Here is a 51,657-nt window from a genome sequence, read left to right on the forward strand (position 1 = left end):
CGAAAAGGTCAGCACAAAATAGCCCCGCAAGAACCGGAGAGCCCGCTCCAAGAGAACCTGGCACCCTGACAGCCAATCACCCCAGAGGCCCCGCCCATGCCAGCCACCCCCTACAACACCGATGCCGCCCGCTGGCAGGCCGTCCAGGCCCGCGATCCACAAGCGGCCGGTCACTTCGTCTATGCCGTGTGCACCACGGGCATCTATTGCCAGCCCGGCTGCAAGTCGCGTATGGCCAAGCGCGAAAATGTCGAGTTCTTCGATGATGGCGCCGCCGCTGAAGCCGCCGGCTACCGCCCTTGCAAACGCTGCACGGCAACCCTCGTCGACCCTGGCGCCAAGCGTACCGCGCTGGTCGCGCGTGCCTGCCGGCTGATCGAATCCCACGACAGCGCTCCTCAACTTGAGCAGCTTGGCGTCGAGCTGGGTGTCAGCCCCTTCCACCTGCACCGCTTGTTCAAGGCCGAAACCGGCCTCACGCCAAAGGCCTATGCGTCGGCCTTCCGTGCCCGACGCTTGCGTGAAGGGCTGGAGCAGGCAGGCAGCGTCACCGATGCGATCTACGACGCGGGCTACAACTCCAACAGCCGCTTCTATGCCAGCGCGGGCCAGCGCCTGGGCATGCAGCCGCGTGAGTACCGGGCTGGCGGGGTGGGCGCGACCATCCGTTTTGCCCTTGGCCAGTGCTTTCTCGGGGCGATCCTGGTGGCGCAAAGCGAGCGCGGCATCTGCGCCATCCTGCTTGGCGATGACCCGCAAACGCTGCTCGAACAACTGCAGGACCAGTTCCCCAAGGCCCATTTCATCGGGGGTGACCCCGCTTTCGAGCGCTTGGTTGCCGAGGTGGTGGGTTTTGTCGAGCAACCGTCGCTGGGGCTGCAACTGCCCCTCGATGTACAGGGCACCGCGTTCCAGGAGCGCGTCTGGCAGGCACTGCGCGAGGTGCCGGCGGGCGGCCGGGTCAGCTACAGCGATATCGCCGAGCGCATCGGCGCCCCCAAGGCGGTGCGTGCCGTCGCCCTGGCCTGCGCGGCCAACCGCATTGCCGTGGCGATCCCCTGCCATCGAGTGGTGCGGCGTGATGGGGATATCAGTGGTTATCGCTGGGGTGTGGAACGCAAGCGTCTGTTGCTGGCGCGAGAAACGGTCATCACCTGATCGCCGCGGCAGCGTAGAATCCTCCGCCTGTCGAGTTGTATAGAGGGTATTTCGATGAGGCGTGTAAGCCTTGAGCGTTTTTACGTGGGGATTTTGGCCTTGTTGCTGTGGGTGGCCACGCCCGCCTGGTCGGCACCGGCCACCCCGGTATCGAGCCTGGCCGCTGCCGAACAGCAGGTGCTGGACGAAGATGCCAGCCTGGATCAGCTGAGCGACCGGCTCGACCAGATCCGCCAGGGCGTGACCAGCAATGCCAATGACGACCTGCTCTCGCAACTGCGTCAGTCGGCGCTGCAGGTGCAGCGCCAGGCCGATGCCCTGGCCACGCAGCGTACGGCGGATGTCGCCCGGCTGGATGATCAGCTCAATGTGCTGGGGCCGGTGCAGCCCGAGGAGGCCGAGAGCCTGACGCGCCAGCGTCAGCAACTGGGCAAGCAGAAAAAGACCCTGGTGGCCGAGCAGACCGAAGCGACCCAGCTCACCCAGTCGGCGCGTGACCTGTCTACGCAGATCGTCAACCTGCGCCGCAGCCTGTTCAACTCGCAGATCACCAGCCGCGCCGCCAGCCCGCTGAGCCCGGCGTTCTGGTCGAGCCTGATCCGCCCTACCGATGAAGACGTGGCGCGCCTGCGCGACCTGCGCGGTGAGGCGGCAGATGCCGTGGCCAGTGCCCTCAGCGCCGAGCACCGCTGGTTGTTCATCAGCGCGCTGGTGGCTGCCATGCTGGTCTGGACCTTGGTGCGCAAGGTGCTCGAGCGCCTGCTGGCCGACGCGATGATCCGCTGGCTGCCCGAAGGCCGCTTGCGCCGCAGTGCCCTGGCCCTGGGCGTGGCGTTGGCCACCCTGGCGACCATCGCCGGTTCCGTGTCGTTGCTGCGCTGGGGCCTGGAAAGCAGTGCCGAGGTGGGGCCGGACCTTGCCAGCCTGACCAATCATGTCCTCACCCTGGTGGTGTTCAGCGCCTTCATCTCGGGCCTGGGCCGCGCCATGCTGATGCTGCAGCGCCCGTCCTGGCGCCTGCCGCCGATCCCCGACGAAGTGGCCAGCGCCCTGGGCTGGTTCCCGCAGGCCCTGGCCCTGGCGTTGGTGCTGCTGCTGACCCAGGAGCGGATCAACAGTGTCATCGGCACCAGCCTGGCACTGACCCTGGCCACCAACGGCCTGACCGCGCTGGTGGTATCGCTGCTGTTCGTCGCCGTACTGGTACGCTATCGCCGCACTCGTCGCCAGCACGGGTTGGAGCGCCCGGCGGGCCTGGCGGGGCTGATCCCCTTCGTGGTGGTGGTGTGGGTCATCGCGATCCTGCTGGCGCTGCTCACCGGCTACCTCACCCTGGCCTACTTCCTGACCGCCAAGCTGCTGTGGATCAGTGTCGTGGCGGTGTGCGCCTACCTGCTGGTGACCGTGTTCGGCGACCTCTGCGAAACCTTGCTGTCGCCGCGTCAGCCTGCTGGCCTGGCGCTGGCCTCGGCGCTGGGCCTGCAGCAGCGTCACCAGGCCCAGGCCAGCACGGTACTGGCCGGTATCGGTCGCACCGTACTGCTGTTCATCGCTGCGCTGCTGGCGTTCATGCCTTCGGGCACCAGCCCCGGTGAGCTGCTGCTGAGCCTGGCCGACTGGGATGGTAGCGGTGGCAAGATCCTCGGCAACCTGAACATCGTGCCCCAGGATATCTTCCTGGCGCTGGCGATCTTCCTCGGTGGGCTGTTCGCCATTCGTGTGGTCAAGCGCTGGCTGAGCGAGCGTCTGTTGCCGGAAACCGACATGGACGCTGGCATGCGTGCCTCTTTGGTGACGTTGGTTGGCTACCTGGGCTTCCTGTTCCTGGCCATGCTGGTGATGTCGACCCTGCACATCAACCTGACCAGCCTGACCTGGGTGGTCAGTGCGCTGTCGGTGGGTATCGGTTTCGGTCTGCAGCAGATCGTGCAGAACTTCATCTCTGGCCTGATCCTGCTCACCGAGCGTCCGGTGAAGGTGGGTGACTGGGTCAGCCTGGCTGGGGTGGAGGGTGACATCCGGCGCATCAACGTGCGTGCTACCGAGATCCAGATGTCCGATCGCTCGACGGTGATCGTGCCCAACTCGCAGTTCATCTCGCAGAACGTGCGCAACGTGACCATGGCCAATGCGCTGGGTGTGGTCGGTGTGACCTTGACCCTGCCACTGGAGACCGATGCCAACCACGTGCGCGAGCTGCTGTTGCAGGCTTACCGCGACCACGAGGCGATCCTCGATGCTCCGGCGCCGTCGGTCACCTTCAAGGATTTGACCGCCAGCGGCATGGTGCTCAGCGCCAGTGGCTACGTGGCCGGGCCGCGGCAGGTGTCGGGCGCACGCAGTGACCTGCTGTTCGCCATTCTCGGACGCTTGCGTGATGAGGGTATCGCGCTGTCGTCGCCGCAGAGCATGGTGTTGCTGCAGGAAGGGACGCGGGCGGCAGACGAGTCGGTGTGATGCAGCGGGCCCTCTTCCACAGATGTTTGTGGGGGAGGGGGCTCGCATGTGATTGTGTAGAGGCTGACAGGCGCTCGCCGAAAGCTTTTTAGCGCCTGTGAGATCGAGCGCCGCCCGCGCGGCGCTTCGCGGGCAAGCCCGCTCCTACAGTTTGTTTCGGGCCAATTATTCCTGTGCAAGTACCGGCGCCTGCCTTGGTGCATGTCTTGAGTCATGTGGGGCGGCGGCAAAGCCCGCACCGAAACCGCGTCGGATCACCAAGGCGGACCCGGTGATAGCTCAGGAGAGACTGGCCCGAAACAAACTGTAGGAGCGGGCTTGCCCGCGAAGCGCCGGGCGGGCGGCGCTCGATCTCACAGGCGCTGAAGAACTTTCGGCGAGCACCTGTCAGCCTCTACGCAAACACCTTGAAAGGGATGCGTATGAGAGCGGCTGTCTTGTTCCAAATCTGACCAGCCCGCTCCTACGGATATTGGGCAAAGCTGTTATCTGTGGTTGCCATCCCCCAGCACATGTTCAGCCAATAGCCTGCCCATCTGCACGCTGTGCGCAGTATTCACCAGCATCCCGGTCCCAGGCACTCCGGCATTGGCACAGCAGTATTCATCGAGGGTGTCTTCGATTCCGTGCATCAGTTGGATGAGGTGGACGAGGGCGTCGGTGGCGGGCATGTCGTCGTTGATGGTGAAGAAGGGGCGTTGTGCGGATTTTGCGGTGGGTGGATCGGGGGCGATCTTTTTCATGGAATGCACTCATTTCGATTGAAAAGGGTGCCGCCTCCAGACCCCTCTCACAGGGTGAGGGTGGCAGCCGTACGCGGGGTGAGAGACCGGTCGAAATGAGCAAATGCCGGCCAGGCCTGGGCCTGCCCGCGCACAGCTGCCATGGCAGTGCTGCGTGCTTCATTTCGACGACGGCAGGCTCTCACACCCGGTCGTCATTACGACGACCCGGGGAAGTTAGTCCTGCTGGTGCTGATCGACAATGCCGAAGCGTCTGCAGAGCGCGTAGGGTAATTCCCAAGCTGAGAAGCTTTGAAGCACTTTGTTTCAGGTTCGGAAATGTCTGACAGGTAGATGGAGGTCGCCATCCATGAAGAACGTGGGAGTGGGCTTGTCCCGTAGTTGGTTCTGCATGAGATCGCGACAGGGCTGGCAGGTGCTCGCCGAAAGTTTTCTAGCGTCTGTGAGATCGAGCGCCGCCCGCGCGGCGCTTCGCGGGCAAGCCCGCTCCCACAGTTTATTTCGGGCCAATTATTCCTGTGAAAGTACCGGCGCCCGCCTTGATGCATGTCTTGAGTCATGTGGAGCGGCGGCAAAGCCCGTGCCGAAACCGCGTCGGATCACCAAGGCGGCCCCAGTGATGGCTCAGGAGAGACTGGCCCGAAACAAACTGTAGGAGCGGGCTTGCCCGCGAAGCGCCGCGCGGGCGGCGCTCGATTTCACAGGCGCTAAAAAGCTTTCGGCGAGCACCTGTCAGCCTCTACGCAAATACCCTGAAAGGGATATCTACCAGGCCACCGAGCCCCCCAACCCTCGAAAAGAGCGCTTAAAAACTCACCCTAAACACCGCGTCACGTGCTTCACCGACAGATACCCCGACAACCCCCAAGGCCCAAGCTCGCGCCCGATGCCGCTGCCCTTGGTGCCGCCCCACGAGGTTTCGACGAACACCGCCTGCACCGAGTTGATCCACACATGCCCGACCTCCAGCGCATCGGCCACGCGTTCGGCGCGCTCGAGGTCCGCCGAGCAGACCGTGGCCACCAGGCCGAAGCGGCTGTCGTTGGCCTGGGCAATTGCTTGCTCTTCCGTGGTGAACCGGCGTGCGCACAGCACCGGGCCGAAAATCTCTTCGACCCACAAGCGGCTGGTCTCGGGCACATCGACGTACAGTGTCGGACTGACGAACCAACCTTCGGCATCCAGCGCCTTGCCACCGGCCAGGCACTTCAACCCTTCTTCACGCGCCCTGGCGAAATAGCTGGCAACCTTGAGCCATTGCGCCTGGCTGGTCAGCGGGCCCATCTCGACGTCTTCGACCAGTGGATTGCCCACGCGCAATTTCTCCAGCGCCGCCTGCAGGCGTGGCAGCAGGGTATCGGCGATACCGTCCTGCACCAGCAGGCGCGAGGTGGCCGAGCACATCTGCCCGGCGTTCCAGGTAATGCCGGCGACAATCCACTCTACCGCCTGGTCCGGATCGCAGTCGTCGAAGACCACGATCGCCGACTTGCCGCCCAACTCCAATGTCACTGGGCGGCACTGCGTGGCGGCGCTGCGCATGACCTGGCTGCCGACGGCATTGCTGCCGGTGAACGACAGCTTGTCCAGGCCGTTGTGGCCGCTCAGCGCCGCGCCGGTCTCGGCCTTGCCGTTGACGATGTTCAGCACCCCGGCAGGGAGCCCCAACTGCTCGGCGATCTGGCCGTAGGCCTGTTCGATCAGTGGGGTGACCTCCGAGGGCTTGAGCACCACGGTGCAGCCGGCGGCCAGGGCCGGGGCGAGCTTCCAGGCACTGGTCACCAGCGGGAAGTTCCACGGCACGATCAGGCCGACCACGCCGACGGCTTCCAGGCGGGTGCGTGCGGTAAAGCCTGGGGCGGCCAGGGGCACGTCGCAGTTTTTCTGCGGCAGTTGTTCAGCGAGCTCGGCGTAGTAGGCGAAGGTTGCCACCGCGTCGTCCAGATCGATCTCGGCCTCGTGCCGTGGCTTGCCGTTGTTGCGCATCTGCAGCGCGATCAATTCCTCGCGGCGGGCACCGAGCTGTTCGGCAAATCCGCGCAACAGGGCCGCGCGCTCAGCGGCGGGGCGGCTCTTCCAGGTAGGCAGCGCACGGCGTGCGGCTTGCACTGCCTCGTCCACCTGGGCGCTGCTGGCCGATTTCAGCTCGGCGAACGGGACGCCCAGAGAGGGATCGCAGACGCTGATGCTGTCGTTGCCTTGGCCTTCGACCCAGCGGCCGTCGATGTAGTGGGGGGTGGTCATGGTCGGATTCCAGTCAGGCCATTTCGGCAGTGGTCACGGGTGTCACGGGAGCGTCTTTGCAGCGTACCCAGCGCGGGCCGCGCGGGCCGTAGACACCGGCAGGTTCGGGGAACAGGTTGAGCAGGATCAGGTACAGCACGCCGGCGATGCCGAGGGTGACCGGCAGGCTCAGGTCGATGCCGCCAGCCAGGTCACCGAACGGGCCGACGAACTGTCCCGGCAGGTTGACGAAGCACAGGCCCACGGCGGCGCTGGGGATCCAGGCACCCATGCCGCGCCAGTTCCAGCCGTGCAGGAACCAGTAGTGGCCGCCACGCTGGCCGCGGGTGAACACCTGCAGGTCGTCGGCGTGGTAGAAGCCACGGCGGGTGATCAGGCCGAGGATCATGATCACCATCCACGGGCTGGTGCAGGTGATGATCAGCACGGCGAAGGTCGATACGCTCTGCACCAGGTTGAAAGCGAAGCGGCCGATGAAGATGAAGGCGATCGCCAGCACACCGATCAGCAGGGTGGCGGCCGCGCGGCTGAGCAGGCGCGGGAACACGCTGGACATGTCCAGGCCGGTGCCATACAGCGCGGTGGTGCCGGTGGACATGCCGCCGATCACCGCGATCAGGCACACCGGCAGGAAGAACCAGGTCGGCGAGATCGCCAGCAGGCCGCCGACATAGTTGTTGGCTGCGATATAGTCCGGCGCCTGGCTGGCCACCAGGGTAGCGGTGCACAGACCGAACAGGAACGGGATCAGGGTCGCGGCCTGGGCCAGGATCACCGCCAGCATGATGCGCGATTTCGGGGTCTGGCGCGGGATGTAGCGTGACCAGTCACCGAGGAACGCGCCGAAGGACACCGGGTTGCTCATGGCGAGGATCGCGGCGCCAACGAAGGCGGCCCAGAAGCCCGGCTGGCCGAGGTTGACGCTGCCGGCGAAGCTTGCGTCGAACGGTCCGGCGAAGGCGGCGACGCCGAGCAGGAACAGCAGGCTTGAAGCCCATACCGCAACCTTGTTGACCCACAACATGAAGCGGAAACCAAAGATGCATACCACCAGCACCAGCACTGCGAACAGGCCATAGGCCAGACCCAGGGTGAGGTCGGTTTCGGGCAGCCCGACCAGGCGCTTGGCGCCGCCGATCAGGGCATCGCCCGAGCTCCACACCGACAACGAAAAGAACGCCACGGCGGTCAGCAGCGACAGGAACGAGCCGACGATCCGTCCGTGTACGCCAAAATGCGCACCGGACGAGACGGCGTTGTTGGTGCCGTTGAGTGCGCCGAACAGCCCCATGGGGGCAAGGATCAGCGAACCGATCCCGACGCCGAGCAGGATCGCCCACAGCCCCGCCTGGAAGGACAGCCCGAACAGTACCGGGAAGCTGCCGAGCACGGCGGTGGCGAAAGTGTTGGCGCCGCCGAAGATCAGGCGGAAAAGGTCAAGGGGAGTGGCGTCGCGTTGATCGTCGGGGATCTGTTCGACGCCATTGGTCTCGATACCGGTCGAGTGGCTCATGGTGGTGCTCCAGCGCGAGTGTTGTTGGCCTGAGGCAGGCCTTGTTGTGAGTGCGATGGCAGTGCGGCAAGGCCGTTAGGCGCAGGAGGCGACCGACAGGTGTTCATGGCACGCCAGCCAGCGCTCGCCTTGCAGGCGGAACACGATGGTCTCGCGCTCGTTCAGCGCTTGTTCCTGCTCGGCAATGCGAATGCGTGTGGCCACGTCGTGCATGAAGATCGCCAGATCGCCCTGCAGGCTCACGTGGGCATTGCTCGAGGTGCAGCCGAGCACGGCAAAGCCGTCGGCTTTCCACTGGGCCCAAAGGTCTTCATAGGCGCGGCGAGACAGCAGCGGTTGGGGCAGCGTATGGAACAGGAACGTGGCGTCTTCGCTGAAACAGGCGAAATAGCGGGCGGTATCGTTACTGGCAAAGGCGTCGACGAGGTCGGCGGCAGCTTGCCGTACCTGGAGGGTCTGGTCCACGGGAGTGGCCTCACGGTTATTGTGATTGTGGTGAGGCGATTCTGGAGAGGCGTGTCAGGGGGAAAAATCGCCAGGGGCAAATAATCAGTTCAGAAAATCATGAACTGATTATTTGCCCCTGGCGGGAGGCCATTAACCGGCGTTGAGTTCGCTACGGTAGTTTTCCAGGTACACCTGACGCTCGTGGCTGGCGGCATTGCGGTCGGCTGCGATCATGTCCAGCTTGCCCGCCGCCTGGGTAAGATAGGCCGGCAGTTCGTCGTTGGTGATGTACTTTCCGGACAGCGTGTTGAGCTTGCTCCAGCCGTCCTTGAACGTCAGGGCGAAATGATCGGAGACAATGCCGACGGCGATCCACTGCCCGGTCTGGCTGATGAAGAATGCGTCGGTGGACTCACACAATTGCGAGAAGAGGTAGTCGCGGCTCGAGTCGATGTCTTCGGCATCTTCGAACTCTTCGATCTGCTCTTGGGCGTCCTGGCGAATGATCTCCATGAAGTCGCAGAACGAGCGGAAGAAGAACGCAATTTCCACGACGATTTCGCGGGTGCGCTTGAGGGCGCTCACGCTCAGGTTCAGTGACCTGATGGCAAGCTCGATGATCTCCTGCTCGCTGCCTTTGCCTGCCATCAGCACAGAGACTTCCGCCAGTTCGGCTGCCTGTTCGCGCCGGGCGGTTTCGTACTTGTCGGCATTATCGAGCATATGCAGCTGCATCTGGCGCAGGTTGTCGGCTTGTTCCCGGCTGGCATCGCTGATCTCACCGGCTGCCGAGGCCAGCGTCTGGAGTGCGGAATCCAGTGTTCCAAGGTGCTCCTTGGCCAGGTTGTACTTGACCTTGGCCTTGGCCAGAAGCTCTTGGGCTTCGGTGATCCGGTTCTCCAGCGCCTTGAGCTTGCCGGTGTCGCTCTCCTGGCCTTTCTGCTTCTGATAACCGGAGATCGACGTCTGCAGTTTCTCCACATCCTCCTGTATCAGGGCCAGTTCCGCGCGCTGCTCGGAGCGTTCTTTCTTCAGGCGAATGAGATCGCCAGTGGTGTCGCTGTTGGCGCCTTTACCGACGCTGGTAGCGACTGAGGCGGCGGCGATCAGCGACGAGCCGCCGCCGCTGGCGGCCATGGCCACCAGTGGCATGGCGGCCGATACCACCTGCGCCGCACCACGCAGCATGCCTGACCAGAAGGCGCGCTCCTCGGAAGACTTGGCTTGGGCTGCATAGTCGCGGGCAAGCGCCTCGTAGCGCTGGACCTGTTGTTGCATGTCGGCTACCAGCGATTCCAGTGCCTTGCTGCGAGCCTTGTGCTGAAGAATTTCCTGACGAATTTTTTCGTTGGCCTCAAGTGTCAAGCTCAAGGCCATTTCGCTGCTGGCGGTCACTTCGTTGGTGTCATTGATGATGCAATCGTAGCGGTCGACGATGGTTTGCAGGTTCGCGTTGACCTCCATGGCCGATTTTTTGATCTCGTTGGCCATCTCCATCAGTTCTTTGCCGACGAAGCGCTTGATCTGCGTGATGTCGCCGCTTGTCTGGGCGGCGGTCCAGCCGGTCAGGCCTCGGTTGAGCCTTCGGGTGAGACGGCTGGCGGCATTGCTGGCGGCCTTGATCTGGCGTTCACTCTCCTGCTGCGCTTTGATCAGGCTGTTCATGATGCTGCTGATCTTGACGCGGATGTCGCCGTTGCGTTGGGGCGTGGTGTTGTAGGCGATGTAGAGCAGGTCGATGGCGTGGTCCGTATCGATCCTGGCGCGCGACGAGTCGTAGGAGCCCTCGATCCTGTTCACGTAGTGAGTCACGAGCGGGCTGTGGACGGTTGGCAGGCTCAACGGTTGGGATGCGCCATGAGTTGTCAGTTCCTTACGGATGTTTTTCTCGATCAGGGCTCTGCGGCTGATGAATGGGGTAGATTCAGACACGGTGGACCTCTTCTGTGGATTGGGAGAACTATCTAGCGGGGGTTTGGAAATCGGGGGATGGCTGTCGGCCGAATCCCGAGGGGGCTGTCGCCGCGCAGTCGTCTATCCATGTCATCGAATAGAAGGCAATGTTGCTGAGCTGTGACCAGAGCGTTTTGAGCAGCGCATGGGTGTCGTCGAGTGCCGACTGCAGCAGAGGGTGCAGAGGCACGACCTCCTCGGCGTAGCACTGAGGGCTGTGCTGGGGGGATTCACAGTCATGGCGTGCGGCGGTGAATGCGTCCAGTTGCTGGAGTACGGCGCTCTGTTGCAGGCGTGTGCTGCTGAGTGCCGGTTTCATCACCGTCAGGTTGCGCTCGTCGAACTGGGTCGAACGGATGGCGCTCTGATTGGTCCAGATTTCGTTTTCAAGCGCTTGCAGACGTATGCGGTGCTCTGGGCGCCACGGCAGTTTTTCGTAGTCCTGGAGCTCCTGGTCCAACTGCTGGCGCAGGCGGGCTATACGACGTTCGATTTCGGGAATCTGCCGCAGCCTTTCACCCATGGTGGGCTCCAGGCGATGGATGCTGTCGATGAGCAGCCGCTCCAGACTCTCCAGATGCGGCACGCACTGCGCGGCACGGCGTTCCAGTTGCAGAGTCTCGGTCTGCGGATCGGCTGGCTGTGCGCTGATGAGCCCTGTGTATAGCAAGGCCACCGCCAGACCTGGCAATTGCATGGACGCGTTGATAAGTGTCATGGGACGCTCCGTTCCTGGGGGAAGCGGAGCGTCTGCGACGGACCGCTGTCGGCATTAGAGCGTCGGGGCACAGCTCGAAAAAGAAGGAACGGATGCCTTTCAGGGACGGTTTACCAAAGCAGGTGGCATTGCCTCAGATATTGATGAAACCCCCGGACTTCACCTCGTTGAGCACGAAGAAGGTGCGCACCTGCCGCACTCCGGGAAGGGCGATGATCTGCGTATTGTGCAGTTGGTTGAAGGCCGGCAGGTCACGCACGCGGATCTTCAGGAAGTAGTCCACATCCCCCGCCACCAGCCAGCATTCCAGCACCTGCTGCAGGTTGCGCGCGGCCGCTTCGAACGCGGCGAAGCTCTCGGGGGTGGAGCGATCCAGCACCACGCCGATGAGTACTACGGTGCCTTGCTGCAGCACGTTCGGATCGACGTGGGCATGCACCCCTTTGATCACGCCCGCATCGAACAGCCGCTTGGTGTGGTTCCAGCACGCAGTGGTGCTCAGCCCGACCTTCTTCGCCAGTTCCGCGTTGCTGATTCGGCCATTGGCTTGCAATGCACGCAGGATCTTGCGTTCGTGGGCGTTGACCTCGATGGGCTTGGAGGGTTCTTTCATCGCGCTTCCTCGGTCTGGCGTGGGGCCCGCTGCCGCCAGGCTTGGGCGGTTGCCGGAATGATGGTCTGCTCTGCAAAGCAGTCACGGGACGGTCTTCAATGGGCGCTCGGAAACGGGAAGGATGTTCCCGATCAAGCTTGAGAATAGGTATGAAATTCAGACCTGCGCTGAGTATCGTTTTGGAGCAGGTTTCATGCGCACAGGCCCGACGAGAGGGAGCAGGTCATGCTGGCGATTTCCAGGTTCGCAAGGTGGGTGAAGGCGCCATCGCAGGACGTGGCGGTGGTGGTGGTGTCCAGTGCAGCGTTGCCCGAAAGCCTGGGCAGCGGGCTGCACGCCGCGCTCGATGGCTGGAACGAAGTTGCCCATCTGCACGTGCAGGACATGGACGGCCTGCAGGCCAACTGGCTGGCCGCCGGGGAGGGGCAGCGCACGCTTGCCGCCGAGTCGGTGTGCGAGGCCAGCGCGCTGCTGCGAGCGGTCTCCAAGCGGTGCTACCTGCTAGACCTCGAGAGCGACGGGCAGGTGCGCCTGGCATGGCTAGGCTCAGTGTGTGGCCATGAGCTGCGCTGCCTGCAGCTCGACCCCGCGATCAGTCGTCAGGGCTCGCCCGTGACACAGGTCGAGCAGGTCGTCGACGTGGCGCGGATGCTGGTCAAGCGGATTCTCGAGGAACGCTTCCTGGCGGTCTGAAACCCCACCCAACAAGCAACCGAGGTGCAAGCGCTGTCATGAGCATCCATCAAGCCGCAGGATCGTTGCGCGAGCCGTCCGCCGAGGACGATATCGACTCCCAGGGCCTGGACGAGTGGCGCGACGCGTTGCTGTCGCTGCTCGAACACGAAGGCGCACCGCGCACGCGGGGGCTGCTCGACAGGCTTGCGGCGCTGGCGCGGCGTCACGCAGTCGGCTGGCAGCCAGGGCATGGCACGCCCTATATCAATAGCATCGGCGTCGAGCAGCAGCCGGTTTTCCCAGGCGACCTGGCGACCGAGGAACGCCTGGCCTCGATCATGCGCTGGAACGCGCTGGCCATGGTGGTGCGCGCCAACCAGGTCTACGGCGAGCTTGGCGGTCATATTGCAAGCTACGCCAGTGCCGCCGACTTGTTCGAGGTCGGCTTCAACCACTTCTTCCGTGGCGGCGATGCACCGGGGGCGGGTGACCTGGTGTTCTTCCAGCCGCACTCGGCGCCGGGTGTCTATGCCCGGGCCTTCCTCGAAGGGCGCTTGCAGGTTGAGCAACTGGAGCACTATCGACAAGAAATCACTGCGCGGCGCCGCGGTGTGCAGGGTCTGTCGAGTTATCCACATCCCTGGCTGATGCCTGATTTCTGGCAGTTCCCCACCGGCTCCATGGGCATCGGGCCGATCAGCTCGATCTACCAGGCGCGCTTCATGCGCTACCTGGAGCACCGGGGCCTGCGCCAGAGCGCCGGGCGTCGGGTGTGGGGCGTGTTCGGTGATGGCGAGATGGATGAACCGGAAAGCATGTCGGCGCTTACCCTTGCCGCGCGCGAGCGTTTGGACAATCTGGTGTGGGTGGTCAACTGCAACTTGCAGCGCTTGGACGGCCCGGTGCGCGGCAACGGGCGCATCATCGACGAACTGGAGGCGCTGTTCAGCGGTGCGGGCTGGCGGGTGATCAAGCTGGTCTGGGGATCGGATTGGGATGGCCTGTTCGCCCGCGATGCCTCCGGCGAGTTGGAGCGCACGCTGTCGGCCACCGTCGATGGGCAGTTCCAGACGTTCGCCGCCAAGGATGGGCGCTACAACCGCGAGCATTTCTTCGGCCAGAGCGAGGCGCTGGCCCGGATGGCCCAAGGCATGAGCGACGAACAGATCGACCGGCTCAAGCGCGGTGGTCACGACATGGTGAAGATCCATGCCGCCTACCATGCCGCCCAGCAAGGTGATGGTCGCCCGACCGTGGTACTGGCGCAGACCAAGAAAGGCTACGGCATGGGTGAGGCCGGGCAGGGCAAGATGACCACGCACCAGCAGAAGAAGCTCGACCGCGAGGCGCTCATGGCCTTCCGCGATCGATTCAACCTGCCATTGAGCGATGAGCAGACCGAGTCCCTGGCCTTCTACAAGCCTGCCGACGACAGTCACGAGATGCGCTACCTGCATGCACGCCGCCAGGCACTGGGCGGTTACCTGCCGTCGCGGCCACGCCAGGCCCAGGGGCTGCCGGTGCCGGCGATGGCGAGCTACGCGGCATTCGCCACCCAGGCCGATGGCAAGGAAATGTCCACCACCATGGCCTTCGTGCGCATGCTCGGCGGGTTGCTCAAGGATCCTCAGCTCGGGCCGCGAGTGGTGCCTATCGTCGCCGACGAGGCGCGCACGTTCGGCATGGCCAACCTGTTCAAGCAGATCGGTATCTATTCCAGCGTCGGCCAGCGCTACGAGCCCGAAGACATCGGTTCGATCCTTTGCTACCGCGAGGCGCTTGACGGGCAGATCCTCGAAGAGGGCATCAGCGAGGCGGGGGCGATCAGCTCCTGGGTGGCGGCGGCCACCAGCTATTCGGCCCATGGCTTGCCGATGCTGCCGTTCTACATCTACTACTCGATGTTCGGCTTCCAGCGTATCGGCGACCTGATCTGGGCCGCCGCCGACCAGCGCGCCCGTGGTTTCCTGCTGGGCGCCACTGCCGGGCGTACCACCCTGGGCGGCGAAGGACTGCAGCACCAGGACGGCCACAGCCTGCTGATCGCCTCGACGGTGCCCAACTGCCGTGCTTACGATCCGGCGTTTGCCGGCGAGTTCGCGGTGATCCTCGACCACGGCATGCGGTGCATGCTCGAAGCGCAGGAAGATGCGTTCTACTACGTCACCCTGATGAACGAAAACTATCCACAGCCCAGCCTGCCGGAAGGGGTCGAGGATGACATCATCCGGGGGCTCTACCGTCTGGAGCAACACCTGCCCGAAGGGGCGAGTGGCACGGTGCGGTTGCTGGGCTCAGGTACGATCCTGCGCGAAGTGCAGGCGGCGGCACGCGTGTTGGCGCAGGACTGGGGCGTGGCCAGTGAAGTGTTCAGCGCCACCAGTTTCAGCGAGCTGGCGCGCGAGGCACGGGAGGTGGAACGCTGGAACCGGCTGCATCCGCAGGAGTCGGCGCGGGTCAGTCACCTGGTGCAGTGCCTGCCCAAGGGCGCGCCGGTGATTGCCGCGACCGACTATGTCTGCGCCTGGCCGCACCTGGTGGCGACATACGTGCAGGATCGCTTCGTTGCCTTGGGCACCGATGGCTTCGGACGCAGCGACAGCCGCGAGCGGCTGCGTGGCTTCTTCGAGGTGGACAGCCGGCAGATCGTGCTGGCGGCCTTGTCGAGCCTGGCCGATGAAGGCGTGCTGGAGCGCCAGCGGTGTGCCGAGGCGATCGTGCGCTATGGCATCGAGGCCGAGGCGCCGGTGCCGTGGGGGTGTTGAGATCGTGGCGTGAAGTGTTGTTCTACAACACAATCCGAGTCGTCGAAAGCACCTGGCGCAGGCCCATGAACGAACGGATCTGCCGCACCCCCGGCAGATACAGCAACTGCTCGGCATGCAGGCGGTTGAAGCTCTGGCTGTCGCGGGTGCGCAGCAGCATGAAATAGTCGAACTCCCCCGTCACCACATGGCACTCCATGCACCCGGAGACCTTCTGCGCAGCCGCTTCGAATGCGGCGAAGGACTCCGGGGTGGAGCGGTCCAGTACCACGCCGATCAACACCACCATCCCGGCATCCAGCCGCTCGCTGTCGAGCAGGGCGACGATGCCCTTGATCAACCCCGCCTGCTTCAAGCGTTCGACCCGTCGCAGACAGGCCGGGGCGCTGAGCTTGACCTTGTCGGCCAAGGCCACGTTGGCAATCGAGGCGTCCTGCTGCAGGGCACGCAGAATCGCGCGGTCGATACGGTCGAGCTGTGGCGGCCCGGACAGGGGAAGGGTTTTCCGCTCGCGTTCATTTATTGCTTTCAATGCCTGAACCTCACAACAAAGCGAAGTGAAATGATCGATCAATAAAACAATAGCTCGAAATTCAGGGAAAACTTGCAACCCGTTTTTCCACCAACCTCCCTAGCATTGACCCTATCGGAGCCCGCGATCCGCGTGTTTCGCAACTGGGAGCACAACCATGAACCTGAGTCGCTACGAGCGTTACCCGCTGACCTTCGGTCCCTCCCCGATCACCCCGCTCAAGCGCTTGAGTGCCCACCTGGGGGGCAAGGTCGAGCTCTATGCCAAACGCGAGGACTGCAACAGCGGCCTGGCCTTTGGTGGCAACAAGACACGCAAGCTCGAATACCTGATCCCCGAGGCGCTGCAACAAGGCTGCGACACCTTGGTGTCGATCGGCGGCATCCAGTCGAACCAGACGCGCCAGGTCGCCGCAGTGGCCGCGCACCTGGGCATGAAGTGCGTGCTGGTGCAGGAAAACTGGGTGAACTACTCCGACGCTGTGTATGACCGTGTCGGCAATATCGAGATGTCACGCATCATGGGGGCCGATGTGCGGCTCGACAGCGCGGGCTTCGACATCGGTATCCGCCCCAGCTGGGAGCAGGCGATGGCGGATGTTCGCGCCAAGGGCGGCAAGCCGTTCCCGATTCCGGCAGGGTGCTCCGAGCACCCCTACGGCGGGCTGGGCTTTGTCGGCTTTGCCGAGGAAGTACGCCAGCAGGAGGCGGAGCTGGGCTTCAAGTTCGACTACATCGTGGTGTGTTCGGTTACCGGCAGCACTCAGGCGGGCATGGTGGTCGGTTTTGCCGCCGATGGGCGCTCGCAGCGGGTGATCGGCATCGACGCTTCAGCCAAGCCGGAGCAGACCAAGGCGCAGATCCTGCGCATCGCACGTCACACCGCCGAGCTGGTGGACCTGGGGCGCGAGATCACCGAGGACGATGTGGTGCTCGATACCCGCTACGCCTACCCCGAATATGGGCTGCCGAACGAGGGCACGCTGGAAGCGATCCGCCTGTGTGGCCGGCTGGAGGGGGTGCTGACCGACCCCGTGTACGAGGGCAAGTCGATGGCGGGGATGATCGGCATGGTGCGCGATGGCGAATTCCCCGAAGGTTCGCGGGTGCTGTATGCGCACCTGGGCGGTGTGCCGGCACTCAACGCCTACAGCTTCCTGTTCCGCAACGGCTGATCGAGCGTCGCCTGAACGGATCGCGTTGCACTTAGCGCCCGTGCCACAACCTGTGATCCAAGGCAAAGCGTCCGCCGCCCCGGATGGCCATGTACAACGCCAGGCTGCCGAGGATCACCGGATATTCGATGCCCCGGTCCACCCACGGCCAGGTCGGACCGAGGGCGTAGCTGATCCCGACCATCTCCGCGGCCATGGCCAGGGCAACGGGCCGGGTCAGCACGCCGACGACGAGCATCAGCGCGCCGACGGTTTCCAGCAGCATCACCAGAAACGCCAGTTCGGCGGCGAACGGCAGGCCCATCACGTTGCCGATGAGGTGGGTCGAACTGGCCATCGGATCGGCCATCGAGCCATGTGAGTCACCCAGCAGCTTGGGCAGCCCGTGGGTGAACATGACGATGCCCAGTACAGCGCGCAGCAGGGCGTAGAACACCGGCTCCAGGCGTGCCTGAAGATTGCGGACGGATGACGGGGTGTCGCGGGGAATGCTGGTCATGTTCGAGCCCTCGCAGTGTTGCTTGCGTCGATGGTCGGCAGTGGAGCGGCTGACTCAATGATGGTGGTTGATGCCGGCGGGATAAAGCGGGCGGATTGGACTTGTCAATTCCAGCTGCATTAACAGTAGCCGTGATGTTCGCCTAGCGGCCCCTCGCCCATCGAGGCTTCCAATTGCCAATAAAAAACCGCGCAAAGGCGCGGTTTTTTATTGGCTCGGAGTGAGACGGCGTACCGAATGCTCCTGCAGCGCGATCAGACGTTGAAGCGGAAGTGCATCACATCACCGTCCTTGACGATGTAGTCCTTGCCTTCCAGGCGCCATTTGCCGGCTTCCTTGGCACCGCCTTCACCCTTGAACTGGATGAAGTCGTCATAGGCGACCACTTCGGCACGGATGAAGCCTTTCTCGAAGTCGGTGTGGATGACACCGGCGGCTTGCGGGGCGGTGGCGCCGACGCGGACGGTCCAGGCGCGCACTTCCTGTACACCGGCGGTGAAGTAGGTCTGCAGGTTGAGCAGCTCGTAGCCGGCGCGAATCACGCGGTTCAGGCCGGGTTCTTCAAGGCCCAGGGCCTCGAGGAACATGTCCTTCTCCTCGCCGTCTTCCAGCTCGGCGATCTCCGCTTCGATCTTGTTGCACACCGGCACCACGACCGCGCCTTCTTCCTCGGCGATGGCTTTCACCACGTCCAGGTGCGGGTTGTTGTCGAAGCCGTCCTCGGCAACGTTGGCGATGTACATGACCGGCTTGCTGGTCAGCAGGTGGAAGCCGCGGATGGCAGCCTTCTCGTCGTCAGCCATATGCTTCATCAGGCTGCGCGCAGGCTTGCCTTCGGTGAAGTGCGGGATCAGCTTTTCCAGCAAGGCCTTCTGTGCGAGGGCTTCCTTGTCGCCGCCCTTGGCGTTGCGAGCGACCTTCTGCAGTTGCTTCTCGCAGCTGTCGAGGTCGGCGAAGATCAGTTCGAGGTCGATGATCTCGATGTCGCGCTTGGGGTCGACGCTGTTGGAGACGTGGATCACGTTCTCGTCTTCGAAGCAGCGCACTACATGGGCGATGGCGTCGGTCTCGCGGATGTTGGCGAGGAACTTGTTGCCCAGGCCTTCACCCTTGGAAGCACCGGCGACCAGACCCGCGATGTCGACGAACTCCATGGTGGTCGGCAGGATGCGGTTCGGCTTGACGATCTCGGCCAGCGCCGCCAGGCGTGCGTCGGGCATTGGCACGATGCCGCTGTTCGGCTCGATGGTGCAGAAGGGGAAGTTCTCCGCCGCGATACCGGATTTGGTCAGGGCGTTGAACAGGGTGGACTTGCCGACGTTGGGCAGGCCGACGATGCCGCAATTGAAACCCATGGGAATTCCCCTTTCTAGAAAGTCAGGCCTTCTGGCTGTGCAGTTCGCGCATGGCCTTGGCGAAGTCGCCGGCCAGTACGTCCGGCAGCACGCCGAGGGCAAAATCGATGCTGGCGTCGAGCTTCTCCTGCTCGGCGCGCGGCGCGCGGCCCAGGACGAAGTTGGAGACCAGTTTGGCGTCGCCCGGGTGGCCAATGCCAAGCCGCAGGCGGTGGAAGTCGTTCTGGTTGCCGAGCTGCGCGATGATGTCGCGCAGGCCGTTGTGCCCGCCATGCCCGCCGCCACGCTTGAGCTTGGCGACGCCGGGAGGCAGGTCGAGTTCGTCATGCGCCACCAGGATCGCTTCCGGCTTGATGCGGAAGAAATTGGCCAAGGCCGCCACGGACTGGCCGCTGCGGTTCATGTAGGTGGTGGGAATCAGCAGGCGAACATCGTTGCCTTGATGGCTGAACTTAGCCGTCAGGCCAAAATACTTTTTGTCAGCAGACAGCGAAACGCGCTGGGCGCTGGCAATGCGTTCAACGAAAAGAGCCCCTGCGTTATGCCGGGTCTGTTCGTATTCGGGGCCGGGGTTACCCAGGCCGACGATCAACTGGATGGCGGTCACGTCAGGGGCTCTTTCCTTGGAGTTGGTGGGTTACGGTGCGTGCGGCACTGTAACCCGATCAACGCCGGCGTGCGAGTGGATTACTCGGCAGCGCCTTCTTCAGCAGCTTCAGCGGACACGCGTGGGGCGTGAACGTTGGCAACGGCTTTGTCATCACCGTGGGCCAGAGCGACGAACTCTACGCCTTTCGGAGCTTTCAGGTCCGACAGGTGGATGATGGTGCCGATTTCGGCCTTGGACAGGTCGACTTCGATGAACTCAGGCAGGTCTTTGGCTTCGCAGGAAACTTCGATCTCGGATTCTACGTGGGAGATCTCGCCGCCTTTCTTGATCGGGGCTTCTTCACCAACGAAGTGAACCGGAACCTTGGCGGTCAGCTTCTGGCCAGCAACGACGCGAACGAAGTCGGCGTGCATGATGAAGCCTTTGGCCGGGTGGCGCTGCAGGGCCTTGACGATGACGTCTTGCTTGGTGCCGTCGACGTTCAGCTGCAGAACGTGGCTGAAGGCAGCCTCGTCTTCGAACAGCTTGGTGATTTCCTTGGCCAGGATGGTCAGGGACTCGGCGTCCTTGTTACCACCGTAGACAACGGCTGGGATGTTGGCGGAGTGACGCAGGCGGCGGCTCGCACCTTTCCCCAGGTCAGTACGCGCTTGGGCGTTCAGGGTGAAATCAGTCATTTTGTTTCTCCAAAATAGCCCCCCGAGGGCGTTTGCGACCAGCGCCGGACGGGGATGGCAAAAAAGCCCCGCCCCGACATCGATGCCGGGGCGGGGCGCTTTTCGTCAGCGTGCGTTCCGCTTAGCGGAACATCGCGCTGATCGATTCTTCGTTGCTGATGCGGCGGACCGCCTCAGCGACTACCGGTGCGATATCCAGCTGGCGGATACGGTCACAGGCTTGAGCAGCGGCGGACAGCGGGATGGTGTTGGTCACCACCAGCTCGTCGAGCACCGACTTCTCGATGTTCTCGATCGCACGACCCGACAGAACCGGGTGGGTGCAATAGGCGTAGACCTTGGCTGCGCCGTGGTCTTTCAGGGCCTTGGCCGCGTGGCACAGGGTGCCGGCGGTGTCGACCATGTCGTCTACCAGGATGCAGGTGCGTCCTTCGACGTCGCCGATGATATGCATCACCTCGGAGTGGTTCGCTTTCTCGCGGCGCTTGTCGATGATACCCAGGTCGACGCCCAGCGACTTGGCGACGGCGCGTGCACGCACCACACCACCGATGTCGGGGGAGACGATCATGAGATTATCGAAACGCTGGTCTTCGATATCGTCGACCAGTACGGGCGAGCCGTAGATGTTGTCGACAGGAATATCGAAGAACCCCTGGATCTGGTCAGCGTGCAGGTCGACGGTGAGAACACGGTCGATACCCACGACAGTGAGCATGTCAGCGACGACTTTGGCGCTGATGGCTACACGTGCCGAACGCGGACGGCGGTCCTGGCGGGCGTATCCGAAGTAAGGAATCACGGCGGTGATTCGGGAAGCTGAGGAGCGGCGGAAGGCGTCGGCCATCACTACCAGTTCCATCAGATTATCGTTGGTCGGAGCGCAAGTCGGCTGAATGATAAAGACGTCTTTACCGCGGACGTTTTCATTAATCTCAGTGCTGATTTCGCCGTCGGAGAATTTACCGACAGAAACATCACCCAGTGGGATATGCAGCTGACGTACTACACGCCGAGCCAGATCGGGGTTGGCATTCCCCGTGAAGACCATCATCTTGGACACGCGCAGTACCTGAAGGCTGAGGGTAACCTGGATGAGTATAAGGAAAATGGCAGGGGCGGCTGGATTCGAACCAACGCATGGCAGGATCAAAACCTGCTGCCTTACCGCTTGGCGACGCCCCTGTATCTGTTGCTGCGAACGCTTATGCGCTCGACTTCTTGATCAGACCTTGCAGCTTGCGATGCAACATCGAAACATTGCTTCCTTTTGCCACAAACCCTGTTTGGGTCTCTGAAAGAAGGGCCAGAACTCTATCAGCTTCGGCTTTGCTTGGGAAGGCCCCAAACACGCAACTTCCAGTGCCGGTCATTCGAGCTTCCGTAAATTTACCCAGCGAATTCAGCGCATTGCGAACTTCTGGATAACGTTGCTCTACCACCGGTTGGCAGTCATTTCGACTGTTTCCCTCGGGAACGGGGCGCATCTTAAGGGGGAGGGAATCACGTGTCAACTCTGGATGCGAAAAAATTTCCGCTGTGCTGACAGACACTTGCGGCACCAGCACGACATACCAAGGTTCTTCAGGATCAACCGGGGTCAGCTGTTCGCCGACACCCTGGGCGAAGGCGGCGTGACCGCGTACGAACACCGGCACATCTGCGCCCAGTGTCAGCCCCAGCGCAGCGAGGCGGTCGACCGGCCAGTCGAGCTGCCAGAGATGGTGCAGGGCGAGCAGGGTAGTGGCCGCATCGGAGCTGCCGCCACCGATACCGCCGCCCATGGGCAGGATCTTTTCGAGCCAGATGTCGACACCCAGTTGCGTGCCGGACTGTTCCTGCAGCTTGCGCGCTGCGCGCACGATCAGGTTGCTGTCGTGGGGGACATCGGCGATCTCGGTGTTCAGGCGGATCAGGCCATCGTCGCGCAGCTCGAAGCTCAACTGGTCGGCGTGGTCGAGGAACTGGAACACGGTTTCCAGCTCATGGTAGCCGTCGGCACGTCGGCCGGTAATGTGCAGCCACAGGTTGAGCTTGGCCGGGGCGGGCAGGGTGAGCCTGTGCATCGGATCAGTGTCCCAGCTGGCGGGGTTGCCAGTCCTTGACCACCAGGGTGACGTCGAGGTTTTCGCCGCGCAGCTTGAGGCGCTCGGGCAGCCAGTAGCCGTTCTGCTCGATGTAGCTCAGGTATTCGACTTCCCAGCCGTCCTGGGTGAGGCGGGCCAGGCGGCTGTCGCCATCGAGGGTCAGCTGGCTCTTGCTGTCGGGGGCCGGAAGGCCGCGGACCCACCAGACCAGATGCGACACCGGCAGGCGCCAGCCGAGTTGCTCTTCGAGCAAGGCTTCGGGGTTCGCTGCTTCGTAGCGACCCTGGTTGGCCACTTCCAGCACCACGCCGCCGGGGCGGCCGGTCAGGCGTGCGGCGCCACGACCCAGAGGACCTGCCAGGCGAATGTCGTAGTAGTCCTGGCGCTGCAGCCAGAACAGCGTACCGCTGCCCGAGTCACGCGGGGCACGGATGCCGACCTTGCCGTTGATCTGCCAGCCGTCGAGGGTGCTCAATTGTTGCTTGTGTTCGCGCCACTGTTGCGGGCTGCCCTTGCCCTGGACGGCTTCACGGGTGCCAAAACCGGCGCAGCCGGTGAGCAGGGCGATGAGGGCGAAGGTGATGAGATGACGCAAACGCATGATTTAGAGGTTCTCGGATCCGGTCAGGCGCAGGACGGTCTTGCGCAGGATAGGGCTGTCGGGCTGCTCGGCGAAGGCCTTGGCCCAGACCTGGCGGGCTTCGCGGCGTTTGCCGTTGGCCCACAGCACCTCGCCCAGATGGGCGGCGACTTCATGGTCGGGGAAACGCTCCAGCGCCTGGCGCAACAGGCGTTCGGCCTCGTCCAGGTTGCCCAGGCGATAATTGACCCAGCCCAGGCTGTCGAGCACCGCAGGATCGTCCGGGGTGAGCTGGTGGGCTTTGTCGATCAGTGCTTTGGCCTCGCCATAGCGTGTGGTGCGGTCGGCCAGGGTGTAGCCCAGGGCGTTGAGGGCCATGGCGTTTTCCGGCTCGCGGGCGATGATGGCGCGCAGGTCTTTTTCCATCTGCGGCAGGTCGTCGCGCTTCTCCGCCAGCATGGCGCGGGTGTAGAGCAGATTGAGGTCGTCGGGGTAGCGTTTGATGGCCTGCTGCAGTACCTGGTCGGCCTGGGCTTCCTTGCCATTGTTACCCAGGGTCTCGGCCTCGATGAGGTAGAGCTGGATCGCATAGTCGGGCTGTGCTTCGCGGGCTTCGGCCAGGTGGCGCGAGGCCTCGGCGCTGCGGCCGTTGGCGATCAGGATGTCGGCTTGGCGCAATTGCGCGGCCAGGTAGTCCGGGCCTGGGCCGACCAGCGCATACTCGCGCAGGGCCGCTGCCGGCAGGTTGCGTTCTTCGCGAATGCGGCCGAGGTTCAGGTGCGCGGCGTCGACGTTGCTGTCGCGCTCGACCAGTTCCTGCAGATAGCCTTCGGCCTCGTCCCAGTTCTTGTTCTCCATGCTCACCAGGGCCAGCGAATAACGCAGCTCGTCGTCATCCGGGTACTGTTGCAGCAGGTTCTCGAACTCGGCCTTGGCGTCGGTGATGCGGTCTTGCTCGACCAGCGTGCGCGCATAGGTGAGGCGCAGGCGCTTGTCGTCCGGATTGTCGCGAATCGCCCCGCGCAGCAGTGGCAGGGCCTCGTCGCCACGGTCCAGGGCCTGGAGCAGGCGCGCGCGCAGCAGGATCGGCGCAATTTCGCCATTGCGTGGCGGGTGGCTTTCGAGCAGTTCGAGTGCTTGTTCGGTCTTGCCGTCCTGGTTGAGCAGCAGGGCCTTGCCGAAGACCAGCTGGCCGTTGTCCGGGTACTTGACCAGTAGGCGATCGAAGCTTTGCATCAGCCCGTCGCGGGTGCTCTGGTCGGTTTCGGCGGCAGACAGGGCGAGGAAGTCGAAGTGGGTGTCGCCCTGGCCCTGAAGCACTTTCTCCATATAGGCCATGGCGTCGTCGTAGCGCCCGGAACGGGCCAGCTGGATCGCTGCGGCGCGCTGGGCGTCGAGGCTCTGCGGGTCGTTGCGGGCCCAGATCAGCGCGGTGTCGAGGGCCGGTTCGTCGGCTCCTAGGTACTCGGCGATGCGGTAGGCGCGCTCGGAGACGGCCGGATCCTGGGTTTTTTGCGCCTGGTCGACATAGTTGGCCAGGGCAATGTCGAAGCGATTGCGCTGGCCGGCAAGCTCAGCCACCAGCAGGCTGTAGAGTGTGTCCTGCTTGAACGATCCATACACCACAGGCGCTTTCGCCTCGGGCTTGTCGGCTTCGGCAACAGCTTGCTGATCCTCGCTCTTGTGCGGGGTCAGGCTCTGGCAGCCCTGGAGCAGGGCGAAGGCAAGCAGCAATGCGTAGGGTCTGTTCATAGAGGCTTTGGTGGACTAACCGGCGGTCGGAGCATGATGACACAAGCGCGGGGGCAAACCCACCCGCGAAGTGTGTGACCGCGCCGGGCGCGGGATGTTCGGCGGGCAGGCCCGCTACCACAACTGGTTGCGGCAGGTGCCTGGCCTTGATTCGCGCCTTGTCCGCAGGCCTCGAGATAGCCCAGGCTCATCACGACAATAGCGAACGGTGGTTGTCCTGAATCCTGCGAAGTAGGACAATTATCGGCTTCCCGTCCCAACCAGCGACCTTGCATGGCCTTTCTCGCCCTCGGTATCAACCACAAGACTGCCTCGGTAGACGTACGCGAGCGCGTGGCGTTTACGCCCGAGCAACTGGTCGATGCCCTGCAGCAGCTCTGCCGACTGACCGCCAGCCGCGAGGCGGCGATCCTGTCGACCTGCAACCGCAGTGAGCTTTATATAGAGCAGGACCAGCTCAGCGCCGACGCCGTGCTGCAATGGCTGGCCGCCTACCATCGCCTGAGCCTCGACGAACTGCGTGCCAGCGCCTACGTTCACGAAGAGCACGATGCGGTCAAGCACATGATGCGTGTCGCCTCCGGGCTCGACTCGCTGGTGCTGGGCGAGCCGCAGATCCTCGGCCAGATGAAGTCGGCCTACGCAGTGGCCCGCGAGGCCGGCACCATCGGTCCGCTGCTCGGGCGCCTGTTCCAGGCCACCTTCAGTGCCGCCAAGCAGGTGCGCACCGACACCGCCATCGGTGAGAACCCGGTTTCGGTCGCCTTTGCCGCGGTCAGCCTGGCCAAGCAGATCTTCGCCGACCTGGGCCGCAGCCAGGCCTTGCTGATCGGTGCCGGTGAAACCATCACCCTGGTCGCCCGCCACCTGCACGAGCAGGGGGTCAAGCGGATCGTCGTCGCCAACCGCACGCTCGAGCGAGCCAGCATCCTCGCCGAGCAGTTCGGTGCCCATGCCGTGCTGCTGGCGGACATCCCCCAGGAGCTCGCCAACAGCGATATCGTCATCAGTTCCACCGCCAGCCAGCTGCCCATTCTTGGCAAGGGTGCGGTCGAGAGCGCGCTGAAGCAGCGCCGGCACAAGCCGATCTTCATGGTCGACATCGCTGTGCCGCGGGACATCGAGCCGCAGGTGGGCGAGCTGGACGACGTCTACCTTTATACTGTCGACGATCTGCACGAGGTCGTCGCCGAAAACCTCAAGAGCCGCCAGGGTGCAGCCCAGGCCGCCGAAGAGCTGGTCAATCTCGGTGCCGAGGATTTCATGGCGCGCCTGCGCGAGCTGGCTGCGGTGGACGTGCTCAAGGCCTACCGTCAGCAAAGCGAGCGGCTACGCGATGAGGAACTGCAAAAAGCCCAGCGCCTGCTGGCCAACGGCGGCAACCCCGAAGAAGTACTCGCCCAACTGGCCCGCGGCTTGACCAACAAGCTGTTGCACGCGCCCAGCGTGCAACTGAAAAAGCTCTCTGCCGAAGGCCGCGTCGATGCGCTGGCCATGGCCCAGGAACTCTTTGCCCTCCACGAGGGCTCGACGGACAAACCCACGCAATGAAAGCGTCGCTGCTGAAAAAACTGGACATCCTCCAGGACCGCTTCGAAGAACTCACCGCCCTGCTGGGTGATGCCGAAGTCATTTCCGACCAGACCCGTTTCCGCGCCTATTCCCGTGAATATGCCGAAGTCGAGCCGGTGTTCGTCGCCTACAAGGAGTGGTGCAAGGTCCAGGAGGATCTGGAGGGCGCCCAGGCGCTGCTCAAGGACAGCGACCCGGACCTGCGTGAGATGGCCGTGGAGGAAGTGCGCGACGCCAAGGAGCAACTCGTCGTCCTGGAGTCGCAGTTGCAGCGCATGCTGCTGCCCAAGGACCCCAACGACGGGCGCAACGTGTTCCTCGAAATCCGCGCCGGCACCGGCGGCGACGAGGCTGCGATCTTTTCCGGCGATTTGTTCCGCATGTACTCGCGCTACGCCGAGAAGCGTGGCTGGCGCCTCGAGATTCTCTCCGAAAACGAGGGTGAGCACGGCGGCTACAAGGAAATCATCGCCCGCGTCGAGGGCGACAGCGTATACGGCAAGCTCAAGTTCGAGTCTGGTGCGCACCGCGTGCAGCGGGTGCCGGAAACCGAATCGCAGGGTCGCATCCACACGTCCGCCTGCACCGTGGCGGTGCTGGCCGAGCCTGACGAGCAGGCCGCGATCGAGATCAACCCGGCCGACCTGCGCATAGACACCTACCGCGCCTCCGGTGCCGGTGGTCAGCACGTGAACAAGACCGATTCGGCGATCCGCATCACCCACTTGCCGACCGGTATCGTCGTCGAGTGCCAGGAAGAGCGTTCCCAGCACAAGAACCGCGCCCGCGCCATGTCCTGGCTGTCGGCCAAGCTCAACGACATGCAGACCAGCGCCGCGCAGAATGCGATTGCCAGCGAGCGCAAGCTGCTGGTGGGGTCGGGCGACCGCTCCGAGCGCATCCGCACCTACAACTACCCGCAGGGTCGGGTGACCGACCATCGCATCAACCTGACGCTCTACTCCCTCGACGATGTGCTCGCCGGTGGCGTCGATGCCGTGATCGAACCCTTGCTGGCCGAATACCAGGCCGATCAACTGGCCGCCCTGGGGGACTGATGACCATCATCGCCAGCCTGCTGCGCAACGCGCAATTGCCCGATTCGCCGACCGAGCGCCTGGACGCGGAGTTGTTGTTGTCCGCTGCCTTGGGCAAGTCGCGCAGCTACCTGCACACCTGGCCCGAGCGCATCGTCAGCAGTGAGGCGGCGCAGACGTTCGCGGCTTTTCTCGAGCGCCGTCGTGCAGGTGAGCCGGTGGCGTACATTCTCGGTCAGCAGGGCTTCTGGAAGCTCGACCTTGAAGTCGCGCCGCACACCCTGATCCCTCGGCCGGACACCGAGCTGCTGGTGGAGGTCGCGCTCGAACGGGTGCCTGCCAAACCTGCCCGGGTGCTGGATCTTGGCACCGGCAGCGGCGCCATCGCTCTGGCCCTGGCGAGCGAGTGCCCGGCCTGGCAGGTGACGGCGGTCGATCGCATCGACGAGGCCGTGGCTCTGGCCGAGCGCAACCGCGAGCGTCTGCACCTGGCGAATGTCCAGGTGCGCAGCAGTCACTGGTTCGACGCCCTGGCCGACGAGCGCTTCGACCTGATCCTCAGCAACCCGCCCTACATTGCCGCCGAAGATCCACACCTGAGCGAGGGCGATGTGCGTTTCGAGCCCAGCAGTGCGCTGGTGGCCGGCCCCGATGGCCTTGACGATCTGCGCCTGATCATCGCCCAGGCGCCGCAGCACCTGTTGCCTGGCGGCTGGTTGCTGCTCGAGCATGGCTACGACCAGGCGGCCGCCGTGCGCGACCTGCTGGTTGGCAGCGGTTTCATCGACGTGGACAGCCGCCGCGACCTGGGCGGCCACGAACGTATTTCCCTGGGGCGCCTGCCATGCTGAGCGACCAGGAGCTGTTGCGCTATAGCCGGCAGATCCTGCTGTCGCAGGTCGACATCGACGGCCAGTTGCGGCTCAAGCAGAGCAAGGCCCTGGTGGTCGGGCTTGGTGGCCTGGGGTCGCCGGTCGCGCTCTACCTGGCGGCTGCCGGCGTGGGTGAATTGCACCTGGCCGACTTCGATACGGTCGACCTGACCAACCTGCAACGCCAGGTCCTCCATGACAGCGGCAGCGTCGGCATGAGCAAGGTCGATTCGGCGCTGCAGCGCCTGCAGGCGATCAACCCGGAAGTCACGCTGGTCGCCCATCGCCATGCCCTGGACGACGACTCCTTGGCTGCGGCGGTGGCGGCGGTGGACCTGGTGCTGGACTGCTCCGACAATTTCGCCACCCGTGAGTCGGTCAACGCCGCGTGCGTGGCGGCCGGCAAGCCGTTGGTGAGCGGCGCGGCGATTCGCCTGGAAGGGCAGTTGTCGGTGTTCGACCCCCGCCGCGACTACAGCCCTTGCTATCACTGCCTCTATGGCCATGGCAGCGAGGCCGAGCTGACCTGCAGCGAAGCCGGCGTGATCGGTCCTCTGGTAGGGCTGGTCGGCAGCTTGCAGGCGTTGGAAGCGCTGAAGCTGCTGGCCGGGTTCGGCGAGCCCCTGGTGGGCCGCCTGCTGCTGATCGATGCCCTCGGCACGCGCATGCGTGAGCTGCGGGTCAAGCGTGATCCGGCCTGCACGGTGTGTGGCGATCGCCATGGCTGATCGCTCGGCGCCGGTGGGCGTGATGGATTCGGGGGTCGGTGGCTTGTCGGTGCTCGCCGAGATTCGCCGCTTGCTGCCCAACGAATCGCTGCTCTACGTGGCCGATTGCGGTCACGTACCCTATGGCGAGAAATCCCCCGACTACATCCGGGAGCGCTGCCGGCGCATCGCCGAGTTCTTCCATGCTCGCGGTGCCAAGGCCATGGTCCTGGCGTGCAATACCGCGACCGTGGCGGCCGTGGCCGACTTGCGCGAACGCTACCCCGATTGGCCGTTGGTGGGCATGGAACCTGCGGTCAAGCCGGCCGCCGCGGCGACACGCTCCGGCGTGGTCGGCGTCCTGGCCACCACCGGCACCTTGCAGAGCGCAAAATTTGCCGCGTTGCTCGACCGATTCGCCAGCGATGTACAGGTCGTGACCCAGCCGTGCCCGGGGCTGGTGGAGTTGATCGAGACAGGCGATCTGGGCAGCCCGAAGCTGCGTGCAATGCTGCAGGGGTACGTACAGCCGCTGCTGGCGGCGGGCTGCGACACGCTGATCCTCGGATGCACTCACTACCCCTTCCTGCGCCCGCTGTTGGCCGAAATGGTGCCCTCGGATGTGGCTATCATCGACACGGGCGCTGCGGTGGCGCGCCAGTTGCAGCGCTTGTTGAGCGCCCGCGACCTGCTTGCCGAGGGGCCTTCACGCGAGGCGGCCTTCTACAGTAGCGCTGCGCCGCAGCACCTTCGCGAAATCCTGCCGGTGCTGTGGTACGGGTCTGTAGAACAGGTCAGCGCGTTCGACCTGTAAAAAATAGCTGAAATCTCCCGCACACAAGCTGAACTATCGTCCTAATGTCGATTTCTATCATTTTGCCTGGTTCACAGGCGGACACTTGATAACAACACCAGGAAGAAGGACGAGCTCATGAGGCATTTGCTTGGAATGGCGGCGGTTGCCGCGTTGGCATTGGGGCAGGCGGTGTCGGCACAGGCGGCTGATGTTTCGTTGTCGGTGGGGCAGACTGGCGACAGTACCATGGTCTATCGACTGGGGTTGCAGTCGAACTGGGATGCCAGTTGGTGGCAGACCAGCGTAGGCCGAATCACCGGGTACTGGGACGGTGCCTACACCTACTGGGATGGCGATGAGCGGGCAAGCAATCACAGCCTGTCGTTCGCCCCCGTGTTCGTGTACGAGTTCGCCGGGGACTCAGTCAAGCCCTACATCGAAGCGGGGATCGGTGTGGCGGCATTCTCACGGACCAAGCTGGAAAGCAATGACCTGGGCTCGTCGTTCCAGTTCGAGGACCGCATCGGTTTTGGCCTGCGCTTTGCCGGTGGGCACGAGATCGGGGTTCGCGCGATCCACTACTCCAACGCCGGGATCAAGCAGCCCAATGATGGGGTCGAGAGCTATTCGCTGCATTATCGAATGGCGCTCTGACCCGGATCACCGGGGCGTGCAGCGCCCCGGGTTTACCTCAGGCTTCCCAGGGCAGTGGCCACAGCAAGGTCGGGTCCAGCACTTCGAGCACCAACTCGGCCTGTGGGTGCTTGAGCCTGCGCGCCAACTCATTTGCTGCGCTCTTCGCCGTCCAGGATTCAGGTATCGCCATGCTGTTGCTGACCGGTGCCTTGAGCGACTGTGGCGCGACCACCGTAAGCTGTACCGCCAGATCGTCGAGGACCTTGCGTTGCTCACGGAACCACTGGGGCAGGCTGTTGTGGCCCGCCGGGGTCTGCGCTGGCGCAAACAGTTGCAGCGTCGAATAGCGGCTGAACAGTGCCATCACCTGTGGCCTGTGGCCTCTGGCCAATAACGACAGTGCGCTGGCCAGGACATGCTCGCTGGCGCGCCGGTTGCTGCTGACGATCTCTTCCATTACCGCGTTGGCAGGTAGATCGTTTGCTAGGTAATCGCACGTGCCGGCATTGACGATCAAGACGTCCAGTGCCCCCCAGTGCGACTGCAGCTGCTCGGCCGCAGACTGCGCCGCGACCAGCTCGTTCAGGTGCGCTGGCAGGCGCAGCAGGCGTGCCTCGTGCAGCTCGGCCAAGGTATCGAGCTCCTGGCAATCCATGCCGCTGGCCGCGACCCGATGGCCCTGTTCGAGCAATCGTTCGACCAACGCGAGGCCTACTCCATTGCTGGCCCCTGTTACCCAGAACCTGCGCGTACTACTCAATGCTATGCCCTTCAGTTGATGGAGGCGGGTAGCGCCTTGAATGCTGCCAGTGCCCGATGGCGGCTGCTGTCCAGATCGACGATCGGGCTGATGTAGCCACTTGTATCAAATAGTCCGGAAGATTTCACAGGCAAATGAATGTATTTGTCATCCAGATGAGTGAGTTCCGGTAGCCAATGGCGTATGAAGCGTCCTTGGGGGTCGAAACGCTGCGACTGGGTCACCGGGTTGAAGATCCGGAAATAGGGCACCGAATCGGTGCCGGTGGAGGCGCTCCACTGCCAGCCGCCGTTGTTTGCCGCCAGGTCGCCGTCGATCAGGTGTCGCATGAAATGCCGCTCGCCCTTGCGCCAGTCGATGAGCAGATTCTTGCTCAGGAACATGGCGACGACCATGCGCAGCCTATTGTGCATCCAGCCGGTATGCAGCAGCTGGCGCATGGCCGCGTCGATCAACGGGAAGCCGGTGCGGCCTTGTTCCCACGCCTGGAGATCGTCGGGCGCGTCACGCCAGGGCAGAGCCTCGGTGGGGGCGCGGAAGGGGCGGTGGCGCGAGACCTGTGGATAGCCCACCAGGATGTGCTTGTAGAACTCGCGCCAGAGCAGCTCGTCGATCCAGGTGCGTACACCTTGGCTGCCGCTGTCGAATTCGCCACGGTTGCTCGACAGTGCGGCGTGCAGGCATTGGCGCGGCGAGATCACACCGGCGGCAAGGTAGGGCGAGAGCTGGCTGGTGCCGGGCCTGGCCGGCAGGTCACGCAGGGTCTGGTAGTCTTCGATGGTTTCGTCGACGAAGCGCGACAGCCTGCCCTGGGCTTCGTCTTCACCGGCAGGCCAGTGCTCGCGCAGGCTCTGCTCGGGCGTGTCGAAGCCTTCTATGTGCCGGGGGATCGGGTCGCTGGCGATGCCTAGGGAAGCCTGTGGTTTCACGGGCTGGGCAAGGGTTGGCAGGCTGCGATGCAGATGTTCCAGGCAGGTCTTGCGAAACTGGCCGAAGACCTGGAAATAGTGGCCCGCCTTGGTCAGCAGGGTGCCGGGATGGAAGAACAACTGATCCAGGTGTGTGCGGGCGGTCACGCCGGAGCGCTCCAGCAAGGATTGGGTCCGCCGGTCACGCTGGCTTTCGTTGACGCCGTACTCGTCGTTCCAGTGCACGGTCTGCACCTTGTGCGTGCGGCAAACCTCGAGCACGGTTTCGGGCACCTGTTGCCAGGTGTCGGTATGGCGGATCAGCAACGGGATGTTCAGGCGTTCGAGGGCGTGGCGCAGGTCGCGCAGGTTGCGCAGCCAGAAGTCAACCTTGCTCGGCGCATCGTCATGCGCCTGCCATTGCCCGGGGCTGGCGATCCACAGGGCAATGGTCGGCCCCTGTGCGGTGGCGGCGGCGAGGGCGGTGTTGTCGTTGATGCGCAGGTCGCTGCGCAGCCAGATCAATTGCATCTCAGGATCTCTGACAGTCGGGTTCAGCGTGATTGCTGAAGCAGGCGCAATGCCCCCTGCGGTGTCTCGAAGAGCTGCAGCGCCGGAAGTTCCAGGCCGCGCAGTCGCTCCTCATGGATGAAGACACTGGCGCCCCCGAGGAGTTTCGTCAGCGTTACATCCCGCAGGGGGGCCAGTGCTTGGAGGTCGATGCGCGGCCCCAGGTGCAGCACCAGGGCGCGCGGGGCGAGTTGGGCGATCGCGTGCAGCAGTTGCTTGCCGCCGACCGGTTGTTCGAGCACCTCCACGGCAAAACCGCTGCTGCTGAGCAGCCAGGCGGCGAGCCACAGTTGAGCATCGAAGGGGGCGTCAAGGGTCGTGGCCAGCAGTACCGGCGGCCCCTCGAGCGAATGGTTGTCGTGGTAGACCCGCGCGCCCAGCTTGCTGCGCAGCCAGGTGTGGAAGAAGGCCTGCTCGAGGCTGGCGTCGAAGTGCTTGCGCCAGCGTTGCTCCAGGCGCTCGAGCAGCGGCAGCAGCAGTTGCTCGCACAGAGTCGAGGCGGGATAAAGCGCCATGGCCTGGTTGAGTTGCTGGTCCAGCGAGCGTTGGGCGAGATTGGCAATGGCCTCGACCAGTTGCTGGCAGCGCGCTTGCCAGTCACCCTCCAGCCTTGGCGAGGCTTCGCTGCGGTTTTCAAGCAGGTCACGCACCTGGCTCACCGAGGCGCCGCGTTCCAGCCACTGCAGGATCGCCTGCACCTTCTCGACATGCTGTGTGCTGTACAGGCGATGGCCCTTGGGCGTGCGCTCCGGCACCAGCAGGCCGTAGCGTCGCTCCCAGGCCCGTAGGGTGACCGGGTTGACCCCGGTGCGCCGGGCCAGTTCGCCGATCGGCAGGCTGTCTTCAGAGTGCATTGCGCAGGCCCAGGTTTTCCGGGTGCGGTTGCAGGTAAGCCTGCTGCATCAGGTAAGGATCGGGGTGAACGCGCAGATGGTGCTTGAGCAGGGTCAGCGGGACCACCAGCGGCACGCTGCCTTGCTGGTACTGGCTGATCAGGTGCTGCAGTTCGGCTTTGTCGCTGCTGTCCAGGGCATCGCGCAGATAGCCGCACAGGTGCTGCAGGACGTTGCTGTGGGTGCCGCGGCTGGCGCAGCGGCGCAGAGCCTGCATGAGTTGGCTGAAGTAGCGCGGGCCTATCTGCAGCGGGTCGTCGTCGCGGCTCATGCTGCCCAGCAGGCGCCCGAGTTCGCGATAGGCCTGCGGGTTGTGCGCCATCAGCAGGTATTTGTAGCGTGAGTGGAAGCGGATCAGGGCGCCGCGGCTCAAGCCTTGTGTCAGCAGGTGCTGCCAGTCGGCATAGGCGTAGACGCGGCTGATGAAGTTCTCGCGCAGCACTGGGTCGTGCAGGCGGCCTTCTTCTTCCACCGGCAGGTCCGGGCGGCGCTCGCAGAACGCCTGGGCATAGGCGCCGCGCCCGCCCAGCAGTGAGGGGCGGCCATTGTCCTGGTAGACCTTGACCCGCTCCAGCCCGCAGGAGGGTGACTTCTGCATGAACACATAGCCGCAGATATCGTCGAGTGCTTCGGCCATCTGCTGGCCGTAGGCACGCAGGGGAGGGGCGAGGTCGGTACCGGGATTGCGCGGGTTGATCACTTCCGGGGCCTGGGGATCGCCGACCAATCGAATGGCGTCGCGAGGAGTGCCCAGGCCAATGGCAACTTCCGGACACAGCGGCAGCCAGTCGAAATGCTCATCGAGTGACTGGCACAGGTCCGAGGCTTTGTGCCCGCCGTTGTAGCGCACATCCTGCCCGGCCAGGCAGGCGCTGATGGCGATGCGGGGTTTGCCTGTCGAGTGGGGAGCGTTCATCGTGGCCTCCGTAGACCTGTACAATCCGAGAATTTTGTACAGGTCTATTCCAGCACATCGAAAAACTTATGCAAGACAAATTTTTTGTACAACTTTACTCGAGGTGCTCGAGCAAGCGACGCGCCGCCTCCTGGCCGCTGAGCCAGGCACCTTCCACGCGTCCGGACAGGCACCAGTCGCCGCAGGCGTACAGGCCCTGGTCGGCGTCGGCGAGGGTGCCCCATTCATGGTTGCCGACGGGGCGGGCATAGAGCCAGCGGTGGGCGAGGGCGAAGGTCGGTGCTGGCACCACGCAGCCGACCAGTTCGGCAAACTCGCCCCACAGCTGCTCGATCACTTCTTCTCGGGGCAGGTCCAGGTGCTGGCGACTCCAGCTGGAGGTGGCGTGCAGCACCCAAGTGTCGAGGTGTTCGTCGCGGCCGGGTTTGCTGCGGTTGCGTGCCAGCCAGTCGAGCGGATTGTCCTGCACGAAGCAGCCTTGCATCGGGGTATCGAGCGGTGTCTGGAAGCCCAGGGCGATGGCCCAGGTGGGTTCCATCTGCACGCCGGCGGCGACCGCTGCGAGCTTGGGTGTGGCCGCCAGCAGGGGAGTGGCCTGGGGGGCTGGCACGGCGATCACCACCTGGCTGAACGGCCCGTGGCTGCAGCCTTCGGTGTCCTGTAGATGCCAGTACTGCTTGCCGCGGAAGACCTCGGTGATACGGCACCCGAAGTTGACCGTGACATCCTTGAGCAGGCCGCGGGTGATGGCGCTCATGCGTGGCACGCCGACCCAGCGGGTCTGTTCGTCGGGGGAGGGGGTCAGTTCACCGTCGCGGTAGTTGTAGAGCTGCGGCTTCCACTGCGCGGCCCAGCCGGCGGCGACCCATTGCTGGACCTGCTCGACGAAGCGTCGGTCGCGGGCGGTGAAATACTGGGCGCCCAGGTCGAGCGCGCCGGCATCGCTGCGCTTGCTGGCCATGCGCCCGCCACTGCCGTGGCCCTTGTCGAACAAGTGGACGTTCTGTCCGGCCTTCTGCAGGGCCTGGGCGGCGGACAGGCCGGCGATACCGGCACCGATGATGGCTATAGGTACTGTCATGATGGCCTCTTCGAACCTTGCTTTAAGCAGACTACGCTGTCAGACAAACCTGTACAATGAAGAAGTTTTGTATAAGGTTATTCCGCTCGATAGGACAGGTTGGCCTATGTTTATCCGAGAGCTATCGGTTTAAAAAGTGCCTTGATCTTAAAAATAGACCATGGCCGCAGCTTGCGAGGACACAGCCATGCATATATTGCTGACGGGCGGTACTGGATTGATCGGCCGGCACCTGTGCCAGCTCTGGCTCAGCCAGGGCCATCGCCTGACGGTATGGAGCCGCGAGCCTGCCCAGGTGCCCAAGCGTTGCGGCAGCGGCGTGCGCGGTATCGCTCGGCTGGAGGAGCTGGAGGCGGACGATCCGCTGGACGCGGTGGTCAACCTGGCCGGCGCGCCCATCGCCGACCGACCCTGGACGGCCGCGCGCCGGCAGCTGTTGTGGGCCAGTCGTGTCACCCTCACCGAGCAGTTGCTGGGCTGGTTGGAGCGCCGCGAGCAGCGTCCCGGGGTGCTGATTTCCGGCTCGGCCGTGGGCTGGTATGGCGATGGTGGCGAGCGGGAGTTGACCGAGGCCTCGCAGCCGGTGAAAGAGGACTTCGCCAGCCAGCTGTGCATCGCCTGGGAAGAGACTGCGCAACGTGCGCATACGCTCGGCATGCGCGTGGTGCTGGTGCGTACCGGGTTGGTACTGGCCAGCGACGGGGGCTTTCTTTCGCGTCTGCGCCTGCCCTTCAAGCTGGGGCTTGGTGGGCCGATCGGCGATGGTCGGCAATGGATGCCCTGGATCCATATAGAGGACCAGATCCGCCTCATTGATTTTCTCTTGCAGCAAAACGACGCCAGCGGTCCCTATAATGCCTGCGCGCCAGAGCCGGTACGCAACCGTGAGTTCGCCAGGCGTCTGGGACGTGCATTGCATCGCCCGGCGTTGCTGCCGGTGCCTGCGCTGGTGCTCAAGGCTGGCCTGGGCGAGTTGTCGACCCTGCTGCTGGGGGGCCAGCGTGCGCGCCCGGTGCGCCTGCTGGCTGAAGGTTTCACGTTCCGCTTCAACGATCTGCAATCGGCGTTGGACGACCTGTCCGACCGCCTCTGACATAGGACGCTGCATGACCGATCATGCCCTGCTGCTGGTTAACCTGGGTTCACCGGCATCCACCTCGGTCGCCGATGTGCGCCGCTACCTCAACCAGTTCCTCATGGACCCGTATGTGATCGACCTGCCCTGGCCGGTGCGGCGCTTGCTGGTGTCGCTGATCCTGATCAAGCGCCCGGAGCAGTCCGCCCACGCCTATGCGTCGATCTGGTGGGACGAGGGTTCGCCGCTGGTGGTGCTGACTCGGCGCCTGCAGGCGGCCATCACCCCGCATTGGCCGCATGGGCCGGTGGAAATCGCCATGCGCTATGGTCAACCGGCGCTACCAGAAGTACTCGAGCGCCTTGCCGCGCAGGGTGTGCGCAAGGTGACCCTGGCACCGCTGTACCCGCAGTTCGCCGACAGCACCGTGACCACGGTGGTGGAGCTGGCTCGCCAGACAGTCGCCGAGCGCGACCTGCCTGTCGAAATGCGCGTGTTACAGCCGTTCTACGATGAACCTGAGTATATCGATGCGTTGGTCACCAGTGCCCGTCCTTACCTGGAACAGGACTACGATCATCTGCTGCTGAGCTTCCATGGCCTGCCGGAGCGCCATCTCAAGAAACTCGATCCGACCGGTTCGCACTGTTTCCAGAGCCCGAATTGCTGCGAGACTGCCTGTGCCCAGGTGCGCAAGGTTTGCTACCGCTCGCAGTGTCTGGCCAGTGCTGCTGCGTTCGCCAAGGCGGCAGGAATTCCCGAGGGGAAATGGTCAGCCTCGTTCCAGTCGCGGCTGGGGCGAGCCAAATGGATCGAACCCTACACCGAGACGCGTCTGGACGAGTTGGCCAAGGCGGGAGTGAAGAAGCTGCTGGTGATGTGCCCGGCGTTCGTTGCCGATTGCATCGAGACGCTGGAGGAGATCGGCGATCGCGGCAAGGAGCAGTTCATCGAGGCCGGCGGCGAGGAGCTGGTGCTGGTGCCGTGCCTGAACGATCACCCGCAGTGGGCGCAGGTATTGGCGGGGATGTGCGAGAGGGCTTGAGTCGGTGATGACTTCTTCGCGGGTAACCCTGCGAAGAAGTCGGCTCGGTTCAACACCTGGTCAAGGCAACTGGTCATCCAGCTTCTTGTTCTTCCAACCGTCGTTGCCCGGCAGGATCAGGTTCAGGGCAATGGCGACCACGGCGCACAGGGCGATGCCCTTGAGGCCCCAGTCGTCCGGGCCGTCGCCGCTGCCGATCAGCACACCACCGATACCGAACACCAGGGTCACCGAAACGATCACCAGGTTGCGTGCCTCGGCGAGGTCGATCTTGTGGCGGATCATGGTGTTCATGCCCACTGCCGCGATCGAGCCGAACAGCAGGCAGAGAATGCCGCCCATCACCGGCACCGGAATGCTCTGCAGCAGCGCGCCGAACTTGCCGATGAACGCCAGGGTGATCGCGAACACTGCAGCCCAGGTCATGATCTTCGGGTTGTAGTTCTTGGTCAGCATCACCGCGCCAGTGACTTCGGCGTAGGTGGTGTTGGGCGGGCCGCCGAACAGGCCTGCAGCGGTGGTGGCCAGGCCGTCACCGAACAGGGTGCGGTGCAGGCCGGGCTTTTTCAGGTAGTCGCGACCGGTCACGCTGCCGACTGCGATCACCCCGCCGATGTGCTCGATCGCCGGCGCCAGGGCCACCGGAACGATGAACAGGATCGCCTGCCAGTTGAACTCCGGCGCGGTGAAGTTGGGCAGTTCCAGCCAGGGGGCTGCGGCGATTTTCGCGGTGTCGACCACGCCGAAGGCGAACGACAGGGCAAAGCCCACCAGCACGCCAGCAATGATCGGCACCAGGCGGAAGATACCCTTGCCGAACACGGCGACGATCAAGGTGGTCAGCAACGCCGGCATGGAGATCAGCATGGCGGTCTTGTACGGCATCAGCGCGGCGCCGTCGCCACCCTTGCCCATGGCCATGTTCGCGGCAATCGGCGCCATGGCCAGGCCGATGGAAATGATCACCGGGCCGATGACCACAGGTGGCAACATGCGGTCGATGAAACCGGTGCCCTTGATCTTCACCATCAGGCCCATGAAGGTATAGACGAAGCCTGCGGCCATCACGCCGCCCATGGTCGCGGCCAGGCCGAACTGGCCCTTGGCGAGGATGATCGGGGTGATGAAGGCGAAGCTCGAGGCCAGGAATACAGGCACCTGACGGCCCGTGACCAGCTGGAACAGCAAGGTGCCGAGGCCCGCAGTGAACAGTGCCACGTTAGGATCCAGGCCCGTGATCAGCGGCATGAGCACCAGCGCGCCGAATGCCACGAAGAGCATCTGCGCGCCCGAGACGACCTGGCGCCACAGCGGGTCGTTGAAGCCGTCCTGCATGTTCAGGCGTCCTTCTGCTTGGTGCCGAAGATCTTATCGCCGGCATCGCCCAGGCCCGGCACGATATAGCCATGCTCGTTCAGGCGCTCGTCGATGGACGCGGTGTAGATCTGCACGTCCGGATGGGCTTTCTCGACCACCTCGATGCCTTCGGGCGCCGCGACCAGGACCATCGCGCGGATTTCCTTGCAGCCGGCTTTCTTCAGCAGCTCGATGGTGGCGACCATCGAACCGCCGGTAGCCAGCATCGGGTCGATGATCAGCGCCAGGCGCTGATTGATGTCGGGGGCGAGTTTTTCAAGATAGGTGTGCGCTTCGAGGGTTTCCTCGTTGCGGGCTACGCCCACGGCACTGACCTTGGCGCCCGGGACCAGGCTGAGCACGCCGTCGAGCATGCCGATACCGGCACGCAGGATCGGGACCACGGTGATCTTCTTGCCGGCGATCTTCTCGACCTGGACCTTGCCGCACCAGCCGTCGATCTCGTAGGTTTCCAGCGGCAGGTCTTTGGTGGCTTCGTAGGTCAGGAGCGCACCGACTTCCTGGGCGAGTTCGCGAAAATTCTTGGTGCTGATATCGGCACGGCGCATCAGGCCGAGCTTGTGGCGGATCAGCGGATGGCGGATCTCACGAGTAGGCATAGGGGAAGGCTCCGGGGGGCGGGCAAAAAAACCGCGCTAGGTTAATCTATTCAGTCCTTGCTGTCGTGCAGTCATTGAGCACGTTAGTCCATAAATGCTTGATCTGGGACGAGCGGATGCGTACCTTTGCCCGCTTTTCCAAAATGCACCTCCTGGAGAGCGCCATGTCCGCCGATCTCGAGCATATCCGCCAAGTGATGAGCGAGGCCGATTGCCTGTACAACGAAGCCCAGGTCGAAGCGGCCATCGCCCAGGTCGGCGAGCAGATCTGCAAGGACCTGCACGACAAGAACCCGGTAGTCTTCTGCGTGATGAACGGCGGCCTGATCTTCGCCGGCAAGCTGCTGACCCACCTGCAGTTCCCGCTGGAGGCCTCGTACCTGCACGCAACCCGCTACCGCAACCAGACCAGCGGCGGTGAGCTGTTCTGGAAGGCCAAGCCGGAGATCTCGTTCATCGATCGCGATGTGCTGATCGTCGATGACATCCTCGACGAAGGCCACACCCTCAGCGCCATCATCGACTTCTGCAAGCATGCCGGCGCGCGTTCGGTGTACACCGCGGTGCTGATCGACAAGGACCACGACCGCAAGGCCAGCCCGGACTTGAAGGCCAACTACGTCGGCCTGCCGTGCGTCGATCGCTATATCTTCGGTTATGGCATGGACTACAAGGGCTACTGGCGCAACGCCAATGGCATCTTCGCCGTAAAGGGCATGTGAGCCATGCGCCAGCCTGCCTTCATCGACAAGACGTTGTTCGACGGGCTGGCCGCCAAGGCTGCCAGCAACCCGCGTGGTCGCCAGCACCACAATTTCCATGAGATGGAAGAGCCTTGCCATCGCATGGCAGTCGGCTTGCAGACGAACACCTACATTCCGCCACACCGTCATCTGAAGGATGACAAGGCCGAGGCGCTGGTGGTGCTCAAGGGGCGTCTGGGGCTGCTGATCTTCGATGAGCAGGGCGCGGTGTGCGACAAGCGTGTGCTCGAAGCCGGCGGTGATTGCCTGGGGGTCGACCTGGCGCCCGGCACCTATCACGGGTTGGTGGTGCTCGAAGATGACAGCATCCTGTTCGAGTGCAAGTCCGGCCCCTACCGCCCGGTGGGCGAGGGCGAGCATGCCTACTGGGCACCGCGCGAGGGCGAGGACGGGGTGGCGCAGTATCAGGCCTGGATGCGCGCGCAGTTCGATTGAGCGCGCGCCGACAGTAGCGGTCGATCAGGCGTGCTAGAGTGCTCCCCTCTGCCAAGGAGCCTCTCATGCGTGCGATCTTTCCCCTTCTGCTGGCGCTGAGCCTGCCGCTGTCGGCAGCCCCCTTGCACAGCCAGTTCCTTCCGCCTGATGACCTCTCGCTGCGCCAGGAAGAACCCGAGTCGCAACAACTGCTGCAGGTCACCGACTACTCGGTGGTGGTCGGTGCCCAGCGTCAGTCCAACCAGCAGCCGATTCCCATCACCTCGTCCCTGACCTTGCGCCTGAAGGGCAAGCCCTTGAGCAAGGGGGCGACCATCGCGCAGGTGCTGGTCACCTTCGACGGCGAGGGCGGCAAGAGCCTCAAGCGCCCGACCTACGATGACAAGTCCCGCACCCTTACGCTGAATTATCCACAGGCCGATTACCGGGTGATCATGGACCTGCTGCGCAACGAGACGCTGTACGTACAGTTCCTCAGTTACGCCAACGGCCATGTCTGGGCCGACCTGCACACCGGAACCGTACGTACGCGTTGAGGCCCATGGGCTGCCAGCGGTACACTGCCCGCCTTTGAAATGCCCGTGATGGCCCAGTTGGAGTCGGCAATGCGTAAAGACAAGAAGCAGGTTATCGGTGACGAGATCAGCGACGACTACATCAAGACGTTCCTTCAGTTCGAGCCGGCCGATGGCCTGACCTCGCCGTCGCACCACAAGCTGATCAAGGCCTACCGTGGCCTGCGCATCGACGACTTCGAGCGTTTCGTTGGCTTCTTCGTCGAGGCCGGATACGACGTCGATGGCAAGGACGAGCACGGCAAGACCTTCGCCGAAACGATCGCCGACCAGCGCAATGCGCCGGAGTACATCGAGGTCATCGCCAACGCCCGCGGCTGATCCTCCAGTCTGCCCTTTTCGCGGGCAGGGATTGCAGGCACAAAAAAACGCCCCTCGGGGCGTTTTTTCGTTTCAGCCATTTCAGGCGTAGTGCTTGGCCGGGCTGTTTTGCGCCAGGTCCAGGGCCACGTCGTTGTCGGCGCTGATCTTGTGGTACAGCGCGGCATCGGTGGCCAGGGCCTTCTCGCGAGCCGGGAAGATTTCCTTGAGCTTGGCAGCCCAGGCGCCCTTCGCTTGCTCGGGGAAGCAGCGCTCGATCAGTTCGAGCATGATCGAGACCGTCACCGAGGCGCCCGGCGAGGCGCCAAGCAGCGCAGCCAGGCTGCCATCGGCGGCCGAGACCAGCTCGGTGCCGAACTGCAGGATGCCGCCTTTCTTCGGATCCTTCTTGATGATCTGCACGCGCTGGCCGGCCACTTCCAGGCGCCAGTCCTCGGCTTTGGCTTCGGGGTAGAAGCGGCGAAGCGATTCCAGGCGCTGCTCCATCGACTGCATCACTTCGCTAACCAGGTACTTGGTCAGGTCCATGTTGTCGCGGGCTACCGCCAGCATCGGGCCGATGTTGCCCATGCGCACCGACAGCGGCAGGTCCATGAACGAGCCATGCTTGAGGAACTTGGTGGTGAAGCCGGCGTAAGGGCCGAACAGCAGGGATTTCTTGCCATCGACCACGCGGGTGTCGAGGTGCGGCACCGACATTGGCGGGGCACCGACCGCGGCCTGGCTGTAGACCTTGGCCTGGTGCTGCTTGACGATTTCCGGATTGTCGCAGCGCAGCCACTGGCCGCTCACCGGGAAACCGCCGAACCCCTTGCTTTCCGGGATGCCCGACGCTTGCAGCAGCGGCAGCGCCGCGCCACCAGCGCCGAGGAAGACGAAGCGGGCGTCGACTTCACGGCTGTTGCCGCTGTTGACGTCCTTGATGCTCACGGTCCAGCCGTCGCCTTTACGGCGCAGGCCGGTGACCTTCTTGCTGTACTTGACCTGGGCATTGGGGCTGTCGCCCAGCAGCTTGAGCAGCTTGTTGGTCAGGGCGCCGAAGTTGACGTCGGTGCCCTTGAGCACGCGGGTGGCCGCGATGTGCTGGTCGGCCGGGCGACCAGGCATCATCAGGGGCATCCATTCGTTCATCAGCGCCTTGTCTTCGGTGTATTCCATCTCGGAGAACGCGTGGTGCTGCTTGAGCAGCTCGAAGCGCTTCTTGAGGAATTGCACACCCTTGTCACCTTCGACATAGCTCAGGTGCGGCACGGGATTGATGAAGTCGCGCGCCGAGCCGAAGCCGCCTTTTCTGCTCAGGTAGGCCCAGAACTGGCGGGACACCTCGAACTGGGTATTGATGTGCACGGCCTTCTTGATGTCGATGCTGCCATCGGCGGCCTGGGGCGTATAGTTCAGCTCGCACAGGCCGGCGTGGCCGGTCCCGGCGTTGTTCCAGGGGTTGGAGCTTTCCGCGGCCCCGGAGTCCATCGCCTCGACGACTTCCAGCTTGATCGCAGGGTCCAGCTCCTTGAGCAGTACGGCCAGGGTGGCACTCATGATGCCCGCGCCTACCAGTACCACATCAACCGATTCGTTCTGCGCCATTAACGCGTCTCCACAATCTACAGCACCTAATTGACAGCATAGGACCCCTGGGTTGGCCAGGATCGCCATGTCCGACTCTTCGCAGTTCTTGCAACTTCCGCGGACACCGCCAATCAGTCTTGGGTGTTCGATAATTGAACGCCATTTGCCACGGGTGCGGCAATTCGACTTATGGTCAAGTGTTCCGTCGTGCGTTATGGACCGGCCTCAGGCTCCCATCCAGGATGAGCGCTTTTGCCGTCTGTTCAGGGCTGTTCGAGACGTATCTGCCGCTTTTGCACATGCCAGACTGTTCATTTGCTCGCCACACTCTCGTGAAGTTGTGAAAAACCGTTTTTTCACGCTCTTTTGGAGTCGTGAACCTCAAAAGTGGACTGCGCGGTGGCAACCCGCAGGTTCATGCGCAGCAGACGGCCAGAGACAGCAGGCACGACAGCCAATGCAAGACCTGAGTGGAAGGCTCTCTGTGGGCGAAGCGGTGAAGGTGCCGGGGTCAAGCGGCGAGTGCGGGGCCCGATCAGGAGACGTCCTTATAATCGGGGGGAGATTATAACGAGGTCGCGGGCAGAAAGGTCGTTCTTCTTGGGTTTTTATTGCAGCGTTTGTCAGGCAGGGAGGATGCGTTGCTGCCAACGGCGGCTTGCAGGTACGCAAATCCGGGCACTGTTGGGCAGCGGATGGCCCAGCCAGCCCAAGTGTGCTTCGCTGACCTGGACCCAGCCACTGCCGCTGGGTGCCTGGTGGCACTGCTTGAAGGCCAGGCATTTGCCGTCGCTGTCGAGACGGGCGTAGGTGGTGTGGCGCGGGCGTTGGAAGAGCAGAGTCCAGAGCGAGGCCATGGCGGCGAGTCCTGTTTGATCGGGCTGGGGCAAGGATAGCGCCGTGGCCATGAAACCATTGTGACAGCAGCTGCGGGCCGATGACTGGCTTGCTCCAGGCTGGGTATACTGTGGGCCTTTGCCGCTTTTTCTGGAGAAATGCGCATGCTGCAACGTCTGTTGTTCGGTTTGATGGCGGTGGCCACCCTGAGCCTGGTCGGCTGTGCACACAGCCCGCAGCAACTCAGCCCGCAACCCAAGCTCACCGCTCAGCTCAATCCGGTAGGTCGTGGCCAGCCGGTGGTCGTGCGGGTGGTCGACGGCCGTGCTTCGCAGTCGCTGGGCACACGGGGTGGCATGTACCCGGAGACCAGCACCATTACCGTCAACGGCAATGACGTGGTGCCCAAGCTGCAGGCCCAGGCCGAAGCGGCAGTACGCCTGCTCGGCTTCACCCCCACCTCGGGTGCCGGCAGCGCGCCACAGCTGACCGTGACCCTGGCCGAGCTGAAGTACCAGTCGCCCAAGGACAAGATGTACGTGACCGAGGCCACCATCGGTGCCACCTTCCGTGCCGACGTGTCCAACGCCAACCGTCGCTACAGCGGCCGCTATGGCGCTTCTCTCGACCAGCGTTTCGGCATGGCGCCGAACCAGGAAACCAACACCAAGCTGGTCAGCGACGTACTCAGCGATGCGCTGACCCGGCTGTTCAAGGATCCGACCATCGGTCAGGTACTGGCTGAATAAGCACGCGACCTGAATGAACAAAACCCGCTGCCTGGTGACAAGCAGCGGGTTTTTCTTTGGCTGGACCAGGGCTGAGGCTCGCTCAAACCCTGGTTGGTGCGGCACCTGGGGTCACTTCTCTGTAGGAGCGGGCTTGCCCGCGAACACCGGCTTCGCCGGTGCCTGGCACCGCGATGTCTTTTTCGCGGGCAATCCCGCTCCCACCAATCGCACGAGCGGGCAGGTCAAGCCGCCTCGATTCCAAAGTCCAGCACACTCAGCCCGGTGTCTTGATCCACTTCAGGCAGGTCCTGGTGCGCGTGTCCGCCCAGGGCGCAATACACCAGCCAGCGCTGGTCGTGGACATTGATCGCGAACCCGTCGATCAGCGCCTGCTGCTCGTCGCTCTGCGAGACGAGGTAGAGACGGTCCTGGTTTTCGGCGTGCAGCATGACAAGCTCCGGTCTGCAAAGGCCGACAGGGTGGCCTGTCTGGATGACGAGCGTGTGACAGATGAAATTTAGTGACACTTGGTCGCAAAAAACGAGAGGGTGAGTCAGGCTTGGGTAGAATGCCGGGCTTTGCTTATCGTCGTTACGAGGTTGCGCGATGTCCCTGCAAGTCCTCTGGGGGTTCCTGGCCGCCCATCCCGCCAAGCTGATCAATGTCCTGGCGCTGTTCATCACCTGCCCGGGCGGCCTGCTGCTGCACAGTGCGCGGCGTCGCCAGAGCGATGCGCGTGAAAGCCTGGCTGGCGAGGAAGGGCTGGTCGATGCGTTCGACCTGCGTGTACCGCGCTACTACTACATCCTGGGCTTCTCGTGCCTGGCGATGGCGTTGTTGCTGTCGTGGTTCAGTACCTGGATCTGAACTGCCTACCTGTCAATTCTGCCAGTTGTCGCTTGTGATGCGTGCACGTACGTTGGATCGGCGTGTCAACCATCTCAAGGAGGCAACATGTCGCGTTCAAGCGAAGCGTTTGATGCGGACGTCCTGAAGAAGGCCAAGGCGACCGGAAAGGTCGTTCTGACCGTCAAGGGGACGCCATATGAGATGACCGGCGAACTGAAGTTTGACCAGAAGTCATTCTCCGCCGTGCAGCCGCGGCCCGGTGGCAAACCACTCAAGCTGGTGTTCAAGTGGACCAACGCCAATGTGTTTGCGCCGGGCACCACCAGCCTGTCTGCTGGTCAGGCGCATGTGACCACGGTCGGTGTTGTGGGGCTTGGCGAAAATGTTCCCGTCCACTCAGGAACACTGCAGATCAGCGAGTTTGTCGACAACCGACGTCTTAAAGGGGTACTGCGGCTGAACCCTGGCAGTGGTTCGGATGCCCTGGAAGCTGATTTCGATCTCACCGTCGTGTAGCGAACATCAGCTGTGCAATCGCCGGTCCCACTACGAACCGGCGCTTGCACCAGGCTCAGACCGCCTCGGCCTGCACCTTCACCTGATACTGGTTGCGCACTGGCGTCGCATACTGCTGCACCAGATACGGCCGGTGCTCCGCAGGGCAGGCTTCCAGGCGGCGCTGCCACTCCTCCTTGGCCCGTGCCAGTTCCTCGGCCGCAAACACCTTCTCTGCAGCGGGTACTTCCAGCGCCGCGTCCTGCCCGTCCCACATCGCGTAGGCCAAGTAGTGCACCGGGAACAGCCGGTAGCCGCCGAGAATCTGCCGGTCGATGGCCTGGGCCAGTTGCTTGGTGTCCTCGTGGTACTCGGTCACTGGCGGTGCGAAGTTGATGTGCACCCGGCCTTTGTAGCCGGTGATGCCCTGGGCGATGCTGTTGTCGTCTTCGCCAGGCACTTTCTTGTAGGTGCCGGTGGTGGCGCGGATGTACAGCTCGCGGGCCTTGGCCTGGTCGCACGGGTCGTATTCGTAGCTGATCGACACCGGGATCAGGTTCAGGCTCTGGATCACGGCGCCGAACGGCTCGTCCTTGCGGCTCATGTGGAACATCTTGAGGATCGCCGAATCGGTGCGATCGTCACCATCCTTGGCGCGGCCTTCGGCCTGGGCGATCCAGATCGAGGCGCCGTCGCTGCGGATCGAGTGGTTGATGTAGGCCGACAGCAACTGGTATGCCGCAAGCTTCTCGCGACGACCGCTGATCGAGCGGTGCACGATGAAGCTCTTGTTCAGACGCATCATGTCGCTGACGAACGGCTTTTGCAGCAGGTTGTCGCCGATGGCGATACGTGGCGTCGGCAGGCCAGCGTGATAGACCGCATAGTTGACGAACGCCGGGTCCATGACGATGTCGCGGTGATTGGCCAGGAACAGGTAGGCACTGCCCGACTTGAGCTGCTCGACGCCGGTGTAGGTGACCCCGTCGGTGGCACGGTCGATGGTGCGGTCGACGTAGTATTCGACCTTGTCCTGCAGGGTCGAGACGCTGGTCACGCCAGCGAACTCCTTGCGCAGGCGCCGGGCGATCAGCGGCTTGAGCAGCCAGCCGAAGGCACCTGCGATACGCGGGAAGCGGAAGTGGGTGAGGATATCGAGGAATGCCGGGTCGCTGAGCAGGCGCGCCAGAACGGCAGGCACTTCAGCGTCGTCGTAAGGTCGGATGGCATCGAATTCGCCCATCATGCTCTCTTGTTGGAAACGGCTAGAGTAATAAAGTAGGGGCGGGGCCGAAAAAAACGGCTCGGACACACACGGACCCCGTAAACAGACCGGCAATTATACGCATAAGTCACTGCGCAGGCCCCCGATGCTCGAAATCGACTTTTATGACTGCCCTTATTGCGGTGAGCGTGTGGAGACCACGGTCGATATTTCCGCTGGCGACCAGCTCTATACCGAGGACTGCCAGGTGTGCTGCCAGCCCATCGTGTTCATCCTGCAGGTGCATGGTGACGAATGGATGCTCGAAGTGCGCCGCGAGGACGATGCCTGATGCGTCGGATCTACGAACCGGAAAGCCTGATGGAGGCGCAGATGCTGGTAGGTATGTTGGCCAGCGAAGGCGTCGAGGTGCACCTGATCGGCGGCGATCTGGTCGGTGCCATGGGCGATCTGCCGATGCAGGGCCTGCTGGCCCTGGCGGTGGCCGATGAGCAGGCCGGGTACGCACGGCAGCTGATCGATGAGTACAATGCCGCCCAGCCCCTTGCCGGGGACGAGCCGGAGAGTATCCCCGGTACCCTGATCTGCTAGGTTTGCTGTCTTATGTGTGGACGTTACGCCCTCTTTCGCTGGTCCCAGGCTTTTGCCGCCCTGCCCGGGTTTCCCGCCGACCAGCAGGCCCAATGGAACATCTCGCCTGGGGCTTCGGTGCTGATCCAGCGCCGACTCGACGGCCAGTTGCAACTGGCCAGGGCGCGCTGGGGCCTGACCCCGGCCTGGCTCACCGACCTGTCCCGTACCCCCGCCCATGCCCGCGCCGAGACACTCGCCGAGCAGCCGATGTTTCGCGAAGCCTTTCGCCAGCGCCGTTGCCTGATGCCGGCCAACGGTTTCTACGAGTGGCGCGGCACGGCGCGCAAGCGCCCGTACTGGGTGACGCCGGGGGAGGGCGCGTCGTTGTTCTATGCCGCGGTATGGGAGGTGTATCCGGTACAGGAGCAGGTGTGGCTCAGTTGTGCGGTGGTCACCCAGGCGGCGATGAACCAGCGCCGGCCGCTGATCCTCGACGAGGCCGGGCAGGCGGCCTGGCTGGACCCCGACACACCGCTGGCGCGGCTGCATGAACTACTGGCCAGCCCGCCAGCGGCGTTGCGCGAGCGGGCGCTGGCGCATCTGGTCAACGATCCGAAGCTCGATGGGCCGGAGTGTCTGACCCCGGCTTGAGGTCGGTGTCGAGCTTTTCGCCCCACAGGCTCGCGAAAAAAACGACGCGGTGGGTGAATCAAACCCTGAACTGATTGATCAACCGCCGCTGCTGCTCGGCCAGCTTGGTCAGCTCGGCGCTGGCCTGGCTCGATTCGTCGGCCCCGCCGGCCACTTCGCCGGCCACCTGGCCGATGTTGATGACGTTGCGGTTGATATCCTCGGCCACCGCGCTCTGCTGTTCGGCGGCGCTGGCGATCTGGGTGTTCATGTCGTTGATCACCGACACGGCCTGGGTGATGCTCTCCAGCGCTTCGGCGGCGCGGCTGGCCTGCTGCACGCTGTCGTCGGTCTTGCCCTGGCTGTCCTCCATTACCTTGACCACATCGCGGGTGCCCTGCTGCAACTGCTGGATCATCTGCTGGATTTCCTGGGTCGCCTGCTGGGTCTTCTGCGCCAGGTTGCGCACCTCGTCGGCAACCACGGCGAAGCCGCGCCCTTGCTCTCCGGCGCGGGCAGCCTCGATGGCGGCGTTGAGCGCCAGCAGGTTGGTCTGTTCGGCGATGGCGCGGATGGTCACCAGGATGGCATTGATGTTCTCGCTGTCGCGGGCCAGGGTCTGCACCACGGTCACTGCGCGGCCGATCTCGCTGGCCAGGACGCTGATCGACTGCGAGGTGTCGCGCACGATCTGCATGCCCTGGTTGGCAGCCTGGTCGGCGTTGCTGGCTGCGTGGGCGGCGTGGGTGGCATTGCGTGCCACGTCCTGGGCGGTGGCGGTCATTTCCTGCACGGCGGTGGCTACCTGGTCGATCTCGGCCATCTGCTTGTGCACGCCCTGGTTGGTGCGGATGGCGATGTCGGCAGTGTGCTCCGAGGAGTCGCTGACTTTCTGCACCGAGGTCACCACCTGGCTGATCATCGCCTGCAGCTTGGCGAGGAAGGTGTTGAAGCCTTTGGCAATGGCGCCCAGCTCGTCGGCGCGATCGCTCTGCAGGCGGCGGGTGAGGTCGCCTTCGCCCTGGGCGATGTCGTCGAGCATCGCCACCATCTGCTTCAGCGGACGGGCAATGCCGTGGGCCAGCAGCCAGATCACCAGAAGGCCGAGGGCGGCGATGCCCAGGCCGACCAGGGTCATGCCGGCGATGTCGGTGCGGCGCTGCTCGCCAAGGTCTTTCTGCAGTTGGTTGACGTCGGCCATGACCGTGCTCAGCGGCATTTCCAGCAGCAGGACCCAGCGCGCGTCGGTGCTGGCGACCTTGAACGGCAGGAACAGCTCGATACGGTCCTTGGCGGTGTCGACTTTATATTGCAGGTCTTCGCCGCTGATGCTGGCCAGGGTTGCGGCTTCGGCAGGGTCCAGCACGTCGCTGGCCTTTTCGCCGAACTTGGAGGCGTCCTTGGTGTAGGCGACCAGGCGACCATTGCTCGACACCAGTGCCAGTTCGCCAGCGCCGTTGTACAGCTGGCGGTCGGCGGCGTTGAGCAGGTCCTGGATGAAGTTCACCGACAGATCGGCCCCGGCGATGCCCTGGAACTGGCCGTTGACCATGATCGGCTCGACGAACGAGGCGAGCATCACCATCTTGTCGCCAACCTTGTAGGGCGCCGGGTCGATCACGCAGGCCTTCTTGGTTTCCTTCGGGCATAGGTAGTACTCACTGGCGCGTACCCCGGTCGACAGCACGGTGTGGTCGTTGACGTCCACCAGGCGGTCCTGGCCGAGACTGCCGTCGGCGTTGCGGAACCACCAGGGCAGGTAGCGTTCGCCATTGGCGTCGGCGTGATCCAGCGCATTCGGCTCCCAGCCCAGGTACGCACCGAGTACGGTCGGGTTGACCTCCACGGTGCGCTTGAGCAGGTTGTTCAGGTAGGCGCGGTCGATTTGCATCAGCGGTTTGCCGTCGGCGTCCTGCATGCCGAGCATGGCGTTGACCGTGGCCAGGCTGCGGCTGATCAGCAGCGGCGCTTCCAGGCCACGCTGGATCTCGCTGACCTGGGTGCGGGCCAGCGCCGACAGACGCTGTTCGATCACGCTTTCGAACTGCTGCTGGGTGCGCTGCTGTACCAGGTCCTGGGTGCGGGCCCCGGAGTACACGGCGTACAGCACCAGCGCCGCGACAATGCTCAATACAATGGCACCGGCCAGGGCCGCCACGGAAAACTGGATCGACTTGAACTTCATTACCGGAAAGCTCCACGCAAGGAGGTCGTTTTCTTTTGTTATCGGCGTGGTCGAGGGAAAGCATGAGGGGAGGATGAGAGAAATCTTCCCTGCGGCTCTGGCAGGGTCAGGCGAGTGGGCCTAGGATACGCGGCATGTAGAAAGGGAGTGTTTTCATGCGTAAGTCTTTCGTGATCAGCCTGTTGAGCGCCAGCGTTCTGCTGGGTGGTTGCCAGGCGGTCAATACCACCAGCGGCGGAGCGGTTGGCGTCGAGCGCAAGCAGTACATGTTCAGCATGCTGTCGACCGATGAGGTCAACAAGATGTATGCGCAGTCGTACCAGCAGACCCTGGGCGAAGCATCGAGCAAGGGCGTGCTGGACAAGAGCAGCGTCGATGCCAAGCGTGTGCAGGTCATCGCTGACCGCCTGATTGCCCAGGCCCCGCAGTTCCGGCCGGATGCCGCGCAATGGAAGTGGGAAGTCAACGTGATCAAGAGCGACGAGCTCAACGCCAACTGCGGCCCGGGTGGCAAGATCATCGTCTACACCGGGCTGATCGATCAGCTCAAGCTCACCGACGCGGAGCTGGCTGCGGTCATGGGTCATGAAATCGCCCACGCCCTGCGCGAGCATGGCCGCGAGGCGATGTCCAAGGCTTACGGTATCGAAATGGCGCGCCAGGGGGCCGGTGCGATCTTCGGCCTTGGCCAGGACAGCATGGCGCTGGCCGACACCGTGGTGAACTACTCCATGACCCTGCCCAACAGCCGGGCCAATGAGAACGAGGCCGACCTGATCGGCCTGGAACTGTCGGCACGGGCCGGTTATGACCCGAATGCGGCGATCACCTTGTGGAACAAGATGAGCAAGGCCTCCGAAGGCGCGCCGCCTGAGTTCATGAGCACCCACCCGGCCTCGGCCAGTCGCATTGCCTCGCTGCAAGCAGCGATTCCGAAGGTGATGCCGCTGTACCAGGCGGCGAAGAAGTAAAGCGCTCTGCGCTGTGGGGTAGTTGTCTGGTTCAACTATCCCGCGGCTGGAGCAATTCCTGTGGGAGCGGGCTCGTCCCGCGATCACCGGCAAAGCCGGTG

Annotated in this window: 52 protein-coding genes, 1 tRNA gene and 1 pseudogene; 24 read left to right on the plus strand and 30 right to left on the minus strand. The window is 63.7% G+C overall.

The genetic code is table 11. The features are described from left to right. The first annotated feature begins 96 nt into the window (after positions 1–96). Complete coding sequence (gene ada / locus ACPZMI_RS08395) at positions 97–1,158, plus strand: bifunctional DNA-binding transcriptional regulator/O6-methylguanine-DNA methyltransferase Ada (RefSeq protein ID WP_426352029.1); 1,062 nt, start codon at positions 97–99, stop codon at positions 1,156–1,158. 54 nt (positions 1,159–1,212) lie between these two features. Continuing rightward, on the plus strand, positions 1,213–3,615 hold the full coding sequence (locus tag ACPZMI_RS08400) for a DUF3772 domain-containing protein (RefSeq protein ID WP_426352030.1): 2,403 nt from the start codon (positions 1,213–1,215) through the stop codon (positions 3,613–3,615). Positions 3,616–4,100: 485 nt separating this feature from the next. Here ACPZMI_RS08400 and ACPZMI_RS08405 read toward each other — a convergent pair whose 3' ends face one another. The 7 genes from ACPZMI_RS08405 to ACPZMI_RS08435 form a co-directional block, all read right to left on the minus strand. Further along, on the minus strand, positions 4,101–4,358 hold the full coding sequence (locus ACPZMI_RS08405) for a hypothetical protein (protein ID WP_411383793.1): 258 nt from the start codon (positions 4,356–4,358) through the stop codon (positions 4,101–4,103). An 813-nt stretch (positions 4,359–5,171) separates the two neighbouring features. Continuing rightward, on the minus strand, positions 5,172–6,602 hold the full coding sequence (locus ACPZMI_RS08410) for an aldehyde dehydrogenase family protein (RefSeq protein ID WP_426352031.1): 1,431 nt from the start codon (positions 6,600–6,602) through the stop codon (positions 5,172–5,174). A gap of 13 nt (positions 6,603–6,615) precedes the next feature. After that, entirely contained in the window at positions 6,616–8,115 is a 1,500-nt protein-coding gene (locus ACPZMI_RS08415) for a purine-cytosine permease family protein (protein WP_426352032.1), read from the minus strand. Between the two features lie 75 nt (positions 8,116–8,190). Continuing rightward, entirely contained in the window at positions 8,191–8,580 is a 390-nt protein-coding gene (locus ACPZMI_RS08420; protein WP_186711635.1) for a YybH family protein, read from the minus strand. A gap of 132 nt (positions 8,581–8,712) precedes the next feature. Continuing rightward, positions 8,713–10,362 (minus strand): AAA family ATPase, encoded by a 1,650-nt coding sequence (locus ACPZMI_RS08425; protein WP_186711636.1) that lies wholly within the window; start codon positions 10,360–10,362, stop codon positions 8,713–8,715. Positions 10,363–10,522: 160 nt separating this feature from the next. Further along, a complete protein-coding gene (locus tag ACPZMI_RS08430; RefSeq protein WP_426352033.1) occupies positions 10,523–11,233 on the minus strand; it encodes a hypothetical protein in 711 nt (236 codons plus the stop codon). A 133-nt stretch (positions 11,234–11,366) separates the two neighbouring features. Then, on the minus strand, positions 11,367–11,846 hold the full coding sequence (locus tag ACPZMI_RS08435; RefSeq protein ID WP_426352034.1) for an Lrp/AsnC family transcriptional regulator: 480 nt from the start codon (positions 11,844–11,846) through the stop codon (positions 11,367–11,369). 225 nt (positions 11,847–12,071) lie between these two features. On the opposite strand from ACPZMI_RS08435, the gene ACPZMI_RS08440 reads away from it, so the two are divergent. Together ACPZMI_RS08440 and mdeB are read left to right on the plus strand one after the other, a co-directional pair. Next, on the plus strand, positions 12,072–12,539 hold the full coding sequence (locus ACPZMI_RS08440) for a transketolase (protein WP_186711639.1): 468 nt from the start codon (positions 12,072–12,074) through the stop codon (positions 12,537–12,539). A 38-nt stretch (positions 12,540–12,577) separates the two neighbouring features. Next, positions 12,578–15,286, plus strand: a complete 2,709-nt coding sequence (mdeB, locus tag ACPZMI_RS08445) for an alpha-ketoglutarate dehydrogenase (protein WP_426352035.1) — start codon at positions 12,578–12,580, stop codon at positions 15,284–15,286. 22 nt (positions 15,287–15,308) lie between these two features. Here the strand turns inward: mdeB and ACPZMI_RS08450 are convergent, their stop codons facing one another. Continuing rightward, positions 15,309–15,818, minus strand: coding sequence for an Lrp/AsnC family transcriptional regulator (locus ACPZMI_RS08450; protein WP_426352036.1), 510 nt, complete (start codon positions 15,816–15,818; stop codon positions 15,309–15,311). A gap of 157 nt (positions 15,819–15,975) precedes the next feature. On the opposite strand from ACPZMI_RS08450, the gene ACPZMI_RS08455 reads away from it, so the two are divergent. Beyond that, positions 15,976–16,992 (plus strand): 1-aminocyclopropane-1-carboxylate deaminase, encoded by a 1,017-nt coding sequence (locus ACPZMI_RS08455; protein WP_186711642.1) that lies wholly within the window; start codon positions 15,976–15,978, stop codon positions 16,990–16,992. 31 nt (positions 16,993–17,023) lie between these two features. On the opposite strand, the gene ACPZMI_RS08460 is transcribed toward ACPZMI_RS08455, so the two are convergent. The 9 genes from ACPZMI_RS08460 to ACPZMI_RS08500 all read right to left on the minus strand — a co-directional run bounded on the left by ACPZMI_RS08460 (position 17,024) and on the right by ACPZMI_RS08500 (position 24,552). Further along, the gene (locus ACPZMI_RS08460; protein ID WP_186711643.1) at positions 17,024–17,491 is read right to left on the minus strand and encodes a DoxX family protein; all 468 of its coding nucleotides are present in this window, start codon (positions 17,489–17,491) and stop codon (positions 17,024–17,026) included. A gap of 254 nt (positions 17,492–17,745) precedes the next feature. Continuing rightward, complete coding sequence (gene ychF, locus ACPZMI_RS08465; RefSeq protein WP_186667640.1) at positions 17,746–18,846, minus strand: redox-regulated ATPase YchF; 1,101 nt, start codon at positions 18,844–18,846, stop codon at positions 17,746–17,748. 22 nt (positions 18,847–18,868) lie between these two features. Next, positions 18,869–19,453 (minus strand): aminoacyl-tRNA hydrolase, encoded by a 585-nt coding sequence (gene pth, locus ACPZMI_RS08470; RefSeq protein ID WP_054894616.1) that lies wholly within the window; start codon positions 19,451–19,453, stop codon positions 18,869–18,871. Between the two features lie 80 nt (positions 19,454–19,533). Continuing rightward, positions 19,534–20,133, minus strand: a complete 600-nt coding sequence (locus tag ACPZMI_RS08475) for a 50S ribosomal protein L25/general stress protein Ctc (protein ID WP_426352037.1) — start codon at positions 20,131–20,133, stop codon at positions 19,534–19,536. Between the two features lie 121 nt (positions 20,134–20,254). Next, entirely contained in the window at positions 20,255–21,196 is a 942-nt protein-coding gene (locus ACPZMI_RS08480; protein WP_029614333.1) for a ribose-phosphate pyrophosphokinase, read from the minus strand. Positions 21,197–21,243: 47 nt separating this feature from the next. Next, positions 21,244–21,318: transfer RNA gene (locus ACPZMI_RS08485), tRNA-Gln, on the minus strand. 20 nt (positions 21,319–21,338) lie between these two features. Beyond that, positions 21,339–22,199, minus strand: a complete 861-nt coding sequence (gene ispE, locus ACPZMI_RS08490; protein ID WP_426352038.1) for a 4-(cytidine 5'-diphospho)-2-C-methyl-D-erythritol kinase — start codon at positions 22,197–22,199, stop codon at positions 21,339–21,341. Positions 22,200–22,203: 4 nt separating this feature from the next. Then, positions 22,204–22,821, minus strand: a complete 618-nt coding sequence (gene lolB, locus ACPZMI_RS08495; protein WP_186667643.1) for a lipoprotein insertase outer membrane protein LolB — start codon at positions 22,819–22,821, stop codon at positions 22,204–22,206. A gap of 3 nt (positions 22,822–22,824) precedes the next feature. Continuing rightward, the gene (locus tag ACPZMI_RS08500) at positions 22,825–24,552 is read right to left on the minus strand and encodes a tetratricopeptide repeat protein (protein ID WP_186667644.1); all 1,728 of its coding nucleotides are present in this window, start codon (positions 24,550–24,552) and stop codon (positions 22,825–22,827) included. 273 nt (positions 24,553–24,825) lie between these two features. Here ACPZMI_RS08500 and hemA point away from each other — a divergent pair, with 273 nt between their 5' ends. The 6 genes from hemA (at position 24,826) to ACPZMI_RS08530 (ending at position 30,190) form a co-directional block, all read left to right on the plus strand. Then, on the plus strand, positions 24,826–26,103 hold the full coding sequence (gene hemA / locus ACPZMI_RS08505; protein WP_186711212.1) for a glutamyl-tRNA reductase: 1,278 nt from the start codon (positions 24,826–24,828) through the stop codon (positions 26,101–26,103). Further along, positions 26,100–27,182, plus strand: coding sequence for a peptide chain release factor 1 (gene prfA / locus ACPZMI_RS08510; RefSeq protein WP_186667645.1), 1,083 nt, complete (start codon positions 26,100–26,102; stop codon positions 27,180–27,182). The genes hemA and prfA overlap by 4 nt, the downstream gene beginning before the upstream one ends. Further along, complete coding sequence (prmC, locus tag ACPZMI_RS08515; RefSeq protein WP_186667646.1) at positions 27,182–28,012, plus strand: peptide chain release factor N(5)-glutamine methyltransferase; 831 nt, start codon at positions 27,182–27,184, stop codon at positions 28,010–28,012. The genes prfA and prmC overlap by 1 nt, the downstream gene beginning before the upstream one ends. After that, positions 28,006–28,761, plus strand: a complete 756-nt coding sequence (locus tag ACPZMI_RS08520; RefSeq protein WP_186667647.1) for a molybdopterin-synthase adenylyltransferase MoeB — start codon at positions 28,006–28,008, stop codon at positions 28,759–28,761. Before prmC ends, ACPZMI_RS08520 begins: the two co-directional genes overlap by 7 nt. Beyond that, positions 28,754–29,554, plus strand: a complete 801-nt coding sequence (gene murI / locus ACPZMI_RS08525; RefSeq protein WP_186667648.1) for a glutamate racemase — start codon at positions 28,754–28,756, stop codon at positions 29,552–29,554. The genes ACPZMI_RS08520 and murI overlap by 8 nt, the downstream gene beginning before the upstream one ends. Positions 29,555–29,671: 117 nt before the next feature. Then, positions 29,672–30,190, plus strand: a complete 519-nt coding sequence (locus ACPZMI_RS08530) for an acyloxyacyl hydrolase (protein ID WP_186667649.1) — start codon at positions 29,672–29,674, stop codon at positions 30,188–30,190. A gap of 37 nt (positions 30,191–30,227) precedes the next feature. On the opposite strand, the gene ACPZMI_RS08535 is transcribed toward ACPZMI_RS08530, so the two are convergent. The 5 genes from ACPZMI_RS08535 to ACPZMI_RS08555 all read right to left on the minus strand — a co-directional run bounded on the left by ACPZMI_RS08535 (position 30,228) and on the right by ACPZMI_RS08555 (position 35,300). Then, the gene (locus ACPZMI_RS08535) at positions 30,228–30,932 is read right to left on the minus strand and encodes an SDR family NAD(P)-dependent oxidoreductase (RefSeq protein WP_426352039.1); all 705 of its coding nucleotides are present in this window, start codon (positions 30,930–30,932) and stop codon (positions 30,228–30,230) included. Between the two features lie 11 nt (positions 30,933–30,943). Next, positions 30,944–32,371 (minus strand): deoxyribodipyrimidine photo-lyase, encoded by a 1,428-nt coding sequence (gene phrB, locus ACPZMI_RS08540; protein ID WP_426352040.1) that lies wholly within the window; start codon positions 32,369–32,371, stop codon positions 30,944–30,946. A 23-nt stretch (positions 32,372–32,394) separates the two neighbouring features. After that, the gene (locus tag ACPZMI_RS08545; RefSeq protein WP_426352041.1) at positions 32,395–33,264 is read right to left on the minus strand and encodes a MerR family transcriptional regulator; all 870 of its coding nucleotides are present in this window, start codon (positions 33,262–33,264) and stop codon (positions 32,395–32,397) included. Beyond that, entirely contained in the window at positions 33,254–34,219 is a 966-nt protein-coding gene (locus tag ACPZMI_RS08550; protein ID WP_426352042.1) for a YbgA family protein, read from the minus strand. Before ACPZMI_RS08550 ends, ACPZMI_RS08545 begins: the two co-directional genes overlap by 11 nt. Positions 34,220–34,313: 94 nt before the next feature. Beyond that, positions 34,314–35,300 (minus strand): NAD(P)/FAD-dependent oxidoreductase, encoded by a 987-nt coding sequence (locus tag ACPZMI_RS08555; protein ID WP_186667654.1) that lies wholly within the window; start codon positions 35,298–35,300, stop codon positions 34,314–34,316. Between the two features lie 187 nt (positions 35,301–35,487). Here ACPZMI_RS08555 and ACPZMI_RS08560 point away from each other — a divergent pair, with 187 nt between their 5' ends. Together ACPZMI_RS08560 and hemH are read left to right on the plus strand one after the other, a co-directional pair. Further along, a complete protein-coding gene (locus ACPZMI_RS08560) occupies positions 35,488–36,393 on the plus strand; it encodes a TIGR01777 family oxidoreductase (RefSeq protein WP_186667655.1) in 906 nt (301 codons plus the stop codon). Positions 36,394–36,406: 13 nt separating this feature from the next. Beyond that, the gene (hemH, locus tag ACPZMI_RS08565; RefSeq protein WP_186722004.1) at positions 36,407–37,420 is read left to right on the plus strand and encodes a ferrochelatase; all 1,014 of its coding nucleotides are present in this window, start codon (positions 36,407–36,409) and stop codon (positions 37,418–37,420) included. 60 nt (positions 37,421–37,480) lie between these two features. Here the strand turns inward: hemH and ACPZMI_RS08570 are convergent, their stop codons facing one another. Together ACPZMI_RS08570 and upp are read right to left on the minus strand one after the other, a co-directional pair. After that, entirely contained in the window at positions 37,481–38,755 is a 1,275-nt protein-coding gene (locus tag ACPZMI_RS08570) for a uracil-xanthine permease family protein (protein ID WP_186711208.1), read from the minus strand. 2 nt (positions 38,756–38,757) lie between these two features. Then, positions 38,758–39,396: a uracil phosphoribosyltransferase gene (gene upp / locus ACPZMI_RS08575; protein ID WP_186667658.1), complete on the minus strand. Its 639-nt coding sequence runs from the start codon at positions 39,394–39,396 to the stop codon at positions 38,758–38,760. A gap of 164 nt (positions 39,397–39,560) precedes the next feature. Here upp and ACPZMI_RS08580 point away from each other — a divergent pair, with 164 nt between their 5' ends. From ACPZMI_RS08580 to ACPZMI_RS08595, 4 genes are all read left to right on the plus strand, one after another. After that, positions 39,561–40,118, plus strand: a complete 558-nt coding sequence (locus ACPZMI_RS08580) for a hypoxanthine-guanine phosphoribosyltransferase (RefSeq protein WP_186667659.1) — start codon at positions 39,561–39,563, stop codon at positions 40,116–40,118. 3 nt (positions 40,119–40,121) lie between these two features. Then, a complete protein-coding gene (locus tag ACPZMI_RS08585) occupies positions 40,122–40,595 on the plus strand; it encodes a WbuC family cupin fold metalloprotein (protein ID WP_186667660.1) in 474 nt (157 codons plus the stop codon). Between the two features lie 65 nt (positions 40,596–40,660). After that, a complete protein-coding gene (locus tag ACPZMI_RS08590; RefSeq protein ID WP_288374224.1) occupies positions 40,661–41,131 on the plus strand; it encodes a hypothetical protein in 471 nt (156 codons plus the stop codon). Positions 41,132–41,200: 69 nt separating this feature from the next. Further along, positions 41,201–41,491 (plus strand): PA4642 family protein, encoded by a 291-nt coding sequence (locus tag ACPZMI_RS08595; protein ID WP_186667662.1) that lies wholly within the window; start codon positions 41,201–41,203, stop codon positions 41,489–41,491. Positions 41,492–41,572: 81 nt separating this feature from the next. On the opposite strand, the gene mqo is transcribed toward ACPZMI_RS08595, so the two are convergent. Then, the gene (gene mqo / locus ACPZMI_RS08600) at positions 41,573–43,078 is read right to left on the minus strand and encodes a malate dehydrogenase (quinone) (protein ID WP_186667663.1); all 1,506 of its coding nucleotides are present in this window, start codon (positions 43,076–43,078) and stop codon (positions 41,573–41,575) included. 605 nt (positions 43,079–43,683) lie between these two features. Beyond that, positions 43,684–43,917, minus strand: coding sequence for a hypothetical protein (locus ACPZMI_RS08605; protein WP_186711205.1), 234 nt, complete (start codon positions 43,915–43,917; stop codon positions 43,684–43,686). Positions 43,918–44,061: 144 nt separating this feature from the next. On the opposite strand from ACPZMI_RS08605, the gene ACPZMI_RS08610 reads away from it, so the two are divergent. Next, entirely contained in the window at positions 44,062–44,646 is a 585-nt protein-coding gene (locus ACPZMI_RS08610; RefSeq protein ID WP_054894590.1) for a YajG family lipoprotein, read from the plus strand. A gap of 224 nt (positions 44,647–44,870) precedes the next feature. On the opposite strand, the gene ACPZMI_RS08615 is transcribed toward ACPZMI_RS08610, so the two are convergent. Continuing rightward, positions 44,871–45,077, minus strand: coding sequence for a hypothetical protein (locus ACPZMI_RS08615; RefSeq protein WP_054894589.1), 207 nt, complete (start codon positions 45,075–45,077; stop codon positions 44,871–44,873). A gap of 157 nt (positions 45,078–45,234) precedes the next feature. On the opposite strand from ACPZMI_RS08615, the gene ACPZMI_RS08620 reads away from it, so the two are divergent. Both ACPZMI_RS08620 and ACPZMI_RS08625 read left to right on the plus strand, forming a co-directional pair. Next, the gene (locus tag ACPZMI_RS08620; RefSeq protein ID WP_186667666.1) at positions 45,235–45,495 is read left to right on the plus strand and encodes a hypothetical protein; all 261 of its coding nucleotides are present in this window, start codon (positions 45,235–45,237) and stop codon (positions 45,493–45,495) included. Between the two features lie 87 nt (positions 45,496–45,582). Next, on the plus strand, positions 45,583–45,993 hold the full coding sequence (locus tag ACPZMI_RS08625) for a hypothetical protein (RefSeq protein ID WP_186667667.1): 411 nt from the start codon (positions 45,583–45,585) through the stop codon (positions 45,991–45,993). Between the two features lie 55 nt (positions 45,994–46,048). On the opposite strand, the gene ACPZMI_RS08630 is transcribed toward ACPZMI_RS08625, so the two are convergent. Beyond that, a complete protein-coding gene (locus ACPZMI_RS08630; protein ID WP_186667985.1) occupies positions 46,049–47,215 on the minus strand; it encodes a 1-acyl-sn-glycerol-3-phosphate acyltransferase in 1,167 nt (388 codons plus the stop codon). Positions 47,216–47,342: 127 nt separating this feature from the next. Here ACPZMI_RS08630 and ACPZMI_RS08635 point away from each other — a divergent pair, with 127 nt between their 5' ends. The 3 genes from ACPZMI_RS08635 to ACPZMI_RS08645 are packed head-to-tail and all read left to right on the plus strand — an operon-like array spanning position 47,343 to position 48,421. Then, complete coding sequence (locus tag ACPZMI_RS08635; RefSeq protein ID WP_186667668.1) at positions 47,343–47,528, plus strand: CPXCG motif-containing cysteine-rich protein; 186 nt, start codon at positions 47,343–47,345, stop codon at positions 47,526–47,528. After that, positions 47,528–47,788, plus strand: coding sequence for a putative signal transducing protein (locus ACPZMI_RS08640; RefSeq protein ID WP_186667669.1), 261 nt, complete (start codon positions 47,528–47,530; stop codon positions 47,786–47,788). The genes ACPZMI_RS08635 and ACPZMI_RS08640 overlap by 1 nt, the downstream gene beginning before the upstream one ends. A 12-nt stretch (positions 47,789–47,800) precedes the next feature. Next, complete coding sequence (locus ACPZMI_RS08645) at positions 47,801–48,421, plus strand: SOS response-associated peptidase (protein WP_186667670.1); 621 nt, start codon at positions 47,801–47,803, stop codon at positions 48,419–48,421. A 58-nt stretch (positions 48,422–48,479) separates the two neighbouring features. On the opposite strand, the gene ACPZMI_RS08650 is transcribed toward ACPZMI_RS08645, so the two are convergent. Together ACPZMI_RS08650 and ACPZMI_RS08655 are read right to left on the minus strand one after the other, a co-directional pair. After that, positions 48,480–49,322, minus strand: coding sequence for a methyl-accepting chemotaxis protein (locus tag ACPZMI_RS08650; RefSeq protein WP_411384440.1), 843 nt, complete (start codon positions 49,320–49,322; stop codon positions 48,480–48,482). A 12-nt stretch (positions 49,323–49,334) separates the two neighbouring features. Next, positions 49,335–50,585: pseudogene (locus tag ACPZMI_RS08655) on the minus strand (methyl-accepting chemotaxis protein); the annotation flags it as partial. A 155-nt stretch (positions 50,586–50,740) separates the two neighbouring features. On the opposite strand from ACPZMI_RS08655, the gene ACPZMI_RS08660 reads away from it, so the two are divergent. Further along, positions 50,741–51,556: a M48 family metallopeptidase gene (locus ACPZMI_RS08660; RefSeq protein ID WP_186711794.1), complete on the plus strand. Its 816-nt coding sequence runs from the start codon at positions 50,741–50,743 to the stop codon at positions 51,554–51,556. Positions 51,557–51,657: the final 101 nt, after the last annotated feature.

The organism is Pseudomonas wayambapalatensis, assembly GCF_049942315.1.
Classification (GTDB): domain Bacteria; phylum Pseudomonadota; class Gammaproteobacteria; order Pseudomonadales; family Pseudomonadaceae; genus Aquipseudomonas; species Aquipseudomonas wayambapalatensis.

Bases quoted from the DNA above. Each gene is read 5' to 3' on its own strand.
- upp (WP_186667658.1), bottom strand. From the start codon at position 39,396: ATGCCTACTCGTGAGATCCGCCATCCGCTGATCCGCCACAAGCTCGGC.
- ACPZMI_RS08415 (WP_426352032.1), bottom strand. From the start codon at position 8,115: ATGAGCCACTCGACCGGTATCGAGACCAATGGCGTCGAACAGATCCCC.
- ACPZMI_RS08400 (WP_426352030.1), top strand. From the start codon at position 1,213: ATGAGGCGTGTAAGCCTTGAGCGTTTTTACGTGGGGATTTTGGCCTTG.
- ACPZMI_RS08580 (WP_186667659.1), top strand. From the start codon at position 39,561: ATGTCCGCCGATCTCGAGCATATCCGCCAAGTGATGAGCGAGGCCGAT.
- mqo (WP_186667663.1), bottom strand. From the start codon at position 43,078: ATGGCGCAGAACGAATCGGTTGATGTGGTACTGGTAGGCGCGGGCATC.
- phrB (WP_426352040.1), bottom strand. From the start codon at position 32,371: ATGCAATTGATCTGGCTGCGCAGCGACCTGCGCATCAACGACAACACC.
- ACPZMI_RS08605 (WP_186711205.1), bottom strand. From the start codon at position 43,917: ATGGCCTCGCTCTGGACTCTGCTCTTCCAACGCCCGCGCCACACCACC.
- ACPZMI_RS08650 (WP_411384440.1), bottom strand. From the start codon at position 49,322: ATGATCAGCCAGGTGGTGACCTCGGTGCAGAAAGTCAGCGACTCCTCG.
- ACPZMI_RS08610 (WP_054894590.1), top strand. From the start codon at position 44,062: ATGCTGCAACGTCTGTTGTTCGGTTTGATGGCGGTGGCCACCCTGAGC.
- ACPZMI_RS08570 (WP_186711208.1), bottom strand. From the start codon at position 38,755: ATGCAGGACGGCTTCAACGACCCGCTGTGGCGCCAGGTCGTCTCGGGC.
- ACPZMI_RS08660 (WP_186711794.1), top strand. From the start codon at position 50,741: ATGCGTAAGTCTTTCGTGATCAGCCTGTTGAGCGCCAGCGTTCTGCTG.
- ACPZMI_RS08435 (WP_426352034.1), bottom strand. From the start codon at position 11,846: ATGAAAGAACCCTCCAAGCCCATCGAGGTCAACGCCCACGAACGCAAG.
- hemA (WP_186711212.1), top strand. From the start codon at position 24,826: ATGGCCTTTCTCGCCCTCGGTATCAACCACAAGACTGCCTCGGTAGAC.
- ACPZMI_RS08615 (WP_054894589.1), bottom strand. From the start codon at position 45,077: ATGCTGCACGCCGAAAACCAGGACCGTCTCTACCTCGTCTCGCAGAGC.
- ACPZMI_RS08585 (WP_186667660.1), top strand. From the start codon at position 40,122: ATGCGCCAGCCTGCCTTCATCGACAAGACGTTGTTCGACGGGCTGGCC.
- ACPZMI_RS08635 (WP_186667668.1), top strand. From the start codon at position 47,343: ATGCTCGAAATCGACTTTTATGACTGCCCTTATTGCGGTGAGCGTGTG.
- ACPZMI_RS08530 (WP_186667649.1), top strand. From the start codon at position 29,672: ATGAGGCATTTGCTTGGAATGGCGGCGGTTGCCGCGTTGGCATTGGGG.
- ACPZMI_RS08550 (WP_426352042.1), bottom strand. From the start codon at position 34,219: ATGAACGCTCCCCACTCGACAGGCAAACCCCGCATCGCCATCAGCGCC.
- ACPZMI_RS08500 (WP_186667644.1), bottom strand. From the start codon at position 24,552: ATGAACAGACCCTACGCATTGCTGCTTGCCTTCGCCCTGCTCCAGGGC.
- ada (WP_426352029.1), top strand. From the start codon at position 97: ATGCCAGCCACCCCCTACAACACCGATGCCGCCCGCTGGCAGGCCGTC.
- ACPZMI_RS08405 (WP_411383793.1), bottom strand. From the start codon at position 4,358: ATGAAAAAGATCGCCCCCGATCCACCCACCGCAAAATCCGCACAACGC.
- ACPZMI_RS08620 (WP_186667666.1), top strand. From the start codon at position 45,235: ATGTCCCTGCAAGTCCTCTGGGGGTTCCTGGCCGCCCATCCCGCCAAG.
- ACPZMI_RS08560 (WP_186667655.1), top strand. From the start codon at position 35,488: ATGCATATATTGCTGACGGGCGGTACTGGATTGATCGGCCGGCACCTG.
- ACPZMI_RS08590 (WP_288374224.1), top strand. From the start codon at position 40,661: ATGCGTGCGATCTTTCCCCTTCTGCTGGCGCTGAGCCTGCCGCTGTCG.
- ACPZMI_RS08520 (WP_186667647.1), top strand. From the start codon at position 28,006: ATGCTGAGCGACCAGGAGCTGTTGCGCTATAGCCGGCAGATCCTGCTG.
- ACPZMI_RS08430 (WP_426352033.1), bottom strand. From the start codon at position 11,233: ATGACACTTATCAACGCGTCCATGCAATTGCCAGGTCTGGCGGTGGCC.
- mdeB (WP_426352035.1), top strand. From the start codon at position 12,578: ATGAGCATCCATCAAGCCGCAGGATCGTTGCGCGAGCCGTCCGCCGAG.
- hemH (WP_186722004.1), top strand. From the start codon at position 36,407: ATGACCGATCATGCCCTGCTGCTGGTTAACCTGGGTTCACCGGCATCC.
- ACPZMI_RS08475 (WP_426352037.1), bottom strand. From the start codon at position 20,133: ATGACTGATTTCACCCTGAACGCCCAAGCGCGTACTGACCTGGGGAAA.
- ispE (WP_426352038.1), bottom strand. From the start codon at position 22,199: ATGCACAGGCTCACCCTGCCCGCCCCGGCCAAGCTCAACCTGTGGCTG.
- ychF (WP_186667640.1), bottom strand. From the start codon at position 18,846: ATGGGTTTCAATTGCGGCATCGTCGGCCTGCCCAACGTCGGCAAGTCC.
- ACPZMI_RS08455 (WP_186711642.1), top strand. From the start codon at position 15,976: ATGAACCTGAGTCGCTACGAGCGTTACCCGCTGACCTTCGGTCCCTCC.
- ACPZMI_RS08460 (WP_186711643.1), bottom strand. From the start codon at position 17,491: ATGACCAGCATTCCCCGCGACACCCCGTCATCCGTCCGCAATCTTCAG.
- ACPZMI_RS08640 (WP_186667669.1), top strand. From the start codon at position 47,528: ATGCGTCGGATCTACGAACCGGAAAGCCTGATGGAGGCGCAGATGCTG.
- prfA (WP_186667645.1), top strand. From the start codon at position 26,100: ATGAAAGCGTCGCTGCTGAAAAAACTGGACATCCTCCAGGACCGCTTC.
- prmC (WP_186667646.1), top strand. From the start codon at position 27,182: ATGACCATCATCGCCAGCCTGCTGCGCAACGCGCAATTGCCCGATTCG.
- ACPZMI_RS08645 (WP_186667670.1), top strand. From the start codon at position 47,801: ATGTGTGGACGTTACGCCCTCTTTCGCTGGTCCCAGGCTTTTGCCGCC.
- ACPZMI_RS08625 (WP_186667667.1), top strand. From the start codon at position 45,583: ATGTCGCGTTCAAGCGAAGCGTTTGATGCGGACGTCCTGAAGAAGGCC.
- murI (WP_186667648.1), top strand. From the start codon at position 28,754: ATGGCTGATCGCTCGGCGCCGGTGGGCGTGATGGATTCGGGGGTCGGT.
- ACPZMI_RS08555 (WP_186667654.1), bottom strand. From the start codon at position 35,300: ATGACAGTACCTATAGCCATCATCGGTGCCGGTATCGCCGGCCTGTCC.
- ACPZMI_RS08630 (WP_186667985.1), bottom strand. From the start codon at position 47,215: ATGGGCGAATTCGATGCCATCCGACCTTACGACGACGCTGAAGTGCCT.
- lolB (WP_186667643.1), bottom strand. From the start codon at position 22,821: ATGCGTTTGCGTCATCTCATCACCTTCGCCCTCATCGCCCTGCTCACC.
- ACPZMI_RS08440 (WP_186711639.1), top strand. From the start codon at position 12,072: ATGCTGGCGATTTCCAGGTTCGCAAGGTGGGTGAAGGCGCCATCGCAG.
- ACPZMI_RS08595 (WP_186667662.1), top strand. From the start codon at position 41,201: ATGCGTAAAGACAAGAAGCAGGTTATCGGTGACGAGATCAGCGACGAC.
- ACPZMI_RS08410 (WP_426352031.1), bottom strand. From the start codon at position 6,602: ATGACCACCCCCCACTACATCGACGGCCGCTGGGTCGAAGGCCAAGGC.
- ACPZMI_RS08545 (WP_426352041.1), bottom strand. From the start codon at position 33,264: ATGCACTCTGAAGACAGCCTGCCGATCGGCGAACTGGCCCGGCGCACC.